Source organism: Micromonospora sp. WMMA1923 (assembly GCF_049179195.1).
GTDB lineage: Bacteria > Actinomycetota > Actinomycetes > Mycobacteriales > Micromonosporaceae > Micromonospora > Micromonospora yangpuensis.
On the sequence record NZ_JBMHLZ010000001.1, the window covers coordinates 4,401,022 to 4,456,558 of the forward strand.

Here is a 55,537-nt window from a genome sequence, read left to right on the forward strand (position 1 = left end):
CAGGGCCCGAAAGCATCCGGGTCCTCAAGGCTGCGCTGGTCGATGGTGTCCTGCCCGACACGTACGTGTCGGCCGGGTCGCTGGTCCACATGGAAGCCGTCTCCGGTGGCCTCACCACGGGCCCCGACGACGATTCCCCGCTACCCGTCGCCGCCAGCGCGGTCACCCCGGCCGGGCTCGCCGGGCTACTCGCCGAGCACGCCTACGTGTACCGGCTCAAGACCCGCAAGGGCGACGGCGGCAATCCTGAGGTGTTCGAGGAGGAGGTGACCCCGCCGAGGGAGATCCTCTCGTCCGTCCTCGCGGCAAAGACATGGCCGAACGTGCCGCCGCTGCGCGGGATCATCGGCGCCCCGGTCCTGCGCCGCGACGGCACCCTGTTGCAGCGGCCCGGCTACGACCCGGCCACCGGCCTCTACCTCGCGTCGAAAGTCGCCCTACCGCCCGTGCCGGATGAGCCCACCGCCGAGCAGGTGCGGGAAGCACGCACGTTCCTGCTCGGTCGGTTCCTGCGCGACTTCCCGTGGGCCAGCGCCGCCGACCGCGCCAACTACGTGGCCCTGTTGGCGACGCCGATCCTGCGACACTTCACCCGCTCGTTGACGCCGTTCGCGCTGATCGACGCCACCATGCCGTCGTCCGGGAAGACCATCCTGACCGCTGGTCCCGGCATGCTCTACGGACAGCGGATCATGCCGTGGGCGTACTCCGACGAAGAACTCCGCAAGTCCATCACGGCCGTACTCGCCGAGCAGGTCGGGGTAGTGATCTGGGACAACCTCGCCGAGGGAACCGTCATCGACTCCGCCGTGCTCGCCCAACTCGTCACCACCGGCGTGTGGTCGGATCGGCAGCTCGGGGCGTCCCGCAACGTCGCGACCGTCAACGACCGGCTGTGGATGGCCACCGGCAACAACCTCCAGGTCGGTGGCGACATGGCGTCCCGTACCGTCCGCGTACACCTCGACCCGAACATGCCCCGCCCTGAGCTACGCGATCAATCCGGGTTCGGCATCCCGCACCTCGACCAGTGGATCACCGACCCGGCCAACCAACTCACCGTCCTGTGGCACCTCCTGGTCCTCGTCCTCGACTGGACCCGCCAGGGAGCGCCACGGGTGACCGGCGTGTCGATGCGCCAGTTCACCCCGTGGGCGCAAGCCCTCGGCGGGTTCCTCGCCCACCACGGCATCGACGGATTCCTCACCAACGCCGCCGACGTCCGCGAGATCGACGAAGACGAAACGCGCTGGCGCGCGTTCCTCACCACCTGGCACGACCGCCACGGGAGTCGAGCGATGACCGCCGCCGACCTGCGCCGCGACGCCGAGCCGATGCACCTCGGCAGCGACATCAACGACCCGTGGGACGGCCAGTTCATCACCACCCACGCCGGACGCCTGCCGAACCCGCTCCAACTCGGCCGGTTGCTCACCGGACAGGCCGGACGCTGGCGTGGCCAGCACGTCATCCGGGCCGGCCGAAACGACCGGGGCGACCGGGCCGTGTTCTGGGTCGAGCACCACCAGGGGTGAAACCCGCTGAACCATCTCCGCATCTCCGCACCAACCCACCGCCACCAGGGAAGAGCACCCTCCGGAGATCACAACCGTGAGGATCCCCGCATCCCCGCATCCCCGCAGAACTTGCGGAGATCAAACCCCTTTGCGGAGATGACCACTCAGCCTCTCTTCGCATCTCCGCAAGCATTTGCCCAGCTCAAGGCCATGTTGCGGAGATGCGGAGATGCGGAGATGGTTCAGCCCCTGGAGCACAGGTCACAGCCCACAGCCCTTCGGCCATGGACAGGGCCAGGAGATGTCGAGATGGTGGCAGGTAGTCCCTCGGCGATGGCCCATCGCGCCCTCGGTCTATGGTCGACAGTGCTCAGTTCATCGGGACCGTGATCCAGGGAGCAGTGGGGCGTGCAACATCTGAAGTGGGATCTTGGGAACCTCAAGAGGGGTGCCACCGTAGTTGTCACGCTACGCAATCAGGCAAATGTTCTTCTCATGGACTCCTCCAACTACCGCAGCTACGCCCGGGGCGGTCGCCACCGATACATCGGGGGCCTCGTAAAAAGGTCGCCGTTGCGACTAGCCGTCCCCCGCGACGGCCATTGGTACGTTGCCATCGATCTCGGCGGATTCCCCGGCAGGATTAACGCTAGTGTTGCTGTCGAGCCCGCTCCGCGAGGTTTTCTGCCGCCAGTTCGCGACAGCGGTCCTCTAAGCCAAATCCGCCAGAACACAGCAGCTACCGCACCACCGCCAAACATCCTCGGGGGGCAGACTTGGGATGTCTTCGTCTCCCACGCCACCGAAGACAAAGAAGCCGTCGCCCGCCCCCTAGCCACCGCCTTAGAGGGCCTCGGTGTCAGCGTGTGGCTAGATGAAGTTCGCCTTACCATTGGCGACAGCCTACGCCGGAAGATCGACCAAGGAATCCGGTCGAGCAGGTTTGCGGTCGTCGTCTTTTCCGCCGCCTTCATGTCGAAGGGATGGACGCAGTATGAGTTAGACGGGATCGTAACGAAGACTGTGGCGGGAGAACAAAACTTGCTGCCGATCTGGCACAACGTCACGAAAGATCAAATTATTGAGTACAGTCCAAGCCTAGCCGACAAGGTGGCACTCAGCACAGCCTCGACGACCGTGGATGAGATTGCCCAGGAGATAGCGGCTGTAGTGCTACCCAGAGCCGTCGAGGACGGCGAATAACTCGATCGCAAACCAGGGCTGCGACGAAAACCGGGAAGCATCGCACTCCGCTTTCACGAGACCCGCAGCCTGGAGAGGCGATAAAGATAAGAGGACTGGCACGGTAGGCAGCGATTGGGGGAGGCGCTTTGATCGCACCCGGCAAGAGGATCGATCTGATTCGCGAATGCGCAACACTCCTAGACGGCAGAGACTGGGAGGAAATCGACCTCATCCTAACGAGTTTCGACTTCCCTATCAGCGAGGAGGCTCCTGCGGGTAAGCGCTCATACGCAATTAACATGCTCCAAATTGGCCCGGCCGATAAGCTCCCCGAACTGCACGGCTACCTGACCGGCAGCGCTCACGGTCCTGCCCCCGAAGAAGTTCCGTGGCGACCCCAACAACTTCGCGCTTTCGCTAGTCATGTTTCGAACTACAGAGACTATGTTTCTAGCGTGGGCAAGGTGCTGGAACTCTTTGGCATTCACATGTTCGTCGCCCATGACAGCATTACTCCCTCCAAGGAGTGGGAAGCCGTCATCCAAGAAGCCTTAAAGACCTGCGATGTATTTGTGTGCTTCCTGTCCGAGGGATACAACTCCAGCCCTTGGTGCAACCAGGAAATCGGATGGGCGATGAGTCGCCGCGTACCAATCTTGCCACTAAACTTCGGCATAAATCCGCCCGGCTTTCTCTCAAGGCTCCAAGCGCAATCTTGCATCGGCGTAGGCGAGCCAGAAACGGCCACTCGAATCTCGAACTGGCTGACCGGCACGCCATCAAGCCATACAGCGTGGGCCGATGGACTAGTGCGAGCATTCGAGACCTCCGGCAGCTATGCCCGAACCCGGTCACTTCTTGTTAAGCTTGAAGCCCTGCAGAACTACACGCCCGACCAACTGACACGATTAGAAAAAGCGACCAAGGAAAACGACCAGATTTACCACGCGATCTATGATGGAGAGTCCGTCTCCACCCGCATCACACGGCTACTAGCCGAGCGGGGAAGAACCGCCAACAACAACATCCCTACGACACGCTTTCCCGAAGAACCTCCATTCTAGTAGCTCTCACATGAAGAGCTGAAGCACGGAAGGCAACTCAATGCCGATTCGCCCGCCAGAGCAAGTTGACGTACAACTCAACTTGAAGGTTCTCTCAGTCAAGGGCACATGGCGCCCAAACGACGACGAACGACGTGCCGCCTGGGAACTATACGTAGAACTTGTCACCCGAGTCGCTGTTGTTCCGCTGGAGCATGGCCATTTACGCGAGGCCCTTTCCAGCCTCTACACGCTCTTTGGAACGTCGCGAGAGATTCTTAGGAGATACGGTCCCATACTGGCCGAACCGAAGCCGGACAGTCAGATCAATTTAGGCTATCTTGTTGTCGTCATGCTCAACACTGCGGTTCGCCCCGTCTTGTCGTACTGGCATCCTCAACTAGAGGAGTGGGAAACAACTAGACCTTCAGAATCAAGTCGTATGGCACACGAAGGCAATTGGTCAAGAACTCCCGAACTTCGAGCCGCCCTCGACGCAACTACAAGCGCACTCCGCCAGTATGCGAGTCTCTTGGCCACTGTATGCGGGATTCCGGTTATCCACGAGTTCACCATTCCTCAGTCTGGTTAAGGCCGCCAAGCCCAACCCGTAGCACCCCAATAGGTAGCGGACCACCGCCAAGCGGCTGATGGCCTCCACTATGGTTGGAGGCTATGCGCCGGCGGCGGTGGCCCGCTCGACCTGCCCCCAGGGCGACGATTCGGACCCGCCCACCGACCACAACCGAGTTGGCTCTTGTTACGCTCAGCAACTGCGTCCGGTATCACGAGAACTTGCCGGCCGTGGAGCTATTCGTGGTGCGAAATGCAGGCCAGCAGGGAAACTAGGGGTGGCCGTAGCGGTAGTTTGTGCAGCTAGTGAAGCCACCGAAGCCAGGGACCGGAACGTGAATACCACTTCTAATCCCAAGGCCGCAGGTTCGAATCCTGCCGGGCGCACCTCGGTCCAGCAGGCTCCCGGAGGCTACTCCGAGGGGCCCTCGCCCACTCGTGGGGACATCGTGGGGACAGGGCCCGGCCCCCGGAGAGCGTGGCCGGGTTCGGCGCGATGTCGCTGAACGCCGACTCGCAACGCCGCACCGGCTCCGTGATGCCATGACAGGTGCGTGGCTAGGCATAGATCTTGGAAGATTCAGGCCGCCATAGGGGCCGAAATCCTCCAAGATTTTTTAAGGATCGGGGGCGTTCTCAGCGAGGGCCGACTGCGGGGTCAGCGGAGGCGGATGTCGTCCAGGGTGGGGAAGTCGTACCAGTGCAGGGTGAAGGAGGAGCTGGCCGCCGGTACCTCGGGAAAGTCCGCCCAGGTGTCCGACTGCTCGCCGGGGGCGAGGGTGATGGACTCCCCCGGTCGGGTCGTGGCACACCAGGAGCGCTCCGGGTACACGGTCCGGCCGTCCGACAGGACAATCCGCGACGAGGTCCGGTCGACCTCGGCGGTCGGGCAGGTCAGCGGCCACGGCAGCAGCGCGTCGTTGCGGTACCTGAGGTTCAGCCGCAGCTTGCCGTCGGTGACCTCGGCGCTGACCAGCGTCACGGTGAGGGACAGCTCGTCGTAGACCTTCCGGTCGATGGCGTACGTCCGGTCCGTCGGTTTCTGCGGCGACGCGGACGGTTCGGCCGGCTCCGACGGCTCGGGGGAATCGGCGACCGGACCGGCCGGGGTGGAGTCGGTGCCGGCCCTGGTGGGGTCGGCGCTGCTGCTGGCGGACGGGTCGGTCGACGACGACGCCGTGCGGTCGGCGAGGTATGTGCCACCGACAGCGCCGACCACGGCGACGCACACCAGCAGTCCGATGACGGCCAGGACGCGAACGTACCTCTGCTGCACGGCGAACTCCACGGGTGACGGCGGCGGTTGGCGTGAACGTAGCACCGCCCGCCCACCCCTGGCAGCGCCGATGTCAGCGGCAGGGTTCGGGGAACGTACCGTCACGTCCGCCGTGCCGGACTGTGCGTCGGCCGGCGTTCTGGGGTTGGTGACACTCTCGGGTACGGATCAGGGTGCGGGTTCGGCCTGGTGTTCGGGCGCCTCGGCTGGCGGGGAGTCGGCGTGGCGCGCTGGATCCGTAGCCCGGCTGGTCGCACGAAGATGGACCTGCGGAGCACCGCGTCTCCCTGGTCGTCGAGCTGGTACACGTCGAGCCAGCACCACCCGTCGTACGTGATCCAGTCGAGCACCCGGATGACCCGGCACATGATCGGCTTGGTGAACTGCACGCTGGCCGCCCTGGTCACCTGCACCATGTCACCGGCCTTCGGCAGGGGCGTACTCACCGTCTGCCCCGCAGGTACCGGAGCCTGCGCCACTGCCTGATCCGGGCCCGCGCAACCTCCACCGCCGCGCAGTCACCGGTTTCGGGGCACTCCTCGCAGCGCCCGTACCGGCGATGGACGTCCAGGCAGTACCACGCTTCCTGCACCAGGAACGGCACCTCGCATCTCACAGCGACCAGGCTCCTCGCGACGACCGCCACTCCCCGGCAAGGGTCATCAGCGGACCGTTTCGCGGCAGGATCTGAGTCGGCGCGTTCCACTGTGGTTCCACAGAGGGCTCGACAGAGCCCCTGCCCAGCCAGGTTTCCCGGCTCACGGTGACGCGGTGTCGGGCTCGGCAAGGCAACTCCGCCCCGCATCGACAGACCCTGCGCAACCGCCGCCAACTCCAGACCGGCCGATGCCACCGGGCCAACGTGAGTGCGGTTACCAACAGGTAATCGTCGTAGATGTCTTTCGACATTGAGACTCCTTCAGCTACTGAACGAACACCTACTGTCACCATGCCACCGAACATCGGAATCCGCAATGTGCGTATCGCTGATGGCGGCGCAGCGTGTTGCGATTGACCTTCATGCTCGCGGGATCGCATGATGTAGCGGTGACGAGACGTAACAGTCCGACCGTGAAGCGCCGCAGACTGGCGTTGACGCTGCGCAAACTCCGCGAGCAGACCGGCTTGTCCTCCACCGAGGCGGCAAGGCGTGTGGACCATGACGCCAGCTGGCTGAGCCGGATCGAGATTGCCGACGTGCGGCCTCACCCCAACGACGTCCGCGCCCTGCTCACGCTCTACGGGATGACCGGCGAGGAAGCGGAAGCCGTCATCGAGGTGGCCCGGCAGGCCAAGCAGCGTGGGTGGTGGCAGCAGTACAGCGATGTCCTGCCGACGTGGTTCACGACCTACGTCGGGATGGAGTCCGAGGCGTCCGTGCTACGCATCTACGAGTGCCAGATGGTGCACGGTCTACTCCAGACCGAGGACTACGCGCGGGCCGTCTTCCACGGTGCACCCGTACCGATGCGCGACGGTGAGGTGGAACGCCAGGTATCCCTGCGGATGGAGCGACAGGTCATCCTTGGCAGCGAGGACCAGCCGGCTCTCCGCGTGATCCTGGACGAAGGAGCGGTACGTCGGGCGGTGGGCGGCCCGAAGGTGCTCCGCGGGCAGATAGATCGCCTGCTCCAAGAGTCCGAACGCAGGCTGATACAGATCCAACTCCTGCCGTTCGGTGCCGGAACCGGTTTCGATGGCAGTTTCACGATCCTGGACTTCCCGCCCCTGCCCGCACCGTACCCCGATGCCGCCGAAGACCGGCTGGTCTACATCGACACTCTCACCGGCGCGCTGTACTTGGAGCGACCAGCGGAGGTCGCCGCATACGCCACTGCGTTCGAGCAGCTCTGCGCCGTGGCGTTATCGCCTTCTGAGACCCGGGACACCCTGCGTAGGATCGGTCAGGAGTTGGCCGTCTAGGAAGAGGTGTGGCGTGGACGAATCTCGGGCTGTGTGGCGCAAGAGCACCCGCTCCGGATCGTCCGGAAGCTGTGTCGAGGTGGCCGACAACCTACCTGGCGTCGTGGGTGTCCGGGACAGCAAGGACAGGGCCGGTGCGGTCCTGACCTTCAAGCCGACCTCCTGGTCGACCTTTGTCGGCCAGGTACGACGCGGGCTGCGCTGACGCGGCCAGGCCATGAACGACTGACCAGGAACCCCAGTCTCAGCTCTGGCGGGCGGCCACGATCTGTTCGCGCAGGATGTCGGCGTGCCCGCAGTGCTGGGCCAACTCCCGCAGGAGGTGCAGCAGGATCCAGCGGACCGTCATCGCGCCGAACCGGTGCCCGGTGGCCACGTCGTCCAGGGCGAGCCCGGCGAGCACCCGCGCCGAGTCCCGGCAGGCTTCCCGGTGGGCGTCGCGGATCGAGACGATGGTGTCCGTCTCGGCCAGGACGAACGAGTCCTCGACCTTCGGCGGTAGGCCGAGCTGCTGACGCGGGGTGCCGGTGACCGCCTCGGTGAACCAGACCCGCTCCACGTAGGTGGCGTGCTTGACCAGCCCGAGCAGGGTGGTCCGCGACGGCACCAGCCTTCGCCGGGCCTCCTCCTCGGTGAGCCCGTCGAGACACTGGTTGAGCAGGCGACGATGGGTGTCCAGGAAGGCCAGCAGCTGGGTCCGCTCGTCGGCGTCGAGGGTGGCGTGCGGGTCCAGCGTGAACAGCTCCGTCGGGTTCCCCATACCCGAGGACCCTAGTCGAATCCGCCCGTTCCCGAGGGCCACGCGATGCTGGAAAATGACACACGGTCACCTCTCGCGTACATTCGGCTAGACGAGGGAGGTGGTGACTGTGGCTTCGACCAACCAGACGATCGTGGATCCGCGTTTCCCGGACGAGCTACGACGTCGGCGGCAGCAGGCCGGCCTGTCGCTGCGGGGACTCGCCGCGCTCGTCCACCACGGCAAGAGCCTCCTGCATCAACTGGAGACCGGGCGTACCCGACCGGCGGTCGACGTGGCGGCCCGGCTGGACGCGGCGCTGCACGCCGAGGGCGCGCTCGCCGCGCTGGTCGCCGTGGCACCGCCCGAGGACGAGCGGATCTCGTACGCCGTCAGGCATCCCCGTCGGGTCGATCCGGCCACCGTGGACGAACTGGCCGGGCTGCTCGCCGCCCATCGTCGCCTGGAGGACTCGCTCGGTGCCGGGGCGGTGCTGCCGACGGTCCGCAGTCAGCTCGACCTGGTGACCGCTCTGGTACGGGAGACCAACGGCGCGCTCCGGCCGAGGCTGCTCGACGTGGCGGCGCAGTGGGCGCAGTTCGCCGGGTGGCTGCATGCGGCAGGCGATCGTGCCGCGCTGGCCGCCGGCTGGTACCGCACCGCTCTGGACTGGGGTGCCGAGGCGGGCAGTACCGACATGGTGGCGACGGTGTTGAGCCTGCGCGGCCACCTGGCCTGGGCAGCCCGGCGTCCCGGCCCGCTGATCGACCTCTCCGCCGCCGCGCTGCGCCAGCCGACCACCCCGGGAGTACGCGCCGTCGCCGCCCAACAGCAGGCCCGGGGGCACGCGCTCGCGGGGCAGGCCGAGGCGACCGTCGACCTGCTCGACCGCGCCCGGGATCTGCTCGACGCGGCACGGGCGGAGCCCGACCGGGAGCCACCGTGGCTCTACTTCCACTCCCCCGCCTACCTGAGCATGCAGACCGGGCTCGCCCACCGGTTGCTCGGTCGGGACGAGCCGGCCGTCGAGTTGTTGGCGGCCGGGCTGGCCAGGTTACCGGCGGAGACGGTCGGGGCGGCGTGGACCGGGCCGTACCTGCTGCACCTGGCGGCGGGGCTGACCGCCCTGCGTGAGCTGGACGCCGCGCGGCAGGCGTACGAGCGCGCCCTGACCATCGGCAGGGCGACCCGGACCCGCAGCCTGACCGACCAGGCCGAGACAGGTCTCCGCGAGCTGCCCGAGGGGACCTGACCCGTTTGAGGGTCATAGAGGAGGTGCCGTCGGTCTATCCGTAGCGGCACAGGTTCTGGGCGAACAGGTACCAGACCTCGTCGGCCAGGGGGATCGTCCGCTCGACGGCGTGGACCTGACCGTCGGCGCTGCCGACGGAGAAGGAGACGGCCAGCGGCACAGGGTCGCCGAGCTCCGCGCAGCGGAACGTCAGCCGGATCGGAAGGGACTGGCTCCTGTTCGGCTCGACGATGACCGGCCCGTCGAAGGTGCGCAGCTCGATGCCGGGGCGGGTCGCGGTGGCCGCCCGGACGGTGATCGGCTCGGGGCCGGCGTTGACCACGGCGAAGGACGTCTCCACCGTGGCGATGCCCGGCTCAAGCGCGCTCTCCTGAATGGCCTCGGGCATCGCGGCGAAGGTGACCGTGCCGGCCTGTTGTTGCTGGTCGTAGACGAAGTGCCCGGCGGCGACGAGGAGGCCACCGACCAGCGCGCCGACGGCTGAGGCAGCGACCAGCCGGCCGTTCCCACGCCGTCGTGACGCCGCCTGCTGTGTCGTCTCGACCGGCCGGTTGTCCCGCTCGTCGAGGTCGATGACCATCTCGTCTGTCGCCACCGGCTGAGCCTAGTCTGGGCCCACGGTGGACGGTCAGTCGGCTGGGCGGGGCTCCAGACCGAGGCGGGCGCAGGCCTCCCGGTACATCCGGACCACCTCGTGGCGGATCTCGGCGCGTTCGGTGAGCCGGCGGGCGAACTGGATCCGGACCGGCACCTCGATGTCGTCCACGGTGACCGCGAAGTCCATCCCGTCGGCGTCCAGGCCGGTGGTGCGCGCCCGGGTCGCCTGCGGGCAGCCGCCGAGGGTACGGGCGATGAGCAGGGTGTCCTCGGCGTGGTCGTCGTTCATGTGCCGGCTGACCCCGGCGACGACCTCGGGCCCGAACGTCGGCGGGACCACGCCGTCGACCGCGCTCACGCCGCCACCCCCGCGCCCCCGCCAGCAGCGGAACCAGCCACGCCGGCAGCACCACCGGAGCCGGCAGCAGTCTCGGTCGGTACGTGCCGGGCCAGGTCGGCGAAGACGGCCGTGTTGTGCCGGTACGCCACGAGCACCTCCTCCAGCAGGGCGGCCTCGGCGGGCTCGCTCAGCGGCAACGCGTCCAGCCGGGCCCGGTAGGCGTCCTTGTACACCTTCGGCCGGGGAATCCCGTCGAACCGGTAGAACGCTACCCCGAAATCGTCGCTCAGGCCGTACCTACGGGCCACCGATCGTCCGATGTGGAGGCCGCCGGAGAGGTCACCGAGGTACCGGGTGTAGTGGTGGGCGATGAACCGCTCGGGCGAGTCGGCGCAGACCGCCCGGATCCGCGCGGCGTACGTGGTGGCGGCCAGGTTGGGCACGGCCCGGTCGGGCCAGTCCTCGCCGAGCAGGTGCGCCAGGTCGGCTTCGAGGGCGGGCAGCCGGAGCAGCGCCTCGTCGACGAAACCACCTGCCAGCGGGTCGTCCCGCAGCCGGTCGCCGACGGACTCCAGCGCGGCGTAGATGGTGTGGTGTTGCACGACCAGGTCGGTGTAGGCGGCCAGGTCGAGGTCCCCGGCGACCAGCGCGGCGACGTACCGCTGGGACTCGGCGTCGGAGTGCGCCTGCTGGCTGGCCGCGCGCAGCCGGGCCGAGAACGGGACGTCGGGCGTACTCATTGTTTCTCCAAGGGGTGGGGCCGGCGGGGGACGATCAACGGCAGGTGGGTGTCGGGGTGTGGCACGATCTCGATCTCGTGCTGGTAGACCTCGCTGAGCAGCGGCGCGGTGAGCACCGTGGCCGGCGGGCCGGTGGCGACGGTCCGGCCGTCGGCGAGCAGGGTGACCAGGTCGGCGTAGGCGGCGGCCAGCGCCAGGTCGTGCAGCACCACCACGACGGCGTCCCCGGCGTCGGCACGGTCGCGGGCGATCCGCAGCACCAGCTCCTGGTGGCGCAGGTCGAGAGCGGCGGTCGGCTCGTCGAGCAGCAGCACGCCGGTCCGCTGGGCAAGCACCCGGGCCAGCGCGGCGCGGGCCTGTTCGCCACCGGAGAGCGACGGGTACGGGCGGGCGGCGAACCGGGTGATGTCGCAGCGGCGCATGGTCTCGGCCACCACGACGTCGTCATCTGCCTCCTCCGGTCGGCCGGCCCAGGGTGCCCGTCCCATGCGTACCACCTCCTCGACGGTGAACGGGAAGCTCAACGTGCTCCGCTGGGTCAACACGGCCCGCCGCATCGCCAGGTCGACAGGCGACCAGTCGGCCTGCGGGCGGCCGTCCACCTCGATCGCGCCGGCCGTCACCGGCAGGTCACCACTGATCGCGGCCAGCAGGGTGGACTTCCCGGCCCCGTTCGGGCCGACCAGGGCGTGCAGTTCACCGGCGCGGACCGCCAGGTCGACCCGGTCCAGCACCGGGCGGCCGGCGCGTTCCACCCGCAGCCCGGTGGCCCGGATCCGGGTGCTGCCGGCGGGCACCGGGCCGGGGGCCGGCCGCGCCGGGCGTCGGCCCACCAGGCCCAGGCGGCGGCCGAGGTGCGCGGTCATCGCCATCCTCCGGCCCGGTCCCGGGTACGCCGCAGCAGCCAGAAGAACGCCGGTCCGCCGACCACGGCGGTGAGCACCCCGAGCGGGAGTTCCTGGTGTTCGACGAGGGTACGGGCGGCCAGGTCGGCGACGATCACCACGATCGCGCCGCCGAGCGCGCTGGCCGGCAGGAGCACCCGGTGCCCGGGGCCGGCGACCATCCGGACCAGGTGCGGCACCACCAGTCCGATGAAGCTGATGATGCCGGTGAACGCGACGGCGGCGGCACCGAGCAGCGCGGTGACCACGATCATCCGGATCCGCAGGCGTTCGGTGTCGACGCCGAGGTGCCGGGCGGAGCGTTCACCGAGGGCGAGCAGGTCGAGCCGGCGGGCGTCGAGCAGGGCGGCGGCCAGGCCGACGGCCAGGCAGGGTGCGGCCAGGGTGACCGCCGACCAGTTGGCCTGGGCGAGGCTGCCCAGGTTCCAGAAGGCGATGGCCTGCACCCCGGCGTCGTCGGTGACGAACATCAGCAGGCCGATGGCCGCACCGGCGACGGCGTTGACCGCGACGCCGGTGAGCACCAGGGTCACCACCTCGGTCCGGCCGTCCGAACGGGCCAGCAGGTACACCAGGTAGGTGGTGGTCAGGCCACCGGCGAACGCGGCGGCCGGCACGGTCCAGCCACCGAGGACGGTGATCCCGGTGACGAGGGCCAGGGCCGCGCCGACGGCCGCCCCGGCGGAGACCCCGATGACGCCGGGTTCGGCCAGCGGGTTGCCGAAGACGCCCTGCATGACGGCACCCGCGCAGCCGAGCGCGGCACCGACCACGGCGGCCAGCACCACCCGGGGGAACCGGACGAGCCAGAGCGCGTTCTCCCCCTGCGGCGCGGCCGGCAGCGACCCCACCTCCAGCCCGAGCCGGTGCAGGATCGAGCCGAGCACCTCGGCCGGGGAGATCGGGACCTGCCCCCGGCCGGCGGCGACCAGGGCGGCCACCGCCAGGGCGACGACGAGTCCGGCCAGCAGCAATCGGCCGGCGCGGGGCCGCCCTCCCCCGGCGGCAGCGTGCGCGTTGACGTCCAGGGCGGCGGCGCGGGCGGCAGCGGCGTCGGTACGGCCCGCGGCGTCGGTACGGCCCGCGGCGTCCGTGGCGCGGGGTGTGGTGTCGGTCACGACGTCGGCCGGCAGGAGTGCACCGCGCGGGCCAGGGCCTGGACGACCCGGCCGGAGCGGGTACCGAAGGCGAGCAGGACCCCGTCGTCGACGTCGACGATCCGACGGTGCTGGCCGGCGGGGGTCTGCCCGACGCCGGGCAGCTTCAGCAGCCCGTCGACCCCACCGACGGAGGCCAGCCCGCTGCTCATCACCAGGATCACGTCCGGGGCCGCGTTGATCAGCCCCTCGCTTGTCAACGGACGGAACTTCGCCAGCCCGACGGCGCTGCCGGCGTCCACCCCACCGGCCGCCACGATCATCGCGTCGGAGCCGGCCCCCTTCCCGCCGATCAGGTAGACCCCGGCGGTGCCGCGCAGGTAGAGGAAGGCGATCCGGGGCGCGGGCGCTCCCGCCGGCACGCTCCGCGCCGCCTCGGCGAGCTCCGCCTCGACCCGGGTGACGAGCCGCTCGCCGGCCGTGGTCACGCCGAGCGCCGCCGCCACCGCGCGGATGTGCGCCGGTACGGCGGCCAGGGTCTGCTCCGCCTCGATCAGCACCACCGGGATGCCGGCCGCGCGCAACTGGTTGAGCACCTCGGGTGGCCCGATGCTGCGGTCGGCCAACACCACCGTCGGGTTCAGGGCGAGTACCGCCTCGGCGGCCAGGTCGTGCCCGGCCGGGGTCACCACGGGCAGGCCGGCCGCGGCCGGGAAGGTGGTGGAGGTGTCCCGCCCGACGACGTTGCCGCCGAGGCCGAGGCTGAAGACGAGTTCGGCGATCGAACCGTACAGGTTGACCGGCAGGATCCGGCCGACGTCGGCGACCGTCACGGTGCGTCCGTCGGCCGAGGTGACGGTCGCCGGCAGCAGCGGGGTGGGTGCCGGGTCGAGCGGCGTGACGTCGGGGTCGGTGAGGGCGGCGGTGACCGGACCGCAGTCGGCTGTCGGCGCGGCCCCGGAGCCGGTGCCGGCGGCAGGTGACCCGGTGGGGTTGGCGCAGCCGGCCAGCAGGCCTACCAGCAGCACGGCGAGCGCCACCACCACGCGCCGGATCACCGGGTCACCCGCCGTCGGCGGCGGCGCGCCCCGACCAGGGCCACGACCACCAACACGGGTACGACCACCGCCGCGAGCCACCAGCTGTTCACCTCGGTGGCCGTACTGACCCGGGTGACCTGCACCTGGTCGGGGTCGGTGGCGTTCGGGGCGACCGGCCCGGTGGGCGTACCGGCTGGGTGGTCCGGTGTGGCGCCGGCACCGTTCGGCCCGGCGGCGGTCGGCGTGGCCCCGGGGGCGGTCGGTGTGGTCCCGGCGGCACCCGGACCGTCCACGCCGCTGCCGCCGGCACCATCGCCGGAGCCGGAGCCGGAGTTGGAGCCGCTGCCGCCGCTGGTGCCGTTACCGCCGCTGGTGCCCGAGCTGGTGGACGGGGCGGGGCCGGCCGCCGGGGCACTGCTGCGGGTCGGGGCGGCGGCGAAGGTGACCGGTACCCGGACGTCCTGCGAGCGGTCGGCCGGTCGGGTGTGGTCGGCGCGGGTGGCCACCACGCAGCGGCGGGTGGTGCAGTCGACGTCGCCGATGGCGGGGGTGACCTTGAGCGTGACCCGGAACGTCCCGCCCGCCCCGTACGGCTCGGTCAGCCCCTCGGCGTAGGAGGGCGGGTTGGACGAGATCCAGTGCGAGGCGCCGAGGCTGCCGGTGGTGTCGGCCCCGCCACCGCACGGGCTGGGCACCTTTCCGGCCCCGTTGTCCACACAGAACGCGACGTAGATGCCCTTGTCGACGTCGTACCCGCTGCCGGTGACGGTGACGGTGACGGTGGTGCCGGTCCGGGCGATGCCGGTGCTCGGCGTGGCGGTGAGGGTCTGCCCCTCGGTGCCGCGAGCGGTACCGGCCTGCGCGGGTGCCGCGCCCGCAAGAACACTCAGAGTAGTCAACGCTGCGGTCAGGATGACGCGACGCATCGCTCGCACCCGACTCCTCCCATGACGAATCCGGCCGGCACCCACACCGACCGCTACTAAGGTTTGCCTAACCTAAGTTAGAAGCTCGCTGCTCACAAGAGGTTCTTCGGATCAAGATCTTCAGCCCGTCGGCCCGATGCCGTGAAGTTAGGTTTGCCTTACCTTAGCCACTGTCCGTAGTACGCACCACGAAGGGATGAGCATGGTCCGATTCAGAGCCGGTACCGTCTGGCGCCGGTCGACTCGGTGGGCGGCGGTCGCCGTCCTCGGCGCGTCGGCCGCACTCGTGGCCGCCAGCCCCGCCTCGGCAGCCCCCGCCGACCTCACCACCGGCAGCTTGACCTGGGGTTTCAAGGCCTCGTTCCGGGCCTACGTGAAGACCGGCAACGGCAACCCGCCGATCGCGGTGAGCAACGGCGCCACCGTCGGCACCGACGGGACGTTCACCTTCCCGCTCCATGACGGCACCCACGACCCCGCCACCGGGGACACCACCGCACGGTACGGCGGCACGGTCGTCTTCTCGTACCCGGCGCACATGTTCACCATCACCCTGGCCAACCCGACGGTGGCGGTCTCCGGCGGGGCCGCCACCCTGAAGGCCGACGTCGACCTGGCCACCACGGCGGCCGAGCCGGTGTCCGTCCGGCAGGCCACCATCGCCACCCTCACCGGCAGCCCCACCGGCACCGGTACGGTCACCGGCAGCAACCTGGCCGCGACCCTGACCGCCGAGGGGGCCACCGCGTTCAACGGCTTCTACGCCGCCGGCGAGTCCCTGGATCCGGTGTCGTTCACGGCCAGCACCGGCGACGACGAGCCACCGGTCGCCGGCGCGGCGGTCGACGTCACCCCGGACAGCGGGCTGGACCCGGCCGGGGCGACCATCACCGTACGGGGCAGCGGCTTCGACCCGGACGCCAACAACGGGGCGGGCATCTACGTCTCCTTCGGACCGAAGGTCGACGAACACTGGACCAACTCCGGGGTCCTCCAGGTCACCAAGTGGGTGAACCGGACCAACGAGCCGACCGAGGCGCGGGACCGGCTGAACGCCGACGGCACGTTCCACACCACCCTGCCGATCAGCGCCGTCTACACCGACCGCAACGGCGACCGGGTCGACTGCACGGCCGTGCAGTGCTACGTGATCACCTTCGCCGCCCGGGGCTCGGCCGACCGCAGTCAGGACACCTTCACCCCGGTCACCTTCACCGGTACCGGCTCACCGGGTGGCGGTGGGGATGCCGACCAGCGGATCACCGCCACCGTCACCGGCGGCCCACTGACCCTCGGCGTGGCCGGTGACACCGTGGCCCTGCCGGCGGTCAGCAACGGCGCGGTGGCCAGCGGGGCGCTCAACGCCGCCACGGTCGCCGACCTGCGCGGCACCAACGCCGGGTGGAGCCTGGTCGGCCAGGTCTCCGACTTCGCCTCCGCCGGTGGCGGCAGCATCGCCGCGGACAACCTCGGCTGGGTACCGAGCGCGACCGCCGTCGACGACCCGTTGAGCGGTACCCCCGGGGTGGTCACCCCGGGCGCGGCTGCCGCGCCCGGTACCGGGCTCGGCTCGGCGCGCTCGCTCTGCGTCTCGGCCACCGGGGCGAGCAACGGCACCTTCACCTGTGGTGCCCAGCTCAACCTCGGGGTGCCGGCATCGGCCCCGGCGGGCGAGTACGCCGCCACCCTCACCCTGACCCTCTCCTGAACCGGTAGCGGGTCACCGGTGGGGCGGGCGCTCGCCACCCCGCCCCACCGGCCCGCTCGCTGTTCTGCCGTACCTCTCCGGGAGCCGGAAATGTCCCTCGTCACCGCCCTGTCCCGGGCCGGCGCCCCGATCGTGGCCGCGCTGCTCGCGACGGCTCCACCCCTGACCGCCGTTGCTCCGGCCGCCACCGCGCTGGCCGCGCCTGCCCCGGCGGCCCCGCCCGCCGCCGCCCTGACCACCGTTGCTCCGGAAGTCGCCGCCCTGGCCGCACCCTCACCCGGCCCCGGCGGCACCGGCACGCCGGCACCCACCGCCGCGGCGGGCGTGACCCGGTGGGCGGTCCAGCCGTCCAGCGCCAAGGGACCGACCGGCCGCAACTACTTCATCTACGACCTCGCGCCGGGCAGCACCGTCGACGACCACGTGGGCGTCAGCAACCTGAGCGACCGCCCGCTCACCTTCGAGGTGTACGGCACCGACGCGTACACCACCACCGACGGGGCATTCGCCCTGCTCCCGGCGGACCAGCCGGCCACCGGCGTCGGCTCCTGGGTCAGCTTCGACCGACGCCGGTGGACCATCGATCCCGGCGAACGGGCCGACATCCCGTTCACGTTGACCGTGCCGGCCAACGCCACCCCCGGCGACCACGCCGGCGGGGTGATCGGTGCCCTCGCCCAGACCCGGACCACCGCCGACGGCCAACGGGTCCTGGTCGACCAGCGCCTGGCCGCCCGGGTCTACCTGCGGGTCACCGGCGAGGTACGCCCCGCCGTCACCATCGAGCAGGTCACCGTCGCCTACGACAACCCGGTCAACCCGGTGGGCGGCGGCGAGCTGGTAATCAGCTACCGGCTGCGCAACAGCGGCAACGTGCGTACCGCCGGGACCGGGGCGGTCACCGTCGCCGGTCCCCTCGGCTGGGAACTGGCCCGGACCAGCCCGGTCGACCTGCCCGAACTGCTGCCCGATGCCGTCTTCACCGTCACCGAGCGGATCACCGGGGTACCGCCCGCGGTGCGCCTGCGCGCCGAGGTCGACCTCGCGCCCACCACCGTGGACACCGCGCTGCCGCCGGTACGCCGCTCCGCCGGCCTCTGGGCACCACCGTGGCTACCACTCGCCCTGCTCGCCACAGCCGCCGGCTGGTTCGGCGTACGCCACTGGCGGCACCGCCGCGCGACCGCCGCGACCGGCACCCCGGCCCGTACCGGGGACACCGCCGGCTCCCCGCCCGAGCCGGACGCTGTCCCCGGCACCCCGGCCCGTACCGGAGACACCGCCGGCTCCCCGCCCGAGCCGGACGCTGTCCCCGGCACTCCGGCCCGCACGGACGGTTCCGGGCCGACTGCTGCGACCGGGCCGGCGTGAGTCGGTCGTGGTTCGCCGCCACGGCCGTGTTGCTGGCCGGCGCGGCGCTCGTCCCGACACCCCCCGCCCCGTGGGGCGCGCTGACCCCGACGCCCAAGGCCGGGCCGGAGGTGGGGCTGCCTGCCGGGCCGGTCAGGGCCGGGGCGCAGGTGCTCGTCCGACTCACCGGTTGGCCGGCCGGCACGGTGCAGATCGAGGTCTGTGGCAACGCGGCCCGTCGGGGTGCCCTCGACTGCGCCACCGCCGACGCCACCCACGCCCCGGTGCCGCCCGACGGTACGGCGACGCTGCCGGTACGGCTCGCCGTACCGCCGGTGGCCTGCCCCTGTCTGCTGCGGGTACGGACCCCGACCGGCGGCACCGCTGTCGACGTCACGCTGCCGTTGACCGGCGTCACCGCGCCGGCCGTCGGGGCCGAGCCCGATCCCCCGGAGCTGGTCCTGACCGGACTGCACGCCGTGGACCGACGCGGGGTGGGCGGCTGGTTCGGCCTACCCGGGAAGGTGACCGTGCAGCTCACCCTACGAAATCCGGGTCCGGTCGACGTGCTGGATCCACCGCTGTCCCTGCTGGTCGGGCCGCCCGGCCGGGTCGAGGAGATCGTGGCCGCACCGCCGCTGGGCACGCTGGCCGCCGGGCAGAGCCGGAACTACTCGTTCACCGTGCCGGTGGACGTCACCGGCCTCGGCCGGTACGAACTGCACGGCCGGATCGAGCCGCCCGGTCGGCCACTCGCCTTCACCGTGCGGACCGACCGCCGGCCGTGGGGCCTGCTCGCGGTGCCCGGCCTGGCGTCGGCCCTGCTGGTCACGGCGATCCGACGCCGACGCGGCAAAGCACAGCGGTGAGCGCCGGCACCGATCACGGGCTCACCCTCACCGGTCGGTAAGGAGCCGGTCGACCAGCTGTTCGCCGGCCGGCCACGGACCGTACCCGCTGGCCGTGTCGAGGTGGCCGGCCTCGCCGGCGTCGTACAGCTCGGCACCCCACTGCCGGGCGTAGGCACCGGACTCCGCGAAGGTGGCGTGCGGGTCGTTGCGGCTGGCCACCAGGATGGACCGGAACGGCAACGGTACCCGGGGCACCTCGCCGACGATGACGTCGTCGTCCGGACCCGGCACCCAGCCCGGGTCGAGGTACGGCGGGGTGACCAGCAGGGTCGCCCGCACCGGACCGGTGTGCCGGCCGGCCCACAGCGCCACGGTGAGACAGCCGGCGCTGTGCGCCACCAGGATGGCCGGCTCGTCGTCGGCGGCCACCGCCGCCTGCAGCGCCGCGACCCGCTCGTCGGCCCGGTACGGCGGGCCGGGTGGCTCCGGCGCCCACCGGTAACGCGGGTCCGCCGCCGCCCACCGCCGCGACCAGTGTCCGGGCAGCGGAACACCCCGCCCGGGTACGAGCAGAAGCCGTGTCACTCGGAAAAGGATAATGGCCGGCTGGCCGGGCGGCTCAGCCTGTACGGTCCGGTCGACGTGCTGGACCCGCCACTGCCACTGCCACTGCCACTGCCACTCAAGGATCTGGCCGAAAGACCCGCCCTGTTCGCAAGCCTGCGGCGCAGACAGGGTGACGTGGCCCCTCCCACAGCCGAGGCGCGCAGATCCCACCCCACCGCTCCCCACCGGCCGCCCCCCTCTCTCCACACCCGGCCCAGGTGTAGATCTTGGACACTTACCGTCCAAATAGAACGGTAAGTGTCCAAGATTCACTTCGCGGGCCCGCCTCGGCGGCGACGGGGGCGCGCGAGTCGGTGGGGCTGGTCGGGAAGAGGAGTGGGTTGCGGCCATTTGCCGGCTTTTGGGCGGGCCGGCGAGGCGTCTGCGGCAGGCAGCGTGACTTGGCAGCAAACGGCCCCTCCGGGGCTCCCTCTTCATCAGGGCCAGCCCACCGACGAGCGTGTACGCCACCACCCGCCAGCGGGAGCGCCGAAACCGTACCTCCCCCGTACCCATGGTGGGTGTGGTTTCCGGCCGTACGAGCCGGCAAACCGGGCGGTCGGTGCCGGCGGGGGCCGGAGCGCGGTCAATGTCGTATGCTGCGCCCCGTCTTCACGGGGAGTCCAGATGCGACATTGGTTGTCGGCCGCCTTCTCGGCCGCGTTGGTGCTGGCCGCGCTGACCGGCTGCGGCGCCTCCGGCGACACCGACGGGGACCTGACCGACGACTGGCAGCCGGTCGCCGAGGCACGCCAGTTCACCCCGCGCGCCGGGGTGTGCCACGAGTCGGCCGAGCCGACCGGGCACCTGACGAACTACCAGCCGGTGGACTGCCGGACCACCCACCTGATGGAGACCGTCCACGTCGGCACCCTCACCGGCGCGGTGGCCCGACGGTCGGCCCCGCCCCGGGTGGGTTCGGCGGCGCTGCGTCCGGCGTTCGCCGAGTGTGACCAGCGGGCCCGGGAGTTCGTCGGCGGGGACTGGCGGGCGGCCCGGCTGTCGGTGCAGGTGGCGCCGGCCTCCCCGACGGGGTGGCAGGGTGGCAGCCGGTGGTACCGCTGCGACCTGTTCGTGCTCGACTCCGTCGGCGGGCTCAACGGCGACAACGACACGGCGGTGCCGCACACCGGCAGCCTGCGCGGGGCGCTCGGTGGCGGTTCCCCGGTGCGGCTCACCTGCTTCGAGGAGGACGAGCAGCAGCGGCTGCGGCACTCCCCCTGCGACGCGCCGCACCGCTTCGAGTACGCCGGCACCTGGACCGCGCCGGAGGGGTCGTCCCGTCCGGTGGCCCGGGACGAGGACGACGTGCACGCCCGGTGCCGTCCGGTGGTCGCCAGGTACGCCCGGGTGCCGGTCGACGGCGACCTGCGCTACCGCACCGGTACGGCGTACCGGTTGCCGTCGGAGTCGGCCTGGGCGCGCGGCGACCGGGGGGTACGGTGCTTCTTCTGGTCCGGCGGGCGCTCGGTGACCAGCTCGATCCGGGACGGCGGGGCGACGGCGCTGCCGGTCGGCTGAGCCCGGTCGGGACGCACGCGGCACGGCGCGGCGAACCGGACACCGAGGGTGACGAATCGCCACGCAACGTGCTATTCTCCGACGTCGATCGACCATGTGGACCCGGATCGGGTCGCTGCCACAGAAGGACGTCTCCCGATGTCGGCCGTGCCCGCGCCCACCGTTTCGCCGACCGCGCTGGAGAGCCCGGCCGGCGGCGCGTTCAGCCTGATCTTCACCACCCTGCCCGCGCTGCTCCGGCTGACCTGCGGGCTGGCCGGCGCGGCGGTGGCGTTGTCGGTGCGTACCCCGCCGGTGCGTACGCCGCTGCTCGTCGCCGCCGTCGTCGTGCTGACCGGCTGGTCCTTCTGGTACGCCGCGCGGGCGTTGCGCCGGGGCGTCGGGGGCTGGCTGGCCACCGGCGACGTCCTGCTCACCATCGCCGCCTGCCTGGCGATCCCGGTGCTGGTGGCCCCCGAGGTGCTGCCCGGTGAGGGCAGTTGGGTCGCGATCCTGTCCAGCACCACGGTCATCGTCGCCCAGGCCACCCGGCCGGCCCGCTGGTCGGTACCGGCCGGTCTGCTGGTCGCCGCCGCCTACGCCGCCGGGGCGTCCTGGGCCGGCCAGGGTGGTGAGGCCCGGATGCACGCGGTCACGCTGCTGGTGCAGACCGGCTGCGCGGCCACGGTGACCGCGGTGATGCGGGGCCGGATCGGGCGGGCGGACCGGGCCTTCACCGACTACCAGTGGCTGACCCGGGACGCGCTGATGGCCCGCACCGCCCGGGAGGTGGAGCGCCGCCAGAACCGCGACCTGCACGACACCGTGCTCGCCACCCTCACCATGGTCGGGCTGGGCGCGGTCCGGGAGGGCTCGTCGGCGCTGCGCGAGCGGTGCGCGGCCGACCTGGCTACGCTCACCGCCCTCGCCGACGCGCGGACCCCGTCCGACGAGGTCAGGTCGGCCGGGGACCGGCCCGCGGCCCGGACCGACGCGGAGTGGGTGGCGTTGGACGACCGGCTGCGCGCGGTCCTGGCCCGGCTGCCCGAGTTGTCGGTGACCGCCACGTTGGCGCCCTGCCGGGTGCCGTCGGCGGTCGCCGAGGCGCTCGCCGCCAGCAGCCAGGCCGCGCTGGCGAACGTGGCCCGGCACGCCCCGGGCGCGCGGGCGACGCTGCGGCTGACCCGGGTCGCCGGTGCCGTCGTGGTCGAGATCGGCGACGACGGTCCCGGGTTCGACCCGGCGACGGTCCCACCCCACCGGTACGGGCTACGCGAGTCGGTACGCGGCCGGACCACTGCCGTCGGCGGCTCCGTCGAGGTGACCAGCGCCCCTGGTGCGGGTACCCGGATTCGGCTGGAGTGGCCCGGTGACGGCTGAACCGCGCACCCTGGCCGCCCTCGGCGTGCGCCCCCGGGCGTCCGGGGCGGGGCCGTCCACCGCCGACCGGGCCCGGATCGACGCCGGGTTGCCGGTGGCGCAGGCCTCGGAGCGCGGTGGCCGGGTGGTGGCGGTGACCATCGCCGCGACCTGGCACGTGGCGATCGGGTTGCCCGCCGTGCTGGCCGCCTGGCCGAGACTGACGGTGCCGCTGGTGGTGGGGGCCGGCTGGCTGGTCGTGGCCGGGGTCGGCGGCTTCGCCGCGGCCCGGCTGCTGACCGGTGGCCGGCTGCCGGTACGACGGCTGGTGGCGGTGTTGTTCGCGGTCGACGTGGCGGTCTTCGCCGCCGCCGGGCCGGAGCAGTTGTTCACCCCGGCGAACTGGGTGTGGAGCACGCTCGGTTGGTTCCTGGTGCTGGTCTGCTGGGGGCGTCGGGTCACCCTGCTGGGCGCGCTGCTCTGCGGCCACGCGGTCGTCGCCCTCACCGCGCTGCTCGGGCACGGTGCCACCGCCCCGGCCGACCTGGCCCGCTACGCGATGTACTGCTACGGCCAGGTGTCGCTGCCGGTGGCCATCTTCGTCGGCAGTACGGCGATCTCCGCGTTGGCCCGCAGCCGGGCCGACGCCGCCGCCCTCGCCCTCGCCGCCACCGCGCAGCGGGACGCCGCGGAGCAGGCCCGGCAGTCCCGGCGGGACCGGCTCGGGCTGGTCAGTGGCACCGCCGAGCGGGTGCTCGGTGAGTTGGCCGAGGGCCGGGCCGATCCGGGTGACCCGGAGGTGCAACGCCGCTGCGCGCTGGCGGCGGCCCGGCTGCGGCGGCTGATCGCCGAGTCCGACGACGTGCCCGACCCGTTGCTGCACGAGTTACGGGCCGCCGCCGACCTGGCCGAACGGCGGGGGCTGGCGATCGACCTGGTCACCGTCGGGGTGCCGCCGCCGCTGCCGGTACGGATCCGTCGCCGGCTGGCCGAGCCGCTCACCACGGCCCTGGTCGACGCCCGGGGCTGGGCCCGGTTGACCGTGGTCAGCGGGCCGGACGAGGTGGCCGTCGGGCTGGTCACCCCGGACCATCTCACCCCGGACAGCACCGGCCCACCGGCCGAGGGTCCGGACGACGACCAGGTGGTACTCCTCGACGAGCGGGACGGGACGATCAGATGGACACAGACCCGGTGGCGCCGGCGATGACCGACCCGAGCCCGGTGGGGGTGGCGATCGTGGACGACCACCCGGTGGTGATCGACGGGGTCCGGGCCTGGCTGGCCAGCGAGCCGCGGCTGACCGTACTGGCCACCGGTGACGATCCGGACGAGGTGCTGCGGGCCGCCCCGACGGCCGACGTCATCCTGCTCGACCTGCGGCTGCACGGTCGGATGATGATCGACAAACTGGCCGAGCTGAGCGTGCGGGGGCGCCGGGTGGTGGTCTACTCCGAACACTCCGACCCGGAGACCATGCTCGCCGTCATCGACGCCGGGGCGGTCGCGTTCCTGGCCAAGCACGAGGGCCGGGAACACTGCGTGGCGACCGTGCTCGCCGCCGCCAGCGACCGCCCGTACGTGTCACCGACGCTGGCCGGCGCGCTGGTGGGTGACCCGCGACCGGACCGACCGGCCCTGTCCGACAAGGAACGTGAGGCGCTGCTGCTGTGGTTCCAGTCGATGTCGAAGGCGTCGGTGGCCCGGCGGATGCAGATCAGCGAGCACACCGTGAAGCAGTACGTCGACCGGGCCCGGATCAAGTACACCCGGGCGGGACGGCCGGCCGCCACCAAGTCCGCCTTGCTCGCCCGTGCGATCGAGGACGGCCTCGTCCGGCCGGAGGAGATCGGTAACTACCGGTCGTACGCGGCGTACGACCGGCCGACCCCCTAACGGGCGTCATGACACCGGGCCGCCGCTGCGCAAGGCTCCATCGCAGAGTCCCCTTTTCTGCGCGGAGGTCGACACCATGCGCGAGGACGCGTACCCGTTCTTCATCGGTCCGCATCGGTTCGACGTCTCCGACGACGACGGTCTGCTGCTGGACCGGCGGTACGAGCTGGTGCCGGAGCTGGGGGAGCGGTTCCTCGGCCGGTACCGGCTGTCGGTCGCCGGTGACCTGCTCGATCCCTGCGAGGGACGGCGGCAGTGGTCGCTACCGGTGGCCGCCACGGTGACCGTCACCGACCGGCGGGTGGTGCACGTCTGCACCGACTCGACGCTGACCCTGGTCGGCACCGGCACCGGGCACCAGCGTCGCGTGCAGCGGCCCCGGCTGGTGAGTGGACAGGTCCGCTGGCAGTGGCCGTCCCGCTTGGAGCTCCGCTCCGACGAGGAGACCCGCGACGGTGAGCTGCTGATCGTCTGTGACGCGCTCCGGACGATCCGGCAGCCCACGCTGACCCTGGCCGGGCCGGCTCCGCTGCTGACCGAACTGGCCCGGCAGATCCGCCGGGCGGTGGCCGGTTTCCGACTGACCCGCCCGGAGCTGGTCGAGCTCTCCCCACCGGAGCGGGACGCGCTGGCCCGCCAGAACGGCCCCGCTCCGGTGCTGGCCGGTTCCCGGGTCGCGCTGCCCGGTTCGTTGCCTGTCGAGTTCCTCTCCCGCGACGACTACTACCGCCGGGGTACCCGTCCCATGCCGGGGCGACTGCGCCAGTCCACCCGGCCGGCCCCGGCCGCGCAGCCCCGCTGCCCCGGCTCGGCCTGCTGACCGACGGGCCGGGCGACCCGGCGGGCACGACCGGGCGGACCCGGCGGGCACGACCGGGCGGACCCGAGGCGGCCGGCCGGGGAACAGGCGGTCGGGTCGAAGCGGGTCAGGCGGTGGTGTTGCGGTCGGGGCGGGCGTCCAGGGCGGCGGCCTCCTCCGGGGTGGGCGCGGTGCCGCCCAGGTGCGCCGGCTGCCACCAGCTCTCCTCGGGGCCGGACGGGGTCTCCGGGTACTCCCGCTGGGCCCGGTCGACAAGCGCGCTCAACCGGCTCCGCAGCTCCTCGGCCATGGCGTTGGCGTCCCGGTGTGCGGTCGGGTCCATCGGCTCGCCGACCAGGATGGTGATCGGGGTGTGCCGGCGGGTCAGGTTGCGGGGACGGCCCTTCGTCCAGAGCCGCTGGGTGCCCCAGAGCGCCACCGGCAGCACCGGCACCTTGGCCGACCGCGCCATCCGGACCGTACCGCTCTTGAGTTCCTTGACGGTGAAGGAACGGCTGATCGTGGCCTCGGGGAAGACCCCGACCACCTCGCCCCCGCGCAGCGCCTCGACCGCCGCCCGGAAGGAACTGGCACCGGCCTGCCGGTCCACCGGGATGTGCTTCATGCCGCGCATCAGCGGACCGGACACCTTGTGGTCGAACACCTCGCTCTTGGCCATGAACCGGACCAACCGCCCCGACTGCTGCGCGCCCAGGCCGCAGAAGATGAAGTCGAGGTAGCTGACGTGGTTGCTGGCCAGCACCGCGCCGCCGGTGCTCGGCACGTGTTCGCTGCCCTCCACGGTCAGCCGCAGGTCCAGGACGCGGAACATGGTCTTGGCGGCGGCAACGATGGGCGGGTACACGAGTTCCGGCATGCGGGGAGATTACCCTGGCCGGCCGGAGCCCGGCTCAGTCGGCGACCGCCGACCCGGTAGGTCGCGGGCTCAGTCGGCGAGGCGGTGCAGTTCCAACCGGCCCCGGGCGAAGGCGTCCACCCGGCCCCACCGGCCGGGGATGTCCAGCACCTCGATCCGCCCCATGCCGACCGGCAGGCGCGGCTCGACCGCCAGGTGACCCTCGTGCGGCTCGATGCCGAGCATGGTCCGCAGCAGCAACATCGGGGTACCCGTCGACCAGGCCTGCGGGCTGCACGCCGTCGGGTACTCCACCGGGAACTTGGTCAGCTCCCGGCGGTAGCCGCCGAAGGCCTCCGGCAGCCGGCCGTCGAAGTAGCTGGCGGCGGCGAGGATCCCGTCGGCGATGGTGGCCGCCTCCTCGGCGAAGCCGTAGTTGCGCAGCCCCCAGGCGATGAAGGAGTTGTCGAACGGCCAGATCGTGCCGTTGTGGTAGCCGATCGGGTTGTACCGGACCTCGCCCTCGGCCAGCGTCCGCACCCCCCAGCCGGAGAAGAGCCGGGGGCCGACCAGGTGCTCGGCGATCCGGGCGGCCCGGGACTCCTCGACGATGCCACTCCACAGCAGATGGCCGATGTTGGAGCTGAGCACGTCGGCCTGCCGGCCGGTCGGGTCGAGGGCGAGCGCGTAGTACTCCCCGTCGGCCACCCACCAGTCCCGGTTGAACCGCTCCTTCAACGCCGCGGCCTGCCGCTCCAACTCGTCGGCGTACGCCGGGTCGCCCCAGAACTCCCGGGCCAGCCGGGCCGCGCGTACCTTCGCGTCGTAGGCGTACCCCTGCACCTCGCAGGTGGCCCGGGGGAACGGCGGCAGGCTGCCGTCGCGGAACGAGATGGAGTCCCAGGAGTCCTTCCAGCACTGGTTCTCCAGGCCGGTGTCGGTGTTGCGCCGCTCGTACCAGATGTAGCCGTTGCCGACCAGGTCGGCGTAGTCGTCGATCCACTTCAGCGCGGCCCGGCACTCCCGTTCCAGCTCCATCACCAGGGCGGTGTCCCCGCTCCACCGCTCGTACTCGTCGAGCAGCACCACGAACAGCGGGGTGGCGTCCACCGATCCGTAGTACGGCGAGTGCGGCTGCTCCTCGAAGGCGGCGGTCTCGCCGTAGCGCATCTCGTGCAGGATCCGACCCGGGTCCTCCTCCCGGAAGTCGTCGAACCGGGTGCCCTGCACGGCGGCCAGGATCCGCAGCGTGGTCCGCGACATCTCGGGGGCGAACGGCAGCACCTGCAGGCAGGTAAGCAGGCTGTCCCGGCCGAACAGGGTCATGAACCAGGGCAACCCGGCCGCCGGTACCGTCTGGCCGGGCAGCGAGAGCGGTGAGAAGCGCAGCGCGGCCAGGTCGACCAGGCTGCGCTGGTACGTCCGCCCCAGGTGCTCGCACTCGCTGTTCACCTTCGGCGCGTTGGCGATCCACTGCTCCAGGTCGTGCTGGAGGGCGAGCCGCTCGTGGCCGTGCGCCTGCACCCCCATCCGCAGGTCACGCCCGCCCGGACCGACGGCGAAGGTCTGCACGTCGATCTCGGTGTGCCACTCCTCGTTCGGCTCCAGGTGGATGGTGTAGGTGAAACCCTGCCGGTCGAAGCGGGCCGGCCCGGACGACGAGATCACCGTCTCCCGCCGGAAGTTGCCCCGCCGGTAGCCCAGCCGCAGCAACTCCGGCTCGACCTCGGTGTAGTGCTCGCCCTTCTTGTTCAGGATCTCGTCCTTGACCTGGAACAGGTCGGCGAAGTCGGCGCCGGCGTCCATCCGGACGTGCAGGTCCACCGGCCGCTCGTCGTGGTTGAGGATGGCCAGGGTCTCCCGGAAGCTGCCGCCGACCACCCGCTCCCGGATGATCGACAGCTTGGCGTCGACGTAGTGCGTGGCCAGACCCGGCACCAGGAAGAAGCGGGCCTCGTAGTACTGCAGGTCGTCGTAGGAGAGCGCGTTGAGTCGTTCCCCGTTGATCGTCAGCACCCATCGGGACAGGAACCGGGTGTCGATGGAGAACAACCCGGTGGGCTCGGAGGGGGTGGCCTCGATGTCGCCGGTGTCCTCGGAGACCACGAAGGTGTTGCCGTCCAGGATCCGGATCGTGTTGCCCTGCGCCATCAGCCCGTCTCCCTGCCGTCGTGGAGCCGCCGTGGCCCGTGCGCCTGCGGCGGGCCGGGAAAGAGTCGTTCGATCTGCACCACCAGGCGGGCGTCACCGGTGACCGTCATGTCGCCGCGCAGCAGCGCCGCGAGGCCGTCCTCCCGCCCGGCGGCGAGGTCCTCGAAGAGCGCCGGGCTGGTCCACACCACGGTGTCCGCCGCCCGGTCGTCCCGGCTCACGTGGACCCGCCCGTGGTCGATCTGGAGCAGCCAGTGCGTGGTGTGGGCGTCCTCGTGCAGGTCGAAACGCAGGGTTCCGGAGGCCTTCGCCAGCAGCGGCTCGAAGCCCCGCCGGTCCAGCGTCTCGAAGAACCTCGTGGTCGAGTCCACCATCGGTTCCGCCACCTCCCCAGGTGTCTGCCCGTGGGGATCCCCGGCCGGCGGCCGGTCAACCTCACCCGGATCGGGTGAGGTTCCGACGGGTTGATCCGACGCAGCAGCCGGCGGACCGTGTCGGGACAGGCCCGCCTGCCGGCACCCCGCCACCCACGCCGACGCCCGGCCCCCGTCGGTGTGGACGGGGGCCGGGCGCGGGTGGACGGCTCAGTTGTTGGGCTCGTCGGCGCTGATGTCGGCCAGCACCGACTGCGGTTCACGCTCGACCGCCAGGTCACCCATGGACACCAGGCCGACCAGGCGGCCGTGGTCGACTACCGGCAGTCGGCGTACCGCGTAGGTGCGCATCAGGTCGGCGGCCGAGACCGCGTCGTCGTTCGGGCTGACCGTGATCACGTCCCGGCTGACGATCCGACTCAACGGGGTGCTGGAGCTGTCCAGCTCCTCGGCGACCCCTCTGACCGCGATGTCCCGGTCCGTGATGATGCCGACCACGTCGTCGCCGTTGGTCACCACCACGTCGCCGATGGCGCTGTCGCGCATCTCGCGGGCGGCCGCCACGAGCGTGTCGTTGCCGTCCATGGTCACCAACCGGGTCGTCATGAACTCTCCGACCGTCGTCATCGGGTTCCCCTCTCGGTTCGGCAACCCCCCGTCTACCCGAGCCCCGGTCGAGGTAACGCGCCCACTCCCGCGCCGCTGCCCGCTGCCGCTGCCGCTGCCGCTGCCGCTGCCCGCGAACGGACCCGGAGGTCGCGCAGCATCGGGGAAATAGTGGCCCCGATCGGGCTGAACACCACTACATCCACGATCGGGGCTACCGGGAGGGCCCGCAAGGGCCCCCGCACGGGAGGGGGTGGGGGTCAGCGGAGCTCGGCGGCGACCAGTTCGGCGAGCTGGACGGCGTTGAGGGCGGCGCCCTTGCGCAGGTTGTCGTTGGAGCAGAACAGGGCGAGCCCGTGCTCGACGGTCTCGTCGGCCCGGATCCGCCCCACGTAGGTCGGGTCCTGCCCGGCGGCCTGCAACGGGGTCGGCACCTCGGAGAGCGCCACCCCCGGCGCCCCGTCGAGCAGCTCGGCGGCGCGCTGCGGGCTCAGCGGCCGGGCGAACCGGGCGTTGATCTGCAGGGAGTGACCGGTGAAGACCGGCACCCGCACGCAGGTGCCGGAGACCTTCAGCTCCGGGATCTCCAGGATCCGGCGGCTCTCGTTGCGCAGCTTCTGCTCCTCGTCGGTCTCGGCCGAACCGTCGTCGACGATCGAACCGGCCAACGGCAGGACGTTGAACGCGATCGGGCGGGCGAACGAGCGGGGCGCGGGGAACTCCACCGACGCGCCGTCGAAGGCCAGCGCGGTGGCGTGCTCGGCGACCTTGCGGACCTGCTCGTCCAGCTCGGCCACGCCGGCCAGGCCGGCACCGGAGACCGCCTGGTACGTCGAGACGACCAGGCTGACCAGCCCGGCCTCGGCGTGCAACGGGCGCAGCACGGGCATCGCCGCCATGGTCGTGCAGTTCGGGTTGGCGATGATGCCCCTGGGGCGTACGGCGGCGGCGTGCGGGTTGACCTCCGCGACGACCAGCGGCACGTCCGGGTCCATCCGGAAGGCCGAGGAGTTGTCGATGACCACCGCGCCGGCCTCGGCGACCCGGGGGGCCAGCTCCTTCGCCGTACCCTTGCCGGCGCTGAAGAGCACGATGTCCAGCCCCCGGTAGTCGGCGGTGGCCGCGTCCTCGACGGTCACCTCGCCGTCCCGCCACGGCAGGCTCCGCCCCGCCGACCGGGCCGAGGCGAACAACCGCACCTGCTCCGCCGGGAACCCACACTCCGCCAACACCTGCCGCATGACGCCACCGACCTGGCCGGTGGCACCCACAATGCCGATCCTCATGCCCGCGAGGCTACCCAGCCCAGCCGCTGGACGGGGAACCCTTTCCCACCGCCCGGACCCGTCGCGACCTGCGAGCTACGTCACCAGGCGGGGTGACCGGCCCGCCGGCCGGCCACCCCGCGCGGGCGACAACCGCGCTCGGGCGTCCCCCGCGCGGGGGGACAGGTGAGTTCGGGCGTCCCCCCGCGCGGGCGACAACCGCGCTCAGGCGTCGGTGAGCGGTCCGAGGCCGGCGGCGTCCAACTCGTCCCGGATGACGGCGGCGTCACCCTCGACGACCAGGGTGAGCGCCTCCGGGCGCAGGTGCGCGGCGGCCGCCGCCGAGACCTGCTCGACGTCGGCGGCGAGCAGATCCGCCCGCAGCCGCGCGTGGTAGTCGTCCGGCAGGTCGTGCACCACCAGGGTGGTCAACGCCGACGCGATCGCCCGCGGGCTCTGCAGCTCGACCGAGAGCTGCCCGGCCCGCCAGGACCGCGCCACCGCCAGCTCGTCCTCGGTCACCCCTTCGGCCTGGGTACGGGTGATCTCGCCGACCGTCTCCACCAGGGCCGGCGCGGTGACCGCGGTCTGCACCCCGGAGCTGACGCCGAACCGGCCGAACCGCCGCGACGAGGCGAAGTCGCCCCGGATGCCGTACGTGTAGCCGCGCACCTCACGGATCAGGTGGTTCAGTCGGGAGGTGAACGCCCCGCCGAGCACCGTGCCGGCCAGGGTCATCGGCACGTGGTCGGGGTGCGCCCGGTGCGGTGACGGGTGGCCAAGGCGCAGCGTGGACTGCACCGAGCCGGGCCGGTCGACCAGGATCAGCCGACGGCCGGAGCGCGCGGGCACCTCGATCGGCCCACCGCGCTCGGCCGGGCCGCCGCCGGTGCCGGCGAACGCCGCGGCGGCCAGCGCGTCCAGGTCGACGCGGTCCAGGTCACCGGCGACGATCAGGGTGCCGGGCCGGAGGAACCACTCGGAGTGGAAGACGGTGACGTCGTCGACGTCCAGCCCGGCCACCGACTCGGGGTCGCCGTACATCGGGCGGCCCCAACGGTTGTCCGCGCCGTACAGGTCGGCCCGCAGCACCGCGTCGGCCCGGGGACCGGGGTTGGCCCAGTCCATCCGCAGGGAGGTCACCTCGTCGTCGCGGACCCGCCGTACGTCGGCCGGGTCCAGCCTGGGCGTCCGGACCGCCTCGGCGAGCAGCTCCACGGCGGCGCTCAGCCGGTCCACCGGCACCTGGACGCTCACCTGGAACGAGTCCCAGTCCAGCCCGGTCACCAGCTCGGTGCCGAGGCCCTCGACCGCCAGCGCGTACGCGGTCGCGTCCCGCTGCGCGGTGCCCTCCTCCAGCGCCTTGGCAAGCACCGCGCCGACGCCCTCCTTGCCGATCCGTTCCCGGCCGGCACCGGCGTCCAGCAGGAGCAGCGCGACGGCGAGGTTCTGACCGGGCAGGTGCGCGGCGACGACCTGGCCACCGGCGACGGTACGGCGCACGACCGGCGGGAACCGGTACGGCCGGGCGGCTCCCGGGCCGGGACGGGCGGCGATCAGCGTCATGAGGTCTCCTCGGGCAGGTAGATCAGGGTGGCCCGGTCACCGGCGCCGAGCACCTCGGTGGCCGCCTCGGCGATCTGCTCGGCGGTCACCGCGAGCCAGCCGGGCAGTCGCTCGGCAGCCGTGGCCGGGTCGCCGAACTGGGTGGCGTACCGGCCGAGGGTGTCGGCCCGGCCGTCCACGGTGGACATCTGCCGCCACCACATGGTGCTCAGCAACGCCTTGGCGCGATCCAGCTCGGCGGCGGTCACCGGCACCGTGGCCAACTCGTCGACCACCTCGGCCAGCCCGGCCTCCAGCTGGTCGGCGCTCACCCCGGGGCGGGCGGTGGCGGTGGCGATCAGCGGTGCCGGGGCGTGCGCCAGATCCACCCCGTACGCCCCGACCAGGTCGGGCTGGGCGATCCGCTCGCCGTCGGCCAGGCGCTGGTACAGCCGGCTGCCCCGGCCGCTGCCGAGGACCGCCGCCAGCACGGTCAGCACGTCGTAGCCGGCGCTGCCGAACGGGTACGTGCGGTGGGCGACGTACACCCGGGGGGCGGGCACGTCGGCGGTGACGGTCTCACGCGCCGGCACCCCGGTCGCCGCGACCACCCGGCCGTCCGGGGCGGGCGGGATGTCCGCCCGGGCGGGCAACGCGCCGAAGTACTTCTCGGCCAGGGCGAAGACCTCCGTCGCCGGGGCGTCGCCGACGACGGTCAGCACCGCGTTGTTCGGCGCGTAGTACCGCTTGTGGAACTCCTGGAAGGTGGCCAGGTCGGCGGCGTTCAGGTCGGCCATCGAGCCGATCGTCGAGTGGTGGTACGGATGCCCCGGCGGGTACAGCAGCGGCAGCAGCCGCAGCCAGGCGTCGCCGTAGGGCACGTTCTCGTAGCGCTGCCGCCGCTCGTTCTTCACCACGTCACGCTGGTTGTCCAGGGTCTCCTGGGTCAGCGCGGGCACCAGGCCGCCCATCCGGTCGGCCTCCAGCCAGAGCGCCAGCTCCAGATGCTCGGCCGGCACCGTCTCGAAGTAGTTGGTCCGGTCCGGGTTGGTGGTGGCGTTCAGCGAGCCGCCCGCGCCCTGGATCAGCTTCATGTGCTCGGTCTTCGCCACGTTCACCGAGCCCTCGAACATGAGGTGCTCGAAGAGGTGGGCGAAGCCGCTCTGCCCCTCCGGTTCGTGGCGGGAACCCACGTCGTACCAGAGGTTCACGGCGACGGCCGGCGCGGTGCGGTCCTCGCTCACCACCACGCGCAGGCCGTTGTCCAGTCGGGTCGTCTCGATCGGCCAGGGGTAACCGCTGTCGGGCATGGCCCGACGCTATCCGATCACCGCCGCCGCCGGGGTCCGCGCCGCCACCGGCGCGTTGCGCGCCGGTCCGTCCGGCGTCCCCGGCGCGTTGCGCGCCGGCCGTCCGGCGTCCCCGGCGCGTTGCGCGCCGGCCGTGTCCGGCGTCCCGGCGCGTCGCGGGCCAGCCCCGCCCGGCGGTCCGACCGCGACCAGCCGGGTCGGGGCCGGCCCCGACGACACCGGCGGCCGGGTGCTCAGTCGGGCGGCTCGACCGCCACCACGGTCTCGTCGGAGGTACGCCGTTCCAGCACGGTGTCGGGCGCGCCGTTCGGATCGAACTCGCGGCGGTCCGAGTCGGCGAGGACGGCGTCGGCCTGGGCCTGCGGGTCGTCGCTGCCGGCCGCGGCCTCCTCCGGCAGCAGGTGCGCGCGGGACCGCACCCGGTCCTGATCCTGGGTCTGTTCGCTCATGCCCGCTCTCCTACCCCGCCCCCGCGCCCGTCACGCCCACCGGTGAGCGCTGCGTGCGACGACGGCAACGTCGCCGACGGCGTCCCGTGGCACGCTGCCCAGCATGTGGTGGGCAGCTGGCGAATCCCGGGACGTCGGGTAGGGTGGTCGGCGTGACGCGGTCGTATCGATGGTTTAGGCAGCCGGCTTCGAAGCCGGTGACTTCACCCTGATCTGACGTCACCACTTTTCGAGCCGGCCGGGCGGGACGAGTTCCCGCCCTTTCGCGTACGAGCAGCCGGCTCGTCCCGGGCGCCGGCCCTGGGCACGGTCGGCGGAAGGAACCCACCGTGACGACCCCGGACACCGATCGGGTCATCGACCAGCGGATCGACCGTGTCGTGCCGCTGACCACCCCCGCGCTGCTGCATCACCATCTGCCCCTGGACGCCACCCTGGCCTCGGCGGTGCTGGCTGGCCGGCGCGCGGTCGGCGAGGTGCTGGACCGTACCGACGACCGGCTCCTGGTGGTGGTCGGCCCGTGCTCGGTGCACGATCCGGCTGCGGCGTTGGACTACGCCGGCAGGCTGCGCGGGCTGGCCGACCAGCTCGCCGACGACCTGCTCGTGGTGATGCGCGTCTACTTCGAGAAGCCGCGTTCGACGGTCGGCTGGAAGGGTCTGATCAACGATCCGGCGCTGGACGGTTCGGGGGACGTCAACACCGGACTGCGCACCGCCCGTGCCCTGCTGCTCGACGTGCTGCGCCTCGGCCTGCCGGTGGGCTGCGAGTTCCTCGACCCGATCACCCCGCAGTACATCGCCGACACGGTGGGGTGGGGCGCGATCGGGGCCCGGACCGTGGAGAGCCAGGTGCACCGGCAGCTCGCCTCCGGTCTGTCCATGCCGATCGGGATGAAGAACCGGCCGGACGGCAGCATCGGCACCGCGGTCGACGCGATCCGGGCGGCCGGCGTACCCCACGTCTTCCCGGGCATCGACGTCTCCGGCACTCCGGCGATCATGCACACCCGGGGCAACGCCGACGGACACCTGGTGCTGCGCGGCGGCGGTGGCCGGCCGAACTACGACGCCGAGTCGGTGGCCGGCGCGCTGGACCTGCTCCGGGCGGCCGGGCTGCCCGAGCGCGTGGTCATCGACGCCAGCCACGACAACAGCGGCAAGGACCACCGCCGGCAGCCCCTGGTGGCCGCGGACGTGGCCGCCCAGCTCGCCGCCGGTCAGCGCGGCATCACCGGCATCATGCTGGAGAGCTTCCTGCAGCCCGGCCGGCAGGATCTGGACCCGACCCGGGAGCTGGAGTACGGCCGCTCGGTGACCGACGCCTGCATCGGCTGGGACACCACCGCCGAGGTGCTCACCGAGTTGGCGACCGCCACCCGGGCCCGCCGGGCCACCCTGCCCACTCCGGCCTGAGGCCTCCGGGCGGCGGGCAGGGACAACGCCGCCGAAGAGACAGTGCCGCCGGCAGAGACAATGCCGCCCCCGGCTGGTGGGCCGGGGGCGGCACTGGTGTCGGTGTGCAGGTCGCCTCTCGGCGAGTGGCACGACGCGGCTCCAGCCGAACGGTATTCCGCGAAGGCAATTTGGGTGAGGCCCGGGGACACTTGACACACCGACACCTCAGTCAACCAGGCTTCCCCGGCCGGTGTTCCGGGTTGTGCTGTGGTCCACGTCACCCGATCCGCCCGCGACGTCGGCGGCCCGGGGCGACGTTTCGGCGGCCCCCCGCCGGGTAGCTGACCTGCGTGACGGACGAGGCACCCACCACCAGCAGCGGTGCGCCCGCGACCAACCGGGCAGCCGCGGTGGAACGTACCCCGACGGTCGAGCGGGCGCCCGCGGTCGACGGCCTGCCCATGGTCGACGTGCCGGTGACCGACGAGGCCCTGCTGGCCGACGACGTGCCGACCACGGTCGGGCCGGCGGACCGCCAGCGGTTGGACGACCTGCTCGACGACATCTACCGGGGGCAGGAACGGATCAGCCAGTCGGAGATCCACCGGCGGGCGGTGACCGCCGAGTTGCCGGCGGAGCTGCTGACCCGGATCTCCGCGATCCCCCAGGGTGAGTACGCGATGGACGAGGTCGCCGACCTGCTCGGCGGGTCGGCGGGCTGACCACCGGGCCGACCGGGGTCGACCGAGAGGACACCCGATGACCGAACCCGACCGCCGGCAGCAGCATCTGCCGCCCCTCGGACAGCCGCCGGAGGACAGCGAACCGCAGCAGGACCCCGACTTCGCCAACGAGCACGACCGGACCGCCGTCGACCGCGACGTGATCACCGGGCAGGACGCCGGCGAGCGGGAACCGGAGTCGCCCCGCGGCTGGTCGGGCATGCAACGCTGAGGTCAGACGTGCGACGGGGGCAGCCACACCGGCTGCCCCCGTCGTCGTGCCAGGGTCAGTCCTCGTCGCGCTGGCCGCCCTCGGCTGCCTGCTGGGCGATGGCGTACCCCATCTGCAGGAAGTCGGAGGCGGCGACCGCGGTCAGCGCGGTGGCGACCAGGCGGGTCAGTCGGGGCGCGAGCACCAGACCGCCGGTGAGCCCGGTGGCCACCCAGACGGCCAGGCAGAACGGGCAACTGAGCAGCTCACCGATGGCGTGCCGGGTGGGGCTGCCGGAGTCGCGTACCTGCTCCATCACCTCACCGCTGCCGATCGGCCGCTCGTAGCTGGTGAAGGGGGCCCGCAGTGGGCTGGTCACCGCGTCCTTGGAGAGCAGCCGGCTCAGCTTGTGGGTGGCGATGGAGAGCAGCACCACGTCGGCGGTCGACGGGCGCTGCGGTACCGGCCGGCCGGTCACCCGGACCAGTCCGGCGAGCACCCCGGTCACCCCGGCGTAGGTGCCCATCGCCGCGAGGTAACCACCGAGGGGCCGGTGCTCGTGTGGTGCGTACGCCTGGCGCAGCTGCGCCACCTTCTGCTTGAGGCCGTGGTCGGTCACCGGCTGGCTCTCCTCGTTCTCGGTCGTACCGGGTCAGGCTTCTGATGGTCGGCGGTGGCTCAGCCGGCGGTCAGGTTGTCGGCCACCGTCCGGGCCAGGTTCTCCAGGGTGCGATCGGCCAGTCCGTCCGAGACCTGGTCGCCCGGGTCGCCCGCCAGATCCAGCCGGACCCGGGCGCCACCGGCGGCTGCCGGCTCGACCTGGATCTCGGCCGACCAGCCGGGGGCGGAGGCGCTGCCCCAGCGGGCGCTCAACCGGTCGGCGTCGACCTCCGGACGCTGGTCACCGTCGGTCCGCAGTTGCTCGGGCAACCACCCGGCGACCCGGTCCGGGTCGGTGGCGGTGCTGAAGACCACCTCGGGTGGGGCGGACATCCCCCGTTCGGCGTGCTCGGTCATCACAGCTCCCGCAGGCGGCTCGGATCCACTTCCCGGCCGGGGTGCCGGGCCAGGTACTCCGTCTCCAGCTCGGCCGTGCGGCGCAGGTGGTTGGCGAGCGCGGAGTCGGCGGCGTGCCGCAGCGTGTCCAGCCGGGCGCGGTGCAGGCTGTGGATCTCGCGGAGCAGATCCTCGTCGGGCAGCTCGGTGGGATCCACGCCTACCGTCTCGTCGCCGACGTGGTCGCCGTCCCACTCCGGCACCCGCTGCTCGGGGCTCACCTCCCCTGCGGAGCCCGCCGGAATGTCGTCCTGCCGTACCGCCTCGCTCATGGTCGCCCCCCTTGGTCTCGTTTGGGCTGGCGTCTAGACGGATGCCCACCCGCGCGGTCACCAAACCCGGTGGAGCGCGTCCGGCGCGGCGACTACGACGCCGCGTCGGAGACGACCGGCGCTCCCGGTACCCTCGATGCCATGAAACGGCTCTGGACACCGGCGTGGATCTTTCGCCACGTGGCCATGGTCGTGCTGGTCGCGGCCTTCCTCGCGCTGGGCTGGTGGCAGATCAGCCGGGCCGCCGCCGGCAACACCTTGAGCTGGGCCTACGCCTTCGAGTGGCCGATCTTCGCCGGCTTCGTGGTCTTCGTCTGGTGGCGCGAGGCCCGGCTCACGCTGCGCGGCCCGCCGCAGACCGACGCCGACGCCGGGCAGACCGCCGGGACCGCACCGGTCGCCCCGACCACCGGCGACTCACCCTCGGTGACCGGCGACCAACGACCGGCGGTACGCCGACCGGTACGGGCCGCGCGGGTGCCGGTGCCGGCCGACGGGGGCGAGGACGCCGAGCTGGCCGCCTACAACCACTACCTGTCATGGTTGAACGCCAATCCGGGCGCCCGGCCCGGTGACTACCCCGGCTGAGGCCGGTTCGGAAGGACGGACGCAAGGTGGGCGCAGCCCTTATCCGGTACCGCGTCATCGCCTGGATCGTGGGCGTGGTGCTGATCCTGCTGGTCGTGATCGGGATGCCACTGAAGTACGGCTTCGACGAGCCGGTCGTGGTGGAGACCATCGGCCCGGCGCACGGCTTCCTCTACATGGGGTACCTGGTGGCCGCCTTCGACCTGTCCCGGCGGGCCGACTGGCCGTTGAAGCGGATGCTCGCGGTGATGCTCGCCGGCACGGTGCCGTTCGTCTCGTTCTGGGCCGAGCGCCGGGTCAGCCGGTGGGTGGCGGTCCGGCCGGAGCGGACCCCGGAGACCGTCGCGAGCTGACCCAGGACGACGGTTCCGTCACTCAAAGTGATGAAAGTGTGGTCCGTTTGGCCACATTAACCACACTGACCTCGGCAACCGCTGCCCTTCACTCCGTCCCCGCGTTACGTTGATCTAGCCGGACCGGTCCACCGCCGTCCACCAGGACGGCCCCGGCCCGGTGCCGCTCCGGAGTTCCACGCCGGGTCGGCCGCTGGGAGAGGAGCCCGCCGCTCTTGTCGTCCCTGAGGGATCTGGTACGCCCACTGCTGGTCGTCGGCCTGGCCGCCGCCCTGGTCGTCCCCGCCGTGCCGGCCTCGGCCGAGCCGACGCCGGCCCAGTTGACGCAACAGATCGACAAGTCCTCGACTGAGCTGGCCCGGGTGGTCGAGTCGTACAACGAACTCAACGAGAAGATCAAGGCCAACAAGGCACGCGTGGTGAAGCTGCAGGAGCGGATCGGTCCGCTGGAGCAGCAGACCGAGCAGAGCCGCGCCGACGTCGGCGAGATCGCGGTCACCGCGTACAAGTCCGGGGGTCTGCAGGCCGTCGACGCTCTGCTCAGCTCGGGTGGCTCCAGCTCGTTGGCGGAGCGGCTCGGCACGCTCGACACGCTGACCCGACAGCGGCAGGAACGCATCGCCGGGTTCACCACCACCCAACGCCGGCTGCTCGACGAGAAGGCCCGGCTGAACACCACGCTGGAGCAGCAGGCCGGCCAGGCGAAGCAGTTGTCCGCCGGCAAGAAGCGGATCGAGAAGGACCTGGCGAAGCTGTACGAGCTGCGTCGGGCCGCGTACGGCCGGGCCACCGAGAAGCCGGCCCGCAAGGCGGGCAGCGCCGCCAACGACGCCCCGGCCGTCTCCGGCCAGGCCGGCAAGGCGGTCCGCTTCGCGTACGGGGCCATCGGCAAGCCGTACGTCTGGGCCGCCTCCGGCCCCAACGGGTACGACTGCTCCGGCCTGACCTCGGCCGCGTGGCGGGCGGCCGGCAAGTCGCTGCCGCACAACACCAAGATGCAGTGGAACGCCGTGTCACACATCAGCCGCAGCGAGTTGCGCCCGGGTGACCTGGTCTTCTACCGCAGTCTCGGGCACGTGGCGCTCTACGTCGGCGGCGGTCAGGTGATTCACTCGCCGACCTTCGGCCGGCACGTCGAGAAACGCGACGTCGACCTGATGCCCCCGTACGGCTACGGCCGGGTCCGCTGACCCACCGCCCGCCGAACACGGCGAAGGCCGGTGCCCGCTGGGGCACCGGCCTTCGTGGTCGGTAGGGGGGTGTCCGGGGGAGGGTCGACGGTCAGGCCGCCTGGAGCCCTTCGGCCCGGGCCAGCTCACGCAGCCGGCCGAGCGCCTGGATCTCCAGCTGACGGATCCGCTCCCGGGAGAGCGAGAACCGCGAGGCGACCTCGGTCAGCGAGTGCTCACGGCCGTCCTCCAGGCCGTACCGGGCGCGCATGATTCCGGCCGACCGGTCGTCGAGGTGGTTGAGCAGTCCCTCGATGCGCTGCCGCTCCAGACCGGTCAGGACGATCTCCTCCGGCGACGGGGCGTCGCTGTCGGCCACCAGATCGCCCAGGTTGGTGTCGCCGTCGTCGCCCACCGGGGTGTCCAGCGACACCGTGTCCTGGGACCACCGGACCAACTCGTTGACCCGCTCCACGGTGACGCCGAGGGCGGTGGCGATCTGCTCCGGCTCCGGGTCGCCGCCCAGCTCACGGGTGAGCTGACGGGCCACGTTGCGCATCCGGTTGACGTCCTCCACCAGGTGCACCGGCAGCCGCACGGTCCGCTCCTGCTGGGCGATCGCCCGGCTGATGGCCTGGCGGATCCACCACGTCGCGTAGGTGGAGAACTTGTAGCCGCGCTCGTAGTCGAACTTCTCGACGGCCCGGACCAGGCCGGTGTTGCCCTCCTGGATCAGGTCCAGCATGGGCATGCCCGAGCGGACGTAGCGGCGGGCGATCGAGACGACCAGCCGCAGGTTGGCCCGGATGAAGAGGTCCTTGGCCCGCTCGCCCTCGGCGACCACCCGCTCCAGGTCGTCCCGGTCCACGCCGTCAGGGACACGGTCCTCCCCGAGCAGGTGCTCGGCGTAGAGGCCGGCCTCGATCGCCTTGGAGAGGTCGACCTCCTTGGCGGCGTCCAGCAGCGGCGTCCGGGAGATTTCGTGAAGGTAGACTCCGACCAGGTCGCGCTCCTCGGCAACCTCGTCGGTCCGCATTCCGATGTTCTTGTCCACGTTTCCCACGGTCCCCTCGCTAGCGCCGGTTACCCGGTTCCTTGCCATCCCCACGTTCATCAGCCCTCCCCCGTCCCTCTGCAGTGCCCCACCGTGCTGACACCTACACAACAGCGGGGACGTGTCGGGGATTCCTTGTCGTGATTCGAAGCTGTCACGAACGCCTGAATATCACCTGTGAGCGCGGTCCATGTTTGCTGTCAGCACCCCCGTCAGGTGACTCTCCGTGGGCACCGGATGCGGGGTAGGCAGGTCGGCGGATCGACGTCCGCTCCTGGGCATCGCACCATTGCGCGCCCCGGGGCACAGCGATCCGGGTCACCACCCGTCTGCGATCCTGGTCACTTCGGAGTACGGCCCGGCACGCCGCGCGGTTCATCCCGCACCCAGATGAATACCCCACGGCAGGTCCAACAATCCGGGACGAGCCGCCCGTCCCGGCCGAGACGTGTCCTGCGTCGCACCGGGTGACCGGCGGCGACACGGCCGCACCGGACGGCGACCGGGTGCGACGGCAGGAGCGCACCGGACGCGGCCCGTGCCCGGACGGCACCGGCGGTCAGCCAGGACGACCGCCGTCCGGTCGCCGGTCTACGGTGTCCCCCATGAGGGCAGAGCGCACGGTGTTGGTGACCGGAGGCAGTGGTGGGCTGGGCCGGGCGGTCACCGTCGGCTTCGTCGAGGCCGGTTGGCGGGTGGTCGTACCGGAACGGGCCGACTCGACGGCCGACGGCCGGACCGGGGCGGATCGCGGCACGGACGGCGCGGCGGGGGCCGACCGTGGGGCGGACGGCGCGGCGGGGGGCGATCGCGGGGCGGTCGGCTCGGCCGGGGCGGACCGTGGCTCGCGGGCCTGGGTCCGGGTGACCGCGGACCTGACCGATCCGGCCGGGGCGGCGCGGGCGGTCGAGGCCGCCGTCGCCGACCCGGCGGCCCCGCTGCGGGCCGTGGTCAACCTGGTCGGAGGGTACGCCAGCGGTGGGCTGGTGCACGAGACCCCGATCGAGGACTTCGACCGGATGCTGACCCTCAACCTGCGCCCGACGTACCTGGTCACCCGGGCCGCCCTGCCGCACCTGGTGGCCGCCGGCGGCGGCTCGGTGGTCTGCGTCTCGGCTCGCGCGGCCCTGGCCCCGTTCCCGGGCGTCGCCGGCTACGTGACCGCGAAGGCGGCCGTGCTCGCGTTCGCCGCCGCGGTGGCCGTGGAGTACCGCAGTTCGGGCGTGCGCTGCAACACCGTGCTGCCCAGCGTCATCGACACCCCCACCAACCGCGCCGCCATGCCCGGGGCCGACCACAGCAGGTGGGTCAGCCCGGCCGAGATCGCCCCGGTGATCCGGTTCCTGGCCGGTGCCGAGTCCGCCCCGACCAGCGGCGCGAGCGTGCCGGTCTACGGCCGGGCCTGAGTCACCGGCTCCGCCCGACCGACCGGGTCGACGTGGGCCTTATGGCCGACCGGGTCGGCGTGAGCCTTACGGCCGACCGGGTCGGCGTGAGCCTTCCGGCCCGGCGGTTGGGCGCGGGCCGGTTCCGGTAGCACCATCTCCGGGATGACCACCTCCGGCCCGATCGGCTCCCCCACGATCGCCTCCGGCACCGTCGGCACCGGCAGGGTCCGCTCGGCCCGGACGGCCCCCTCCGAGGGGACCGGTTCGGCCGGTTCCGGCACCGTGCGCTGTCCCGTTCGGGTGGGCCGCCCGGGATCGGCCACGGCAACCGGGCCGGGCACAGCCGCCGGGCCGGGCACAGCCGGCGGATCGGGCACGGCCGCCGGGCCGGGCACAGCCTGCGGATCGGATACAGCCGCCGGGCCGGGCACGACCGCCGGGCCGGGCACGACCGCCGGGCCGGGCAGCCAGCCGGCGAGATGGGCCTGGATCTGGCGGGCCACCTCGTCCGTCGGGCGGCCGGCGTCCACGACCACGAACGCCGGGTACTCCGGCAGCGTGCGGTAGGCGAGGTCGACGGCGGACAGGTAGGCCATGCTCTCGTGGTCGGTGCCCCGACGCTCGATCCGGCGGTATGCCTCGTCCGGGTCGAGGGCGAGCAGGAAGGTCACCGTCGGGGGCGGGAACACCCGGTAGGAGATCCGGGCCAGCCGCTCCCAGCGCTGTCCACCGTGCACCCGGGTGCTGACGTACTGGCAGGCCGCGTAGCGGTCCATCACCGCCGTCCGGCCGGTGACCAGGCAGCTCAGCAGCGCGGTCGCGATGGCCAGCCAGCGCAGGACCGACTCGACCGCGAGCAGGCCGCTGCGGCCGATCAGCCGTTGGGCGTCCGGCCGGCCGAGCCGCTGTGCCACCCGGCCGAGCCAGCGTCGACCGCCCGCGTTGCGGTGGTAGGTGGCGGGACGGCCGGCGGCGGTGAGCGCCGTGGCCAGTTGGTGGGCCTGGGTGGTCTTGCCCGATCCGTCGATGCCGATCAGGGCGACGGCGCGCAACCGGGCTGTGCCGCGCCGCGCCCGCCGTGATCTGGACACCCTCCACAGGTTAACCGACGCTCGCTCCCTGGAAGATTTGCCGCCTTTGTGGCATACCGTCACCGAACGCGCCCAAGGCAGGTGTGGGCGACCGGAACGCCGGGTACGCAACGGTGAATCCAAGGACCCGCCCTCGGGTCGATCGATGGGAGACATAGATGGCGGAGCGCGGGGACGAGACACTGGTACACACCCTCAAGAAGGTCGCCGCCGTGCTCAAACAGTCCGAGATCCCGTTCGCACTCGGCGGCAGCTTCGCCGTGTACGCCCACGGCGGGCACTCCGGCGACCACGACGTGGACTTCCTGATCCGGGCCCAGGACAGTGACCGCGCCCTGGAGGAGCTGGTCGCGGCCGGTTTCACCGCCGAGCGGCCGCCGGAGGACTGGCTGGTCAAGGTCTTCGACGACGACCGGATGGTGGACCTGATCCACCGGCCGATCGAGACCCCGGTGACCGAGGAGACCTTCGCCGACACGGTCGTCCGGCCGGTCGACGCGATCAACATGCCGGTGCTGTCGGCCACCCAGTTGATGGTGCACAAGCTGCTCAGCTTCTCCCAGCACTACTGCGACTTCGCCCGCGGCCTGCCGCTGGCCCGGTCGTTGCGGGAGCAGATCGACTGGGAACGGGTACGGAAGGAGACGCAGCACTCGCCGTACGCGGAGGCGTTCCTGGTGCTGCTCGACCGGCTGGACGTGGTGCCCGTGGGCGCACCGGGAGGGAAGGGGACACCGTGACCGAGCACCGCGACATCGGCGCCGGACCACCTGACGAGTACGTCGAGGCGGAGATCCACCGGCTGCTCGCCGAGGATCCGGCCGTCGCCGAGCAGGGCATCACCGTGGTACGCCGGGAACGCGGCCTGATCCTGTACGGCGAGGTGGAGAGCGCGCACCGCCGGGACGAGATCCTGCGCCGGGTCACCGAGCGCTTCCCGGACGTGCCGATCAGCAGCGACATCGGGGTGATCCGCGCGCAGGCGCCCTCCGAAGTCGAACAGTTGCCGTGAGGGGGGTTCCATGGTGATCCGGATCGCCGCCGTCGGCGACGTACACATGGACGAGGACGTGGTCGGCCGGTTCCGGCCGGCGCTGGACGAGCTGCCCGGCCAGGCCGACGCGCTGCTGCTCGCCGGGGACCTGACCCGGCACGGCACCGCGGCCGAGGCGCGGTGCGTGGCGCGTGAGTTCGGTGGGCTGGGGGTGCCGGTGGTGACCGTGCTCGGCAACCACGAGCACCAGTGCGACCAGGTGCCGCAGGTGGTGGAGGTGCTCACCGACGCCGGCATCACCGTGCTGGAGGGCGACGGCATCGTGCTGGAGTGTCCCGGGGGACGCCTCGGCGTGGCCGGGGTGAAGGGCTTCGGCGGTGGCTTCGCTGGCCGGTGCGCCAGCGACTTCGGCGAGCCGGAGATGAAGTCCTTCGTCCGGACCACCACGGAGAGCGCCGACGCGCTCGGGGCGGCACTGCGGGGACTGGAGTGTGACCTGCTGGTCGCGTTGACCCACTACTCGCCGGTGCCCGACACGCTGGCCGGTGAGCCGCTGGAGATCTACCCGTTCCTCGGCTCGTACCAGTTGGGACAGGCGATCGACTCGGCGCCGACCGCGCTGGCCCTGCACGGGCACGCCCACCACGGCTCCGAGCGGGGCACCACCCCGGGTGGGGTACGGGTCCGCAACGTCGCCCATCCGGTGATCAAACAGGCGTACAGCATCTTCGAACTCGGCGATCATCTGGCCGAGAATCGGGTTTCCGAAATCAGTGGGGCGGGTATTCAGCGGCCATGGAGCTGATTCTCTGGATTCTCGCAGTCGTCCTGATCGTTGCCGGCGTGCTGGCCCTCTTCCGCAAGCAACTTCTCTGGGGCATCGTCCTCATCGTCGTCGGGCTGGTGATCGGCCCGGGCTTCGGCGTCTTTGGTTAACCCCGCCCGTCCCGTAGACCCGCCGGGGTCGTCGTGACCGGACTCCGTCCTCCCAGACAGGAGCCTCCGGCCACGGCGACCCCGGCGTCCTCTTTTCCGGTGCCGTCTGGTTTGTCCCGCGGCGCGGCCGGGCATTCGGTGGGTATGGCGATCCGCGACAGCGTCCGACCGCGTTCCGGGGCCCGCAACTGGTGGGCCCTGCTGGGGTTCGGCGCCGCCGTGCTGGTCGCCGCCGTCGTCGGCGGCCTGGCCGCCAGCGACGCCAGTGGCGAGTACGCCAACCTGAACCAACCCTCCTGGGCGCCGCCGTCGTGGCTGTTCGGACCGGTCTGGACCGCCCTGTACGCGACCATCGCGGTGGCCGGCTGGCTGGTCTGGCGGCGGGTGGGTTTCGGTCCGGCGACGTACGCCTGGATCGCCCAACTGGTGTTGAACGCCGCCTGGACCCCGCTCTTCTTCGGTGCCGGCCGGTACGGTCTGGCGTTCGCCGAGATCGTCCTGCTGTGGCTGACCATCGGTGTCACCGTCGCACTGTTCTGGCGGGCGTTCCGTCCGGCGGCGCTGTTGATGCTGCCCTACTGGGCCTGGGTCACCTTCGCCGCCGCGCTCAACTTCTCGGTCTGGCAGCTCAACAGCTGAGCTGACTTTCGTTCCGGCCCCGGTCACCGACCGGGGCCACTTTTGCAGGTCTGCGCGGTTCGGAGGCGTCGGCTACCCTCGTGGGAGCGTGCCCACGACGTGATGGCCCGGTTTCCGGATCGTTACTCGGTCGTGTCCGCCCAGGGGTGGACCTGGGGAGATGAAAGCGCTTACATGTGTGGACGCCCATCGGACCGGCGCACCCTTGACCTGCGCGCCGGCTAGGAAGGAGGACGGCATGGCGGTCTTTGCCAGACCACGCCAGGCCTTCGTGATCGCCGGCGTGCTCGGGCTGGCGGTCAGCGCCACCGCCTGCAGCAGCGGCGACAGCGGAGAGAGCAACGCCGGCACGGGTGACTGCTCGGCCTACGAGAAGTACGAGGGTCACGACGGCAAGACGGTGACCATCTACTCGTCGATCCGGGAGATCGAGGCCGACCGTCTCGACGAGTCCTGGGCCGAGTTCAGCGAGTGCACCGGGATCGAGATCGACCACCAGGGCAGCAGCGAGTTCGAGGCCCAGCTCCCCGTCCAGGTGGACGGCGGAAACGCGCCCGACCTGGCGTTCATCCCCCAGCCCGGGCTGGTCCAGCGGTTCGCCGCCGCCGGCAAGCTGAAGGCCGCCAGCGCCGACACCAAGGCCATGGCCGAGCAGAACTACTCGCCCGACTGGCTGAAGTACGGCACCGTCGACGGCACCTTCTACGGCGCGCCGCTCGGCTCGAACGTGAAGTCCTTCGTCTGGTACTCGCCGAAGACGTTCCAGGAGAAGGGTTGGACGGTCCCGGAGACCTGGGACGACCTGATCAAGCTGAGCGACACCATCGCGGACAGCGGTACCAAGCCGTGGTGCGTCGGGGTCGAGTCCGGTGAGGGCACCGGCTGGCCGGCCACCGACTGGATCGAGGACCTGATGCTGCGGACGCAGACCCCCGAGGTCTACGACCAGTGGACCACCCACGGCATCCCGTTCAACAGCCCGCAGGTCACCGAGGCGGTCGACAAGGCCGGGCAGATCCTGAAGAACGAGAAGTACGTCAACGGCGGCTTCGGCGGGGTGCGCAGCATCACCACCACCGCGTTCCAGGAGGCGGGTCTGCCGATCCTGGAGAACAAGTGCGCGCTGCACCGGCAGGCGTCCTTCTACGCCAACAACTGGCCGGAGGGCACCAAGGTCGCCGAGGACGGCGACGTCTTCGCCTTCTACCTGCCGGCGGTCGACCCGGCCAAGGGCAAGCCGGTGCTGGGTGGCGGCGAGTTCACCGTCGCCTTCAACGACCGCCCGGAGATCCAGGCCGTGCAGACGTACCTCGCCTCCGGCGAGTACGCCAACAGCCGGGCCAAGATCGGTGACTGGGTGTCGGCGAACAACAAGCTCGACCTGGCGAACGTGCCCAACCCGGTGGACAAGCTCTCCGTGGAGCTGCTGCAGGACAGCAACACCGTGTTCCGCTTCGACGGCTCGGACCTGATGCCGGCCGCCGTCGGCACCGGGACGTTCTGGAAGGGCATGATCGAGTGGCTGAACGGCAAGGACACCGCGAGTGTCCTCTCCGGTATCGAGAGCAGCTGGCCGAACTGAGGTGATCCGGGGCCCGGTCCGCGTCGCGGACCGGGCCCCGGTCTCGGCCGTGACCCGGGGAGGGACGGATGCAGTTCGACTTGGTCGAACATCAAGGCAAGTTCGTGATGCTGTTGTACGGCCTGGTGGCGTTCGTCGTCGTGGTCGGCGGGATGCTCCTGCTGCTCGACGCGGTGCCGGCCTGGTTCGCCCGGCGGCGGGAGGCGCAGTTGGTCGCCGCCTCCGCCAGCGGTGCGCCGCTGCCCCGGCGACCGCGGCGATCCGAAGGGCTCTTCGCGCTCTTCTTCCTGCTGCCGACGGTGCTGCTGCTGCTGATCGGCCTGGTGGTGCCGGCGATCCGCACGACGGTGTTGTCCTTCATGGACGGCGGCAGCACCGAGTTCGTCGGGCTGCGTAACTACGGCTGGATGTTCAGCGAGGACTCGATCGTCCGGGTGCTGCTGAACACCCTGGCCTGGGTCATCCTGGTGCCGCTGCTGGCTTCCAGCATCGGCCTGCTCTACGCGGTCATGGTGGACCGGGTCCGGTTCGAGGCGGCGGCCAAGTCGCTGATCTTCATGCCGATGGCCATCTCGTTCGTCGGCGCGAGCATCATCTGGCGGTTCGTCTACGCCTACCGGGGTGCCGAGCAGGAACAGATCGGCCTGCTCAACCAGATCGTGGTCACCCTCGGCGGTGAGCCGAGGCAGTGGCTGCTGGACTCACCACTGAACACCCTGCTGCTCATCGTGATCATGGTCTGGATCCAGGCCGGGTTCGCGATGGTGGTGCTCTCGGCGGCGATCAAGGCCATCCCGGCGGACATCGTCGAGGCGGCCCGGCTGGACGGGGTCACCCCCTGGCAGATGTTCCGGCAGATCACCCTGCCCAGCATCAAGCCGGCCCTGATCGTCGTGGTGGTGACCATCTCCATCGCCACGCTGAAGGTCTTCGACATCGTCCGGACCTCGACCAACGGCAACTACGACACCAGCGTGGTCGCGAACGAGATGTACAACCAGGCGTTCCGGTACGGCCAGAACGGTCAGGGCTCGGCCCTGGCGGTCATGCTGTTCGTCCTGGTCATCCCGATCGTGATCTACCAGATCCGCAACCTGCGCCAGCAGCGGGAGGGCTGACATGACCACCTCTACTCCCCCGCTCGCCGCCGGCACCCAGGGCAGCAGACCGCCGACGACCACCGCGGCGCGGCGGGTCCGCAAGCGGCTGACCAGCCGTACCGCGACGATCGTGTCGATCGTCATCGCGGCGGTCTGGACCATCCCCACCTTCGGGCTCCTCGTCTCCTCGTTCCGCCCGGAGCAGCAGCTCAAGACCACCGGCTGGTGGACGTTCTTCCGCGATCCGCAGTTCACCTTCGACAACTACCAGCAGGTGCTCTTCGGTCGGGGCGCGTCCTCCGGGCAGCTCGCCGGCTACTTCATCAACTCGTTGGTGATCACCCTGCCGTCGGTGCTCTTCCCGCTCGCCTTCGCCGCGATGGCGGCGTACGCGCTGGCCTGGATCAACTTCCGCGGCCGGGACTGGCTCTACATCGCCATCTTCGCCCTGCAGATCGTGCCGTTGCAGATGGCCCTGGTGCCGCTGCTGAGCTTCTTCTCCCGGGGGGTGAGTGTGGCCGGGGTGACCCTGATGCCGGCCTGGAACCTCGTCGGCGAGGAGCGGTACATCCAGGTGTGGTTCGCGCACACCTGCTTCGCCCTGCCGTTGGCGGTGTTCCTGCTGCACAACTTCGTCTCGCAGTTGCCGAAGGACCTGATGGAGGCGGCCCGGGTGGACGGGGCAACCCACCCGAAGATCTTCCGCACCATCGTGCTGCCGCTGATCGCCCCGGCGCTCGCCGCGTTCGGCATCTTCCAGTTCCTCTGGGTCTGGAACGACCTGCTAGTCGCGTTGATCTTCGCCGGTGGCAGCAGCGACGTCGCCCCGTTGACCGTGCGGCTCGGCGAGATGGCCGGCACCAGGGGCAACGAGTGGCAACGGTTGACCGCCGGGGCGTTCGTCTCGATGGTCGTACCGTTGATCGTGTTCCTCTCTCTGCAGCGCTACTTCGTCCGTGGTCTACTCGCGGGCAGCGTGAAGGGTTGACCCGACCTCCGCCGCCGGCCGCACCCACGGCCGGCGGCGGAGGTGGTCACGAAGCGGGGAGAGCGTGACAAGGATCGACGATGTCGCCCGGCTGGCCGGGGTCTCCACGGCCACCGTCTCCCGGGCGCTGCGCGGCCTGCCGACCGTCTCGGCGGCCACCCGGCACCGGGTGCTCGCCGCCGCCGAACACCTGGAGTACGCGGTCTCGCCGAGCGCGTCCCGGCTGGCCGGCGGCCGGACCGGCACGGTCGCCGTGGTGGTGCCCCGGATCACCAGGTGGTTCTTCAGCACCGTGGTCGAGGCGGTCGAGGAGTCCCTGCACCAGTCCGGCTACGACCTGCTGCTGCACAACCTGGGCGGCCGCCGGCAGATGCGTCAGCGCGTGCTGCAGACCGCCGGCCTGCACAAGCGGGTCGACGCGATCATGCTGGTCGCCACGCCACTGCGGGTGAGCGACCTGACCGCGCTGGGCCGGCTGGACCTGCCCGGGGTGACCATCAGCTCCGGCACCGTCGTACCCGGGTGGCCCTGCGTACGCATCGACGACGTGGCCGCCGCCCGGACCGCCACCCGGCACCTGCTGGATCTCGGCCACCGCCGGATCGCGCACATCTCCGGCGACCCCGACGACGAGTTGGCGTTCACCACCCACCTGGACCGTCGTCGGGGCTACCAGGAGGCGTTGCGGGCGGCCGGGCTGCCGCTCGATCCGAGCCTGGACGTGGAGTCGCAGTTCACCATCGACGGCGGCACCCGGGCCACCGAGGAGCTGTTACGCCGGGGTGACCCGCCCACCGCGATCTTCGCCGCCTGTGACGAGATGGCGATGGGGGCGGTGAGCGCGCTGCGCGACGCCGGGCTGCGGATACCGCAGGACGTCAGCGTGATCGGCATCGACGACCACGACCTGGCCGGGGTGCTCGGACTGACCACCATCGCCCAGCCCGCGGCCGAGCAGGGCCTGCTCGCCGCCCGGGTGCTGCTCGACCCGCTGCGCGGCCTGCTCGACGCTCAGGCCGGCAGCGCAGCCGTCGCCACGACCGACGGCGGCTCCGCCACCCGCGGCGGCTCGGCGACCGGTGCCGACGCGGGTCCACCGCCGGTCGCGGGCGGCGGTGAGCCGGCGGGCCGGTCGGTCATCCTGCCCACCCGACTGGTGGTACGCGCCTCCACCGGCCCACCCCGGGCGGACTGAATCCCGGACGCCGAGCGGAGAACGGCATCACCGGCACCGCCGCTGGGCACAATTGACCCGCGACCGTACGGCTCGACACCCGGGAGAAGACCCTGAACACCAACACGACGCCCCAGGAAGCTGCCCGTTCCACCCCCGGCTGGTGGACCGAAGCCGTCATCTACCAGATCTACCCCCGGTCCTTCGCCGACTCCGACGGCGACGGCATCGGCGACCTGCCGGGCATCACCGCCCGCCTCGACCACCTCGCCGAACTCGGTGTGGACGCGGTCTGGCTGTCCCCGTTCTACCCCTCGCCGCAGGCCGACGCCGGCTACGACGTGGCCGACTACCGGGACGTCGAACCCCTGTTCGGCAAGCTCTCCGACGCCGACCGGCTGATCGCCGAGGCGAAGTCGAGGGGCCTGCGGACCATCGTCGACCTGGTGCCGAACCACACCTCGTCGGCGCACGTCTGGTTCCAGGCGGCGCTGGCCGCCGCACCGGGCAGCGGAGAGCGGCAGCGGTACGTCTTCCGCGACGGGCTCGGCCCGGCCGGTGACGAGCCGCCGAACGACTGGCAGAGCGTCTTCGGCGGGCCGGCGTGGACCCGGGTCACCGAGTCCGACGGCCGGCCGGGCCAGTGGTACCTGCACCTGTTCGACACCGCCCAGCCCGATCTGAACTGGGACAACCCGGAGGTCCGCGCGGAGTTCCTGGACGTGCTGCGGTTCTGGCTGGACCGGGGGGTGGACGGCTTCCGGGTGGACGTGGCACACGGCCTGGTCAAGCAGGCCGACCTGGCCAACTGGGAGGAGCCGCAGGAGATCCTCTCCGGGCAGGAGGTGGACAAGCCGCGCCCGCCGATGTGGGACCAGGACGGCGTACACGAGATCTACCGCGAGTGGCGTCGGGTGCTCGACTCCTACGACGGCGAGCGGATCCTGGTCGCCGAGGCCTGGGTCGAGCCGGCCGAGCGGCTGGCCCGGTACGTCCGGCCGGACGAGATGCACCAGGCCTTCAACTTCGAGTTCCTCCTGGCGGCCTGGACCGCACCGGCCCAGTACGCGGTCGTCACCCGGTCCCTGGAGGCCACCGAAGCGGTCGGCGCGCCCACCACCTGGGTGCTGTCGAACCACGACGTGGTGCGGCACGCCTCCCGGCTCGGGCTGCCGATCGGCACCCCCCGGCCCAACGGCATCGGGGCCGACGACCCGCAGCCGGACGCCGCGCTCGGGCTGCGCCGGGCCCGGGCGGCCACCCTGCTGATGCTCGCCCTGCCCGGCTCCGCCTACCTGTACCAGGGTGAGGAGCTGGGGCTGCCGGAGCACACCACGCTCGCCGACGAGGTCCGCCAGGACCCGACGTACCACCGCACCGGCGGAGCCCAACGGGGCCGCGACGGCTGCCGGGTACCGATCCCGTGGGAGGCCGACGCCCCGTCGTACGGCTTCGGGCCGACCGACGCGAGCTGGCTGCCGCAGCCGACGAGCTGGGCGGAGTACGCCCTGGACCGGCAGCGCGGGGTGCCCGGCTCGACGTACGAGCTGTACCGCACCGCGCTGCGGCTACGCCGGGAACACCAGCTCGGCCGGGGCACGCTGCGCTGGCTGGAGTCCCCCGACGAGGTACTGGCCTTCGCCAACGGCCCACTGACCGTGCTCACCAACTTCGGCGCGACCCCGCTGCCCCTGCCGGCCGGCGCCGAACTGCTGCACACCAGCGCCCCGCTCGACACCGACGGCCACCTTCCCACCGACACCACCGCCTGGCTCCACACCCCCTGACCGGTGGTAAGGAAGGGCCCCTTGTTAACGCTTTCGGTAGAGAGGGTCACCCCGCTCACCGTCAGCCGTTAATAAGGGGCCCTTCCTTACCGGATAACGGAGTCCTTAGCGGAGGTGGTCGGCGCGGGTGTGGAGGAGGGCCTGCACCTGCTCGATGTCGCGGGGGCTGGTGCGGGAGGCGAGCCAGTACATGATGCCGGTGGGCACGAAGAAGAGCTGGAAGGCGGCCAGCCCGACGGCGTAGTTCAGCGGCGGCGGGAAGGCCGCCCGGAGCCCGTGGAAGGCCACCCCGACCAGCCCGTTGCCGGCCGCCCGCCCCACCCCGTTCACCAGGTTGCCGAGGCTGTACACGGTGCCCCGGTGCTCCGGCGGGTTGACGTCGGCGATCAGGGCGAACCAGTTCGGCGAGTTCGCCGAGGTCAACGCCAGCGCCACGATCGCGGTGAGCAGGCTGAACCCGACGGTCGGCTCGGTGAACACGCTGCCGAGCACGGCCCGTACCACCGTGCCGGCCCCCGCCCCGTCGGGCACCTGGATGCTGATCGGCACGAAGAAGAGCACCAGGTAGAACGGTACGGCCGCGAGGATGCCCACCGCCGCGACCAGCGCCCGGCCCCGGGCGGTACGCCGCTGCAACCAGTCGCCGATCAGTCCGCCCACGATGGAGAACACCCCGCCGAGCTGGAAGAGGGTGGCGAAGACGCTGCCCACCACCACCGCCGTGGCGGCCGTGTAGCCCTGCTGCTGGGCGCGCTCGGCGAAGAGCACCGGCAGCCAGACCAGCGAGCCGAAGGCCGCCTGCGCGGTCAACCCCTGCAGGATCAGCCAGTGGTTGGTCCGGCGGGCCAGGATCCGGGGCAGGTCGGCCCGGGTGATCCGGTAGTCGTAGTCACCGCCGGCGGCGAGCGCGTCGACCAGCTCCGGCTCGCTCTGCCCCCGCCGCACGTCGAAGGTGAACAGGTACGCCGCCGTGGCGGCCAGCCCGACCACGCTGAGCACGAGGAACGGCCGCCGCCAGTCGACCGCGCCGAGAATCCCGCCGGTGAGCGTCCCGGCCAGGGTGCCGACCCCCTGGGACAGCCCCCAGAAGCTCATCACCAGGCCCCGGCGGCGCGGCGAGATCAGGTCGGTGACCACCGAGAACCCCACCGAGCCGACCGCGCCGAGCCCGACGGCCGCGAGCAGTTGCGCGGCCAGGAAACCGGGGTACGACGTGGCGAGCGCGCTGCCGCCGGTGCCGGCCGCCCAGAGCAGGGTGCCCACCATCAGCAGCGGTTTGCGGTCGCGCCGGTCGCCGACGTACGCCCAGATCACCGCGGCCACCGCGCTGACCAGGAAGGTCGCCGCCGTGACCAGCCCGATCATGCGCTGGGGTACGTCGAGGTCGGCGGCGATCGGTCCGTACAGCGGCGGCACCAGGCCGATCGCCACGTTGTCCAGCGAGGCGAGGATGACGAAGACCACGACGCTGTAGAGCCGGTGCGCCGCCGTGCCACCCCACGCGTTGCGCACTCCGTCTCCCGCCCTCGTCCCGTCCGCCACGCCATGAGCAGCAGATCACGACGACGGATCGGTATGCCCGGCGGCCCACCGAGGATCAGGCGGACGGGCGTCCCGGCCGCCCGGAGCCCCGGACGGTAGCCGGCCCGGCCACCCGGAGCCCCGAACGATAGCCGGCCCGGCCGCCCGGAGCCCCGAACGGTAGCCGGCCCGGCCACCCGGAGCCCCGGACGGTAACCGGCCCGGCCACCCGGAGCCCCGGACGGTAGCCGGCCCGGCCGTCCGGATCCCCGACGGTGGCGGGGATCCGGACAGGCTCAGCCGAGGGGGCTCAGCCGGTGAGTCGGTCGGTCACCAGGTCCCGGGCCTGCTGGTACCGGTGCCGGATCGCGGGGACGCCGTCGGCGGCGTACTCCTCGGTGCCGGCCAGTGGCCAGGTCGGCGGCGTCGCCCCACCGAGGGCGACCCAGGCGGCCTGGCGCGCGGCCCCGTCGGCGACGTACTCGCCGGGTGGCGGGACGACGACCGGGCAGCCGAAGACCTGCGGGGCGATCCGGCGGACCGCCGCCGACCGGGCGCCGCCACCGACCAGCAGCACCCGCTCGACCCGGGCGCCCTGCGCGCGCAGCGCGTCGAGGCCGTCGGCGAGCGCGCAGAGCATGCCCTCGACGGCGGCCCGGGCCAGGTGGGCGGCGGTGGAGGTACGCAGGGTCAGCCCGTGCACGGCTCCGGTGGCGTCCGGCCGGTTCGGGGTCCGTTCGCCCTCCAGGTAGGGGACCATGACCAGCCCGTCCGCCCCGGGCGGCCCGGCCAGCGCCAGGTCGGCCAGCTCGTCCAGGGTGACCCGGAGCATTCCGGCGGCGGCGTCGAGCACCCGGGCGGCGTTGAGCGTGCAGACCAGGGGCAGGAACCGACCGGTGGCGTCGGCGAAGCCGGCGACCTCGCCGGCCGGGTCGGCCGCCGGGGTGTCGGCGACGCTGAACACGGTGCCGGAGGTGCCGATCGAGACGACGACGTCACCGGGTCGGGCGCCGACGCCCAGCGCGGCGGCGGCGTTGTCGCCCGCCCCGGCGCCGAGCAGGGCCCCGCCCGAGGACGCGCCGCCGGGCAGCGCGGCACCGGCCAGGGTGCCGGCGGACTCGGCCGCGCCGAGCACCTCCGGCACCCGGGGCCGTTGACCGAGGGCCTGTTCCAGCAGGTCGGGACGGTACCGGCCGGTCGGGGTGGACCAGTATCCGGTGCCGCTGGCGTCGCTGCGGTCGGTACGCAACGACGCCAGGTCGGCGGCCCCGCCCAACCGCCAGGTAAGCCAGTCGTGTGGCAGGCAGACCCCGGCGACGCGGGCGGCGTTCGCCGGCTCGTGACGGGCCAGCCAGCGCAGCTTGGTGACGGTGAAGCTGGCCACCGGGACGGAGCCGACCGCGTCGGCCCAGAACCGGCGGCCGGCCTCCCCCTCGCCGGCCTCGGCGACCAGCTCGGCGGCGGCACCGGCCGAGCGGGTGTCGTTCCAGAGCAGCGCCGGCCGGACCACCTCCCCGGCGGAGTCCAGGCAGACCATGCCGTGCTGCTGCCCGGCGACGGAGACGGCCGCCACGTCGGCCAGCCCACCGGCGGCGTCGACCGCCGTCTCCAGGGCCTGCCACCAGGCCCGGGGATCGACCTCGGTGCCGTCCGGGTGCGGAGCCCGGCCCTGGCGTACCAGGGTTCCGGTCTCCGCGTCCCGGATCACCACCTTGCAGGACTGGGTGGACGAGTCCA

The 55,537-nt window shown here is 71.9% G+C and carries 56 protein-coding genes and 1 pseudogene (2 of these 57 running past the window's edge); 31 read left to right on the forward strand and 26 right to left on the reverse strand.

Annotation, left to right across the window (positions count from 1 at the left end; all coding sequences use genetic code 11):
* The 3 genes from ACN28G_RS19890 to ACN28G_RS19900 all read left to right on the forward strand — a co-directional run.
* Positions 1–1,535 carry the 3' portion of a hypothetical protein gene (locus ACN28G_RS19890; protein WP_421480091.1) on the forward strand. 28 nt of this gene lie to the left of the window's left edge, so only the last 1,535 of its 1,563 coding nucleotides appear in the window; its start codon lies beyond the left edge, outside the window; its stop codon occupies positions 1,533–1,535.
* 390 nt (positions 1,536–1,925) lie between these two features.
* Positions 1,926–2,720: a DUF1883 domain-containing protein gene (locus tag ACN28G_RS19895; protein ID WP_421480092.1), complete on the forward strand. Its 795-nt coding sequence runs from the start codon at positions 1,926–1,928 to the stop codon at positions 2,718–2,720.
* Between the two features lie 128 nt (positions 2,721–2,848).
* Positions 2,849–3,766 carry a toll/interleukin-1 receptor domain-containing protein gene (locus ACN28G_RS19900; RefSeq protein WP_421480093.1) on the forward strand — a complete coding sequence of 306 codons (918 nt, stop codon included), beginning with the start codon at positions 2,849–2,851 and terminating at the stop codon, positions 3,764–3,766.
* Between the two features lie 1,210 nt (positions 3,767–4,976).
* Here ACN28G_RS19900 and ACN28G_RS19905 read toward each other — a convergent pair.
* Positions 4,977–5,594 (reverse strand): hypothetical protein, encoded by a 618-nt coding sequence (locus ACN28G_RS19905; RefSeq protein WP_421480094.1) that lies wholly within the window; start codon positions 5,592–5,594, stop codon positions 4,977–4,979.
* 101 nt (positions 5,595–5,695) lie between these two features.
* A complete protein-coding gene (locus ACN28G_RS19910; RefSeq protein WP_421480946.1) occupies positions 5,696–6,010 on the reverse strand; it encodes a hypothetical protein in 315 nt (104 codons plus the stop codon).
* A gap of 604 nt (positions 6,011–6,614) precedes the next feature.
* Between ACN28G_RS19910 and ACN28G_RS19915 the strand changes: the two genes are divergently transcribed.
* Both ACN28G_RS19915 and ACN28G_RS19920 read left to right on the forward strand, forming a co-directional pair.
* Positions 6,615–7,517, forward strand: coding sequence for a helix-turn-helix domain-containing protein (locus tag ACN28G_RS19915; protein ID WP_421480947.1), 903 nt, complete (start codon positions 6,615–6,617; stop codon positions 7,515–7,517).
* 13 nt (positions 7,518–7,530) lie between these two features.
* The gene (locus ACN28G_RS19920; protein WP_421480095.1) at positions 7,531–7,722 is read left to right on the forward strand and encodes a DUF397 domain-containing protein; all 192 of its coding nucleotides are present in this window, start codon (positions 7,531–7,533) and stop codon (positions 7,720–7,722) included.
* 39 nt (positions 7,723–7,761) lie between these two features.
* Here the strand turns inward: ACN28G_RS19920 and ACN28G_RS19925 are convergent, their stop codons facing one another.
* Entirely contained in the window at positions 7,762–8,277 is a 516-nt protein-coding gene (locus tag ACN28G_RS19925; RefSeq protein WP_421480096.1) for a DinB family protein, read from the reverse strand.
* 109 nt (positions 8,278–8,386) lie between these two features.
* On the opposite strand from ACN28G_RS19925, the gene ACN28G_RS19930 reads away from it, so the two are divergent.
* Complete coding sequence (locus tag ACN28G_RS19930) at positions 8,387–9,508, forward strand: helix-turn-helix domain-containing protein (RefSeq protein WP_175440632.1); 1,122 nt, start codon at positions 8,387–8,389, stop codon at positions 9,506–9,508.
* A gap of 34 nt (positions 9,509–9,542) precedes the next feature.
* Here ACN28G_RS19930 and ACN28G_RS19935 read toward each other — a convergent pair whose 3' ends face one another.
* Genes ACN28G_RS19935 through ACN28G_RS19965 form a run of 7 tightly spaced genes read right to left on the reverse strand, consistent with a single transcriptional unit; the run spans position 9,543 to position 15,153 of the window.
* Positions 9,543–10,103, reverse strand: coding sequence for a hypothetical protein (locus tag ACN28G_RS19935; protein ID WP_421480097.1), 561 nt, complete (start codon positions 10,101–10,103; stop codon positions 9,543–9,545).
* A 33-nt stretch (positions 10,104–10,136) separates the two neighbouring features.
* Positions 10,137–10,463, reverse strand: a complete 327-nt coding sequence (locus ACN28G_RS19940) for a DUF2470 domain-containing protein (protein ID WP_421480098.1) — start codon at positions 10,461–10,463, stop codon at positions 10,137–10,139.
* The gene (locus tag ACN28G_RS19945) at positions 10,460–11,185 is read right to left on the reverse strand and encodes a heme oxygenase (biliverdin-producing) (protein ID WP_421480099.1); all 726 of its coding nucleotides are present in this window, start codon (positions 11,183–11,185) and stop codon (positions 10,460–10,462) included. Before ACN28G_RS19945 ends, ACN28G_RS19940 begins: the two co-directional genes overlap by 4 nt.
* Positions 11,182–12,051 carry a heme ABC transporter ATP-binding protein gene (locus ACN28G_RS19950; RefSeq protein ID WP_421480100.1) on the reverse strand — a complete coding sequence of 290 codons (870 nt, stop codon included), beginning with the start codon at positions 12,049–12,051 and terminating at the stop codon, positions 11,182–11,184. Before ACN28G_RS19950 ends, ACN28G_RS19945 begins: the two co-directional genes overlap by 4 nt.
* The gene (locus tag ACN28G_RS19955; RefSeq protein WP_421480101.1) at positions 12,048–13,208 is read right to left on the reverse strand and encodes a FecCD family ABC transporter permease; all 1,161 of its coding nucleotides are present in this window, start codon (positions 13,206–13,208) and stop codon (positions 12,048–12,050) included. The genes ACN28G_RS19950 and ACN28G_RS19955 overlap by 4 nt, the downstream gene beginning before the upstream one ends.
* A complete protein-coding gene (locus ACN28G_RS19960; protein WP_421480102.1) occupies positions 13,205–14,245 on the reverse strand; it encodes a heme/hemin ABC transporter substrate-binding protein in 1,041 nt (346 codons plus the stop codon). The genes ACN28G_RS19955 and ACN28G_RS19960 overlap by 4 nt, the downstream gene beginning before the upstream one ends.
* Positions 14,242–15,153 (reverse strand): hypothetical protein, encoded by a 912-nt coding sequence (locus tag ACN28G_RS19965; RefSeq protein ID WP_421480103.1) that lies wholly within the window; start codon positions 15,151–15,153, stop codon positions 14,242–14,244. The genes ACN28G_RS19960 and ACN28G_RS19965 overlap by 4 nt, the downstream gene beginning before the upstream one ends.
* A gap of 202 nt (positions 15,154–15,355) precedes the next feature.
* On the opposite strand from ACN28G_RS19965, the gene ACN28G_RS19970 reads away from it, so the two are divergent.
* The 3 genes from ACN28G_RS19970 (at position 15,356) to ACN28G_RS19980 (ending at position 19,080) form a co-directional block, all read left to right on the forward strand.
* Positions 15,356–16,861 carry an HtaA domain-containing protein gene (locus ACN28G_RS19970; protein WP_421480104.1) on the forward strand — a complete coding sequence of 502 codons (1,506 nt, stop codon included), beginning with the start codon at positions 15,356–15,358 and terminating at the stop codon, positions 16,859–16,861.
* Between the two features lie 90 nt (positions 16,862–16,951).
* Complete coding sequence (locus ACN28G_RS19975) at positions 16,952–18,232, forward strand: WxL protein peptidoglycan domain-containing protein (protein WP_421480105.1); 1,281 nt, start codon at positions 16,952–16,954, stop codon at positions 18,230–18,232.
* Positions 18,229–19,080: a hypothetical protein gene (locus tag ACN28G_RS19980; protein WP_421480106.1), complete on the forward strand. Its 852-nt coding sequence runs from the start codon at positions 18,229–18,231 to the stop codon at positions 19,078–19,080. Before ACN28G_RS19975 ends, ACN28G_RS19980 begins: the two co-directional genes overlap by 4 nt.
* A 27-nt stretch (positions 19,081–19,107) precedes the next feature.
* Here the strand turns inward: ACN28G_RS19980 and ACN28G_RS19985 are convergent, their stop codons facing one another.
* On the reverse strand, positions 19,108–19,647 hold the full coding sequence (locus ACN28G_RS19985) for an RBBP9/YdeN family alpha/beta hydrolase (protein WP_421480107.1): 540 nt from the start codon (positions 19,645–19,647) through the stop codon (positions 19,108–19,110).
* A 648-nt stretch (positions 19,648–20,295) separates the two neighbouring features.
* Here ACN28G_RS19985 and ACN28G_RS19990 point away from each other — a divergent pair.
* The 5 genes from ACN28G_RS19990 (at position 20,296) to ACN28G_RS20010 (ending at position 25,243) form a co-directional block, all read left to right on the forward strand.
* Positions 20,296–21,189 carry a septum formation family protein gene (locus ACN28G_RS19990; RefSeq protein ID WP_421480108.1) on the forward strand — a complete coding sequence of 298 codons (894 nt, stop codon included), beginning with the start codon at positions 20,296–20,298 and terminating at the stop codon, positions 21,187–21,189.
* A 138-nt stretch (positions 21,190–21,327) separates the two neighbouring features.
* Positions 21,328–22,548 carry a sensor histidine kinase gene (locus ACN28G_RS19995; RefSeq protein WP_091442743.1) on the forward strand — a complete coding sequence of 407 codons (1,221 nt, stop codon included), beginning with the start codon at positions 21,328–21,330 and terminating at the stop codon, positions 22,546–22,548.
* A complete protein-coding gene (locus ACN28G_RS20000) occupies positions 22,538–23,737 on the forward strand; it encodes a hypothetical protein (protein WP_421480109.1) in 1,200 nt (399 codons plus the stop codon). Before ACN28G_RS19995 ends, ACN28G_RS20000 begins: the two co-directional genes overlap by 11 nt.
* Positions 23,707–24,423: a response regulator transcription factor gene (locus tag ACN28G_RS20005; protein WP_091442750.1), complete on the forward strand. Its 717-nt coding sequence runs from the start codon at positions 23,707–23,709 to the stop codon at positions 24,421–24,423. Before ACN28G_RS20000 ends, ACN28G_RS20005 begins: the two co-directional genes overlap by 31 nt.
* A 76-nt stretch (positions 24,424–24,499) precedes the next feature.
* Positions 24,500–25,243, forward strand: coding sequence for a hypothetical protein (locus ACN28G_RS20010; protein ID WP_421480110.1), 744 nt, complete (start codon positions 24,500–24,502; stop codon positions 25,241–25,243).
* 106 nt (positions 25,244–25,349) lie between these two features.
* On the opposite strand, the gene ACN28G_RS20015 is transcribed toward ACN28G_RS20010, so the two are convergent.
* The 8 genes from ACN28G_RS20015 to ACN28G_RS20050 all read right to left on the reverse strand — a co-directional run bounded on the left by ACN28G_RS20015 (position 25,350) and on the right by ACN28G_RS20050 (position 33,778).
* On the reverse strand, positions 25,350–26,099 hold the full coding sequence (locus ACN28G_RS20015) for a lysophospholipid acyltransferase family protein (protein WP_421480111.1): 750 nt from the start codon (positions 26,097–26,099) through the stop codon (positions 25,350–25,352).
* Positions 26,100–26,168: 69 nt separating this feature from the next.
* Complete coding sequence (locus ACN28G_RS20020) at positions 26,169–28,229, reverse strand: glycogen debranching N-terminal domain-containing protein (protein WP_091442757.1); 2,061 nt, start codon at positions 28,227–28,229, stop codon at positions 26,169–26,171.
* Positions 28,229–28,603 (reverse strand): SCP2 sterol-binding domain-containing protein, encoded by a 375-nt coding sequence (locus tag ACN28G_RS20025; RefSeq protein ID WP_091447173.1) that lies wholly within the window; start codon positions 28,601–28,603, stop codon positions 28,229–28,231. Before ACN28G_RS20025 ends, ACN28G_RS20020 begins: the two co-directional genes overlap by 1 nt.
* A 210-nt stretch (positions 28,604–28,813) precedes the next feature.
* Positions 28,814–29,230: a CBS domain-containing protein gene (locus ACN28G_RS20030; protein WP_421480112.1), complete on the reverse strand. Its 417-nt coding sequence runs from the start codon at positions 29,228–29,230 to the stop codon at positions 28,814–28,816.
* Positions 29,231–29,469: 239 nt separating this feature from the next.
* On the reverse strand, positions 29,470–30,495 hold the full coding sequence (locus tag ACN28G_RS20035; RefSeq protein ID WP_421480113.1) for an aspartate-semialdehyde dehydrogenase: 1,026 nt from the start codon (positions 30,493–30,495) through the stop codon (positions 29,470–29,472).
* Between the two features lie 204 nt (positions 30,496–30,699).
* A complete protein-coding gene (locus ACN28G_RS20040; RefSeq protein WP_091442767.1) occupies positions 30,700–32,040 on the reverse strand; it encodes a M16 family metallopeptidase in 1,341 nt (446 codons plus the stop codon).
* Complete coding sequence (locus ACN28G_RS20045; protein ID WP_421480114.1) at positions 32,037–33,329, reverse strand: M16 family metallopeptidase; 1,293 nt, start codon at positions 33,327–33,329, stop codon at positions 32,037–32,039. Before ACN28G_RS20045 ends, ACN28G_RS20040 begins: the two co-directional genes overlap by 4 nt.
* A 233-nt stretch (positions 33,330–33,562) precedes the next feature.
* Complete coding sequence (locus ACN28G_RS20050) at positions 33,563–33,778, reverse strand: hypothetical protein (protein WP_091442776.1); 216 nt, start codon at positions 33,776–33,778, stop codon at positions 33,563–33,565.
* A gap of 329 nt (positions 33,779–34,107) precedes the next feature.
* Here ACN28G_RS20050 and ACN28G_RS20055 point away from each other — a divergent pair, with 329 nt between their 5' ends.
* The 3 genes from ACN28G_RS20055 to ACN28G_RS20065 all read left to right on the forward strand — a co-directional run bounded on the left by ACN28G_RS20055 (position 34,108) and on the right by ACN28G_RS20065 (position 36,129).
* A complete protein-coding gene (locus ACN28G_RS20055; protein WP_421480115.1) occupies positions 34,108–35,193 on the forward strand; it encodes a 3-deoxy-7-phosphoheptulonate synthase in 1,086 nt (361 codons plus the stop codon).
* A gap of 443 nt (positions 35,194–35,636) precedes the next feature.
* A complete protein-coding gene (locus ACN28G_RS20060) occupies positions 35,637–35,897 on the forward strand; it encodes a hypothetical protein (protein ID WP_373868391.1) in 261 nt (86 codons plus the stop codon).
* A 37-nt stretch (positions 35,898–35,934) separates the two neighbouring features.
* Positions 35,935–36,129: a hypothetical protein gene (locus tag ACN28G_RS20065; RefSeq protein ID WP_091442784.1), complete on the forward strand. Its 195-nt coding sequence runs from the start codon at positions 35,935–35,937 to the stop codon at positions 36,127–36,129.
* Between the two features lie 55 nt (positions 36,130–36,184).
* On the opposite strand, the gene ACN28G_RS20070 is transcribed toward ACN28G_RS20065, so the two are convergent.
* From ACN28G_RS20070 to ACN28G_RS20080, 3 genes are read right to left on the reverse strand one after another with little or no spacing between them, the layout of a single operon-like run.
* The gene (locus tag ACN28G_RS20070; RefSeq protein ID WP_091442787.1) at positions 36,185–36,727 is read right to left on the reverse strand and encodes a DUF1360 domain-containing protein; all 543 of its coding nucleotides are present in this window, start codon (positions 36,725–36,727) and stop codon (positions 36,185–36,187) included.
* Positions 36,728–36,786: 59 nt separating this feature from the next.
* Positions 36,787–37,125 carry a hypothetical protein gene (locus ACN28G_RS20075; RefSeq protein ID WP_091442790.1) on the reverse strand — a complete coding sequence of 113 codons (339 nt, stop codon included), beginning with the start codon at positions 37,123–37,125 and terminating at the stop codon, positions 36,787–36,789.
* Positions 37,125–37,436: a DUF6158 family protein gene (locus tag ACN28G_RS20080; RefSeq protein WP_421480116.1), complete on the reverse strand. Its 312-nt coding sequence runs from the start codon at positions 37,434–37,436 to the stop codon at positions 37,125–37,127. The genes ACN28G_RS20075 and ACN28G_RS20080 overlap by 1 nt, the downstream gene beginning before the upstream one ends.
* A 141-nt stretch (positions 37,437–37,577) precedes the next feature.
* On the opposite strand from ACN28G_RS20080, the gene ACN28G_RS20085 reads away from it, so the two are divergent.
* From ACN28G_RS20085 to ACN28G_RS20095, 3 genes are all read left to right on the forward strand, one after another.
* Positions 37,578–38,024 (forward strand): hypothetical protein, encoded by a 447-nt coding sequence (locus ACN28G_RS20085; RefSeq protein WP_091447179.1) that lies wholly within the window; start codon positions 37,578–37,580, stop codon positions 38,022–38,024.
* Between the two features lie 26 nt (positions 38,025–38,050).
* Positions 38,051–38,377 (forward strand): DUF3817 domain-containing protein, encoded by a 327-nt coding sequence (locus ACN28G_RS20090; protein WP_421480117.1) that lies wholly within the window; start codon positions 38,051–38,053, stop codon positions 38,375–38,377.
* Positions 38,378–38,592: 215 nt separating this feature from the next.
* The gene (locus ACN28G_RS20095; RefSeq protein ID WP_421480118.1) at positions 38,593–39,567 is read left to right on the forward strand and encodes an NlpC/P60 family protein; all 975 of its coding nucleotides are present in this window, start codon (positions 38,593–38,595) and stop codon (positions 39,565–39,567) included.
* 91 nt (positions 39,568–39,658) lie between these two features.
* On the opposite strand, the gene ACN28G_RS20100 is transcribed toward ACN28G_RS20095, so the two are convergent.
* Entirely contained in the window at positions 39,659–40,648 is a 990-nt protein-coding gene (locus tag ACN28G_RS20100; RefSeq protein ID WP_175440813.1) for a sigma-70 family RNA polymerase sigma factor, read from the reverse strand.
* Between the two features lie 557 nt (positions 40,649–41,205).
* Here ACN28G_RS20100 and ACN28G_RS20105 point away from each other — a divergent pair.
* Complete coding sequence (locus ACN28G_RS20105; RefSeq protein ID WP_421480119.1) at positions 41,206–42,006, forward strand: SDR family NAD(P)-dependent oxidoreductase; 801 nt, start codon at positions 41,206–41,208, stop codon at positions 42,004–42,006.
* Between the two features lie 433 nt (positions 42,007–42,439).
* Here ACN28G_RS20105 and ACN28G_RS20110 read toward each other — a convergent pair.
* Positions 42,440–43,079, reverse strand: a pseudogene (locus tag ACN28G_RS20110) (dTMP kinase); the annotation flags it as partial.
* 158 nt (positions 43,080–43,237) lie between these two features.
* Between ACN28G_RS20110 and ACN28G_RS20115 the strand changes: the two are divergent.
* From ACN28G_RS20115 to ACN28G_RS20160, 10 genes are all read left to right on the forward strand, one after another.
* Positions 43,238–43,819, forward strand: a complete 582-nt coding sequence (locus ACN28G_RS20115) for a nucleotidyltransferase family protein (protein ID WP_091442807.1) — start codon at positions 43,238–43,240, stop codon at positions 43,817–43,819.
* Entirely contained in the window at positions 43,816–44,091 is a 276-nt protein-coding gene (locus tag ACN28G_RS20120) for a hypothetical protein (RefSeq protein ID WP_091442809.1), read from the forward strand. The genes ACN28G_RS20115 and ACN28G_RS20120 overlap by 4 nt, the downstream gene beginning before the upstream one ends.
* A 10-nt stretch (positions 44,092–44,101) precedes the next feature.
* Positions 44,102–44,878 carry a metallophosphoesterase family protein gene (locus tag ACN28G_RS20125; RefSeq protein ID WP_091442812.1) on the forward strand — a complete coding sequence of 259 codons (777 nt, stop codon included), beginning with the start codon at positions 44,102–44,104 and terminating at the stop codon, positions 44,876–44,878.
* A complete protein-coding gene (locus ACN28G_RS20130) occupies positions 44,869–45,009 on the forward strand; it encodes a GPGG-motif small membrane protein (RefSeq protein ID WP_175440634.1) in 141 nt (46 codons plus the stop codon). Before ACN28G_RS20125 ends, ACN28G_RS20130 begins: the two co-directional genes overlap by 10 nt.
* A 144-nt stretch (positions 45,010–45,153) precedes the next feature.
* Positions 45,154–45,648 (forward strand): TspO/MBR family protein, encoded by a 495-nt coding sequence (locus ACN28G_RS20135; protein WP_091442816.1) that lies wholly within the window; start codon positions 45,154–45,156, stop codon positions 45,646–45,648.
* 238 nt (positions 45,649–45,886) lie between these two features.
* Positions 45,887–47,230 (forward strand): ABC transporter substrate-binding protein, encoded by a 1,344-nt coding sequence (locus ACN28G_RS20140; RefSeq protein WP_091442820.1) that lies wholly within the window; start codon positions 45,887–45,889, stop codon positions 47,228–47,230.
* 68 nt (positions 47,231–47,298) lie between these two features.
* Positions 47,299–48,348: a carbohydrate ABC transporter permease gene (locus ACN28G_RS20145; RefSeq protein ID WP_091442824.1), complete on the forward strand. Its 1,050-nt coding sequence runs from the start codon at positions 47,299–47,301 to the stop codon at positions 48,346–48,348.
* Between the two features lies 1 nt (position 48,349).
* A complete protein-coding gene (locus ACN28G_RS20150; protein WP_091442827.1) occupies positions 48,350–49,318 on the forward strand; it encodes a carbohydrate ABC transporter permease in 969 nt (322 codons plus the stop codon).
* 64 nt (positions 49,319–49,382) lie between these two features.
* Positions 49,383–50,513, forward strand: a complete 1,131-nt coding sequence (locus ACN28G_RS20155; RefSeq protein WP_091442830.1) for a LacI family DNA-binding transcriptional regulator — start codon at positions 49,383–49,385, stop codon at positions 50,511–50,513.
* Between the two features lie 92 nt (positions 50,514–50,605).
* Positions 50,606–52,279, forward strand: a complete 1,674-nt coding sequence (locus ACN28G_RS20160; protein ID WP_421480948.1) for a glycoside hydrolase family 13 protein — start codon at positions 50,606–50,608, stop codon at positions 52,277–52,279.
* 105 nt (positions 52,280–52,384) lie between these two features.
* On the opposite strand, the gene ACN28G_RS20165 is transcribed toward ACN28G_RS20160, so the two are convergent.
* Positions 52,385–53,821, reverse strand: coding sequence for an MFS transporter (locus ACN28G_RS20165; protein WP_421480120.1), 1,437 nt, complete (start codon positions 53,819–53,821; stop codon positions 52,385–52,387).
* Positions 53,822–54,110: 289 nt separating this feature from the next.
* On the reverse strand, positions 54,111–55,537 hold the 3' portion of the coding sequence (gene xylB, locus ACN28G_RS20170) for a xylulokinase (RefSeq protein WP_091442839.1). 19 nt of this gene lie beyond the right edge of the window; the window shows 1,427 of its 1,446 coding nt (coding positions 20–1,446); the start codon falls outside the window, past its right edge; it ends in the stop codon at positions 54,111–54,113.

Excerpts from the sequence above, each read along its gene's own strand:
- ACN28G_RS20035 (WP_421480113.1), bottom strand. The coding sequence starts at position 30,495 with ATGAGGATCGGCATTGTGGGTGCCACCGGCCAGGTCGGTGGCGTCATG.
- ACN28G_RS20080 (WP_421480116.1), bottom strand. The coding sequence starts at position 37,436 with ATGAGCGAGGCGGTACGGCAGGACGACATTCCGGCGGGCTCCGCAGGG.
- ACN28G_RS20085 (WP_091447179.1), top strand. The coding sequence starts at position 37,578 with ATGAAACGGCTCTGGACACCGGCGTGGATCTTTCGCCACGTGGCCATG.
- ACN28G_RS20140 (WP_091442820.1), top strand. The coding sequence starts at position 45,887 with ATGGCGGTCTTTGCCAGACCACGCCAGGCCTTCGTGATCGCCGGCGTG.
- ACN28G_RS19965 (WP_421480103.1), bottom strand. The coding sequence starts at position 15,153 with ATGCGTCGCGTCATCCTGACCGCAGCGTTGACTACTCTGAGTGTTCTT.
- ACN28G_RS19995 (WP_091442743.1), top strand. The coding sequence starts at position 21,328 with ATGTCGGCCGTGCCCGCGCCCACCGTTTCGCCGACCGCGCTGGAGAGC.
- ACN28G_RS19950 (WP_421480100.1), bottom strand. The coding sequence starts at position 12,051 with ATGACCGCGCACCTCGGCCGCCGCCTGGGCCTGGTGGGCCGACGCCCG.
- ACN28G_RS20100 (WP_175440813.1), bottom strand. The coding sequence starts at position 40,648 with ATGGCAAGGAACCGGGTAACCGGCGCTAGCGAGGGGACCGTGGGAAAC.
- ACN28G_RS20125 (WP_091442812.1), top strand. The coding sequence starts at position 44,102 with ATGGTGATCCGGATCGCCGCCGTCGGCGACGTACACATGGACGAGGAC.
- ACN28G_RS20130 (WP_175440634.1), top strand. The coding sequence starts at position 44,869 with ATGGAGCTGATTCTCTGGATTCTCGCAGTCGTCCTGATCGTTGCCGGC.
- ACN28G_RS20060 (WP_373868391.1), top strand. The coding sequence starts at position 35,637 with ATGGTCGACGTGCCGGTGACCGACGAGGCCCTGCTGGCCGACGACGTG.
- ACN28G_RS20025 (WP_091447173.1), bottom strand. The coding sequence starts at position 28,603 with ATGGTGGACTCGACCACGAGGTTCTTCGAGACGCTGGACCGGCGGGGC.
- ACN28G_RS19970 (WP_421480104.1), top strand. The coding sequence starts at position 15,356 with ATGGTCCGATTCAGAGCCGGTACCGTCTGGCGCCGGTCGACTCGGTGG.
- ACN28G_RS20115 (WP_091442807.1), top strand. The coding sequence starts at position 43,238 with ATGGCGGAGCGCGGGGACGAGACACTGGTACACACCCTCAAGAAGGTC.
- ACN28G_RS20015 (WP_421480111.1), bottom strand. The coding sequence starts at position 26,099 with ATGCCGGAACTCGTGTACCCGCCCATCGTTGCCGCCGCCAAGACCATG.
- ACN28G_RS20010 (WP_421480110.1), top strand. The coding sequence starts at position 24,500 with ATGCGCGAGGACGCGTACCCGTTCTTCATCGGTCCGCATCGGTTCGAC.
- ACN28G_RS19945 (WP_421480099.1), bottom strand. The coding sequence starts at position 11,185 with ATGAGTACGCCCGACGTCCCGTTCTCGGCCCGGCTGCGCGCGGCCAGC.
- ACN28G_RS19990 (WP_421480108.1), top strand. The coding sequence starts at position 20,296 with ATGCGACATTGGTTGTCGGCCGCCTTCTCGGCCGCGTTGGTGCTGGCC.
- ACN28G_RS20065 (WP_091442784.1), top strand. The coding sequence starts at position 35,935 with ATGACCGAACCCGACCGCCGGCAGCAGCATCTGCCGCCCCTCGGACAG.
- ACN28G_RS20105 (WP_421480119.1), top strand. The coding sequence starts at position 41,206 with ATGAGGGCAGAGCGCACGGTGTTGGTGACCGGAGGCAGTGGTGGGCTG.
- ACN28G_RS20005 (WP_091442750.1), top strand. The coding sequence starts at position 23,707 with ATGGACACAGACCCGGTGGCGCCGGCGATGACCGACCCGAGCCCGGTG.
- ACN28G_RS20145 (WP_091442824.1), top strand. The coding sequence starts at position 47,299 with ATGCAGTTCGACTTGGTCGAACATCAAGGCAAGTTCGTGATGCTGTTG.
- ACN28G_RS20040 (WP_091442767.1), bottom strand. The coding sequence starts at position 32,040 with ATGACGCTGATCGCCGCCCGTCCCGGCCCGGGAGCCGCCCGGCCGTAC.
- ACN28G_RS20020 (WP_091442757.1), bottom strand. The coding sequence starts at position 28,229 with ATGGCGCAGGGCAACACGATCCGGATCCTGGACGGCAACACCTTCGTG.
- ACN28G_RS19975 (WP_421480105.1), top strand. The coding sequence starts at position 16,952 with ATGTCCCTCGTCACCGCCCTGTCCCGGGCCGGCGCCCCGATCGTGGCC.
- ACN28G_RS20030 (WP_421480112.1), bottom strand. The coding sequence starts at position 29,230 with ATGACGACGGTCGGAGAGTTCATGACGACCCGGTTGGTGACCATGGAC.
- ACN28G_RS19910 (WP_421480946.1), bottom strand. The coding sequence starts at position 6,010 with ATGGTGCAGGTGACCAGGGCGGCCAGCGTGCAGTTCACCAAGCCGATC.
- ACN28G_RS19925 (WP_421480096.1), bottom strand. The coding sequence starts at position 8,277 with ATGGGGAACCCGACGGAGCTGTTCACGCTGGACCCGCACGCCACCCTC.
- ACN28G_RS20150 (WP_091442827.1), top strand. The coding sequence starts at position 48,350 with ATGACCACCTCTACTCCCCCGCTCGCCGCCGGCACCCAGGGCAGCAGA.
- ACN28G_RS20050 (WP_091442776.1), bottom strand. The coding sequence starts at position 33,778 with ATGAGCGAACAGACCCAGGATCAGGACCGGGTGCGGTCCCGCGCGCAC.
- ACN28G_RS20045 (WP_421480114.1), bottom strand. The coding sequence starts at position 33,329 with ATGCCCGACAGCGGTTACCCCTGGCCGATCGAGACGACCCGACTGGAC.
- ACN28G_RS19915 (WP_421480947.1), top strand. The coding sequence starts at position 6,615 with ATGCTCGCGGGATCGCATGATGTAGCGGTGACGAGACGTAACAGTCCG.
- ACN28G_RS20135 (WP_091442816.1), top strand. The coding sequence starts at position 45,154 with ATGGCGATCCGCGACAGCGTCCGACCGCGTTCCGGGGCCCGCAACTGG.
- ACN28G_RS20075 (WP_091442790.1), bottom strand. The coding sequence starts at position 37,125 with ATGACCGAGCACGCCGAACGGGGGATGTCCGCCCCACCCGAGGTGGTC.